48 protein-coding genes and 3 pseudogenes (1 of these 51 running past the window's edge) are annotated in these 57,671 nt (G+C 40.1%); 40 read left to right on the top strand and 11 right to left on the bottom strand.

The annotated features are described in order from the left end of the window. The 18 genes from cpsG to wecB (AACT23_RS15270) form a co-directional block, all read left to right on the top strand. On the top strand, nt 1–1,307 hold the 3' portion of the coding sequence (cpsG, locus tag AACT23_RS15355) for a phosphomannomutase CpsG (protein ID WP_094127809.1). The gene continues 79 nt to the left of window position 1, outside the view; the window shows 1,307 of its 1,386 coding nt (coding positions 80–1,386); its start codon lies beyond the left edge, outside the window; the stop codon is at nt 1,305–1,307. Further along, nucleotides 1,304–2,101 carry an ABC transporter permease gene (locus AACT23_RS15350; RefSeq protein ID WP_094127806.1) on the top strand — a complete coding sequence of 266 codons (798 nt, stop codon included), beginning with the start codon at nt 1,304–1,306 and terminating at the stop codon, nt 2,099–2,101. Before cpsG ends, AACT23_RS15350 begins: the two co-directional genes overlap by 4 nt. A gap of 2 nt (nt 2,102–2,103) precedes the next feature. Next, the gene (locus tag AACT23_RS15345; protein ID WP_094127803.1) at nt 2,104–2,820 is read left to right on the top strand and encodes an ABC transporter ATP-binding protein; all 717 of its coding nucleotides are present in this window, start codon (nt 2,104–2,106) and stop codon (nt 2,818–2,820) included. Beyond that, entirely contained in the window at nt 2,817–4,184 is a 1,368-nt protein-coding gene (locus AACT23_RS15340; protein WP_217899555.1) for a hypothetical protein, read from the top strand. Before AACT23_RS15345 ends, AACT23_RS15340 begins: the two co-directional genes overlap by 4 nt. 2 nt (nt 4,185–4,186) lie before the next feature. Further along, nucleotides 4,187–5,719, top strand: coding sequence for a polysaccharide deacetylase (locus AACT23_RS15335; RefSeq protein WP_141195545.1), 1,533 nt, complete (start codon nt 4,187–4,189; stop codon nt 5,717–5,719). After that, complete coding sequence (locus AACT23_RS15330) at nt 5,706–6,875, top strand: glycosyltransferase (RefSeq protein WP_094127797.1); 1,170 nt, start codon at nt 5,706–5,708, stop codon at nt 6,873–6,875. The genes AACT23_RS15335 and AACT23_RS15330 overlap by 14 nt, the downstream gene beginning before the upstream one ends. Before the next feature lie 20 nt (nt 6,876–6,895). Next, nucleotides 6,896–8,095 carry a glycosyltransferase gene (locus AACT23_RS15325; protein WP_094127794.1) on the top strand — a complete coding sequence of 400 codons (1,200 nt, stop codon included), beginning with the start codon at nt 6,896–6,898 and terminating at the stop codon, nt 8,093–8,095. Then, nucleotides 8,067–8,672 carry a histidine phosphatase family protein gene (locus tag AACT23_RS15320; protein WP_094127791.1) on the top strand — a complete coding sequence of 202 codons (606 nt, stop codon included), beginning with the start codon at nt 8,067–8,069 and terminating at the stop codon, nt 8,670–8,672. Before AACT23_RS15325 ends, AACT23_RS15320 begins: the two co-directional genes overlap by 29 nt. Before the next feature lie 12 nt (nt 8,673–8,684). Beyond that, nucleotides 8,685–9,650 carry a hypothetical protein gene (locus AACT23_RS15315; protein ID WP_094127788.1) on the top strand — a complete coding sequence of 322 codons (966 nt, stop codon included), beginning with the start codon at nt 8,685–8,687 and terminating at the stop codon, nt 9,648–9,650. Nucleotides 9,651–9,666: 16 nt separating this feature from the next. Continuing rightward, nucleotides 9,667–10,779 (top strand): glycosyltransferase family 4 protein, encoded by a 1,113-nt coding sequence (locus AACT23_RS15310; RefSeq protein WP_094127785.1) that lies wholly within the window; start codon nt 9,667–9,669, stop codon nt 10,777–10,779. Continuing rightward, the gene (locus AACT23_RS15305; RefSeq protein WP_094127782.1) at nt 10,776–11,762 is read left to right on the top strand and encodes a glycosyltransferase; all 987 of its coding nucleotides are present in this window, start codon (nt 10,776–10,778) and stop codon (nt 11,760–11,762) included. The genes AACT23_RS15310 and AACT23_RS15305 overlap by 4 nt, the downstream gene beginning before the upstream one ends. Before the next feature lie 3 nt (nt 11,763–11,765). Next, a complete protein-coding gene (locus AACT23_RS15300; protein WP_094127779.1) occupies nt 11,766–13,184 on the top strand; it encodes a glycosyltransferase in 1,419 nt (472 codons plus the stop codon). Next, a complete protein-coding gene (locus AACT23_RS15295; protein ID WP_094127776.1) occupies nt 13,181–14,377 on the top strand; it encodes a glycosyltransferase in 1,197 nt (398 codons plus the stop codon). The genes AACT23_RS15300 and AACT23_RS15295 overlap by 4 nt, the downstream gene beginning before the upstream one ends. Nucleotides 14,378–14,379: 2 nt before the next feature. Beyond that, nucleotides 14,380–15,495 (top strand): glycosyltransferase family 4 protein, encoded by a 1,116-nt coding sequence (locus AACT23_RS15290; RefSeq protein ID WP_094127773.1) that lies wholly within the window; start codon nt 14,380–14,382, stop codon nt 15,493–15,495. After that, the gene (locus AACT23_RS15285) at nt 15,495–16,580 is read left to right on the top strand and encodes a glycosyltransferase family 4 protein (protein ID WP_094127770.1); all 1,086 of its coding nucleotides are present in this window, start codon (nt 15,495–15,497) and stop codon (nt 16,578–16,580) included. The genes AACT23_RS15290 and AACT23_RS15285 overlap by 1 nt, the downstream gene beginning before the upstream one ends. Before the next feature lie 19 nt (nt 16,581–16,599). Further along, complete coding sequence (gmd, locus tag AACT23_RS15280; protein WP_094127767.1) at nt 16,600–17,637, top strand: GDP-mannose 4,6-dehydratase; 1,038 nt, start codon at nt 16,600–16,602, stop codon at nt 17,635–17,637. 73 nt (nt 17,638–17,710) lie between these two features. Continuing rightward, the gene (locus tag AACT23_RS15275) at nt 17,711–18,601 is read left to right on the top strand and encodes a GDP-mannose 4,6-dehydratase (RefSeq protein WP_094127764.1); all 891 of its coding nucleotides are present in this window, start codon (nt 17,711–17,713) and stop codon (nt 18,599–18,601) included. A 25-nt stretch (nt 18,602–18,626) separates the two neighbouring features. Then, a complete protein-coding gene (gene wecB, locus AACT23_RS15270) occupies nt 18,627–19,757 on the top strand; it encodes a non-hydrolyzing UDP-N-acetylglucosamine 2-epimerase (RefSeq protein ID WP_094127761.1) in 1,131 nt (376 codons plus the stop codon). A 75-nt stretch (nt 19,758–19,832) separates the two neighbouring features. Here the strand turns inward: wecB (AACT23_RS15270) and AACT23_RS15265 are convergent. Then, nucleotides 19,833–20,983, bottom strand: a protein-coding gene (locus AACT23_RS15265) for an IS3 family transposase (RefSeq protein ID WP_094127758.1) whose coding sequence is annotated in 2 segments (ribosomal slippage) — nt 19,833–20,725 and nt 20,725–20,983 — 1,152 coding nt in all. Because the reading frame shifts where the segments join, the coding sequence is not laid out codon by codon here. A 52-nt stretch (nt 20,984–21,035) separates the two neighbouring features. Here AACT23_RS15265 and AACT23_RS15260 point away from each other — a divergent pair. Beyond that, a pseudogene (locus AACT23_RS15260) lies at nt 21,036–21,584 on the top strand (IS66 family transposase); the annotation flags it as partial. Nucleotides 21,585–21,588: 4 nt separating this feature from the next. Here the strand turns inward: AACT23_RS15260 and AACT23_RS15255 are convergent. Then, nucleotides 21,589–22,716, bottom strand: coding sequence for a glycosyltransferase family 4 protein (locus tag AACT23_RS15255; protein ID WP_094127755.1), 1,128 nt, complete (start codon nt 22,714–22,716; stop codon nt 21,589–21,591). A 7-nt stretch (nt 22,717–22,723) separates the two neighbouring features. After that, the gene (locus AACT23_RS15250; protein ID WP_094127751.1) at nt 22,724–24,589 is read right to left on the bottom strand and encodes a polysaccharide biosynthesis protein; all 1,866 of its coding nucleotides are present in this window, start codon (nt 24,587–24,589) and stop codon (nt 22,724–22,726) included. Between the two features lie 218 nt (nt 24,590–24,807). On the opposite strand from AACT23_RS15250, the gene AACT23_RS15245 reads away from it, so the two are divergent. Beyond that, a complete protein-coding gene (locus tag AACT23_RS15245; protein WP_094127749.1) occupies nt 24,808–25,758 on the top strand; it encodes a UDP-glucose 4-epimerase family protein in 951 nt (316 codons plus the stop codon). A 10-nt stretch (nt 25,759–25,768) separates the two neighbouring features. Then, nucleotides 25,769–26,314 (top strand): sugar transferase, encoded by a 546-nt coding sequence (locus AACT23_RS15240; RefSeq protein WP_176428639.1) that lies wholly within the window; start codon nt 25,769–25,771, stop codon nt 26,312–26,314. Between the two features lie 76 nt (nt 26,315–26,390). Here the strand turns inward: AACT23_RS15240 and AACT23_RS15235 are convergent, their stop codons facing one another. From AACT23_RS15235 to AACT23_RS15215, 5 genes are all read right to left on the bottom strand, one after another. After that, the gene (locus AACT23_RS15235; protein ID WP_094127743.1) at nt 26,391–27,119 is read right to left on the bottom strand and encodes a S1 family peptidase; all 729 of its coding nucleotides are present in this window, start codon (nt 27,117–27,119) and stop codon (nt 26,391–26,393) included. A 248-nt stretch (nt 27,120–27,367) separates the two neighbouring features. Beyond that, on the bottom strand, nt 27,368–29,578 hold the full coding sequence (locus tag AACT23_RS15230; protein WP_013855776.1) for a YjbH domain-containing protein: 2,211 nt from the start codon (nt 29,576–29,578) through the stop codon (nt 27,368–27,370). Further along, on the bottom strand, nt 29,575–30,441 hold the full coding sequence (locus AACT23_RS15225; protein WP_094127740.1) for a capsule biosynthesis GfcC family protein: 867 nt from the start codon (nt 30,439–30,441) through the stop codon (nt 29,575–29,577). Before AACT23_RS15225 ends, AACT23_RS15230 begins: the two co-directional genes overlap by 4 nt. Beyond that, a complete protein-coding gene (locus tag AACT23_RS15220; RefSeq protein WP_094127737.1) occupies nt 30,438–31,136 on the bottom strand; it encodes a YjbF family lipoprotein in 699 nt (232 codons plus the stop codon). Before AACT23_RS15220 ends, AACT23_RS15225 begins: the two co-directional genes overlap by 4 nt. Nucleotides 31,137–31,217: 81 nt before the next feature. Then, nucleotides 31,218–31,466, bottom strand: coding sequence for a hypothetical protein (locus AACT23_RS15215; protein ID WP_064626008.1), 249 nt, complete (start codon nt 31,464–31,466; stop codon nt 31,218–31,220). A gap of 555 nt (nt 31,467–32,021) precedes the next feature. On the opposite strand from AACT23_RS15215, the gene AACT23_RS15210 reads away from it, so the two are divergent. The 15 genes and pseudogenes from AACT23_RS15210 (at nt 32,022) to AACT23_RS15140 (ending at nt 48,506) form a co-directional block, all read left to right on the top strand. Beyond that, a complete protein-coding gene (locus AACT23_RS15210; protein ID WP_017045429.1) occupies nt 32,022–33,182 on the top strand; it encodes a polysaccharide export protein in 1,161 nt (386 codons plus the stop codon). 25 nt (nt 33,183–33,207) lie between these two features. Continuing rightward, a complete protein-coding gene (locus AACT23_RS15205) occupies nt 33,208–33,648 on the top strand; it encodes an arsenate reductase/protein-tyrosine-phosphatase family protein (RefSeq protein ID WP_017045428.1) in 441 nt (146 codons plus the stop codon). 40 nt (nt 33,649–33,688) lie between these two features. Continuing rightward, entirely contained in the window at nt 33,689–35,860 is a 2,172-nt protein-coding gene (locus tag AACT23_RS15200; protein ID WP_094127734.1) for a polysaccharide biosynthesis tyrosine autokinase, read from the top strand. 543 nt (nt 35,861–36,403) lie between these two features. Beyond that, a pseudogene (locus AACT23_RS15195) lies at nt 36,404–36,657 on the top strand (transposase); the annotation flags it as partial. A 109-nt stretch (nt 36,658–36,766) separates the two neighbouring features. Then, on the top strand, nt 36,767–37,936 hold the full coding sequence (locus AACT23_RS15190) for an oligosaccharide repeat unit polymerase (RefSeq protein WP_176428638.1): 1,170 nt from the start codon (nt 36,767–36,769) through the stop codon (nt 37,934–37,936). Beyond that, entirely contained in the window at nt 37,933–39,177 is a 1,245-nt protein-coding gene (locus AACT23_RS15185; RefSeq protein WP_094127728.1) for a hypothetical protein, read from the top strand. Before AACT23_RS15190 ends, AACT23_RS15185 begins: the two co-directional genes overlap by 4 nt. Further along, nucleotides 39,174–40,094, top strand: a complete 921-nt coding sequence (locus tag AACT23_RS15180) for a hypothetical protein (RefSeq protein WP_094127725.1) — start codon at nt 39,174–39,176, stop codon at nt 40,092–40,094. The genes AACT23_RS15185 and AACT23_RS15180 overlap by 4 nt, the downstream gene beginning before the upstream one ends. Further along, nucleotides 40,091–41,158: a glycosyltransferase family 4 protein gene (locus AACT23_RS15175; RefSeq protein WP_094127722.1), complete on the top strand. Its 1,068-nt coding sequence runs from the start codon at nt 40,091–40,093 to the stop codon at nt 41,156–41,158. The genes AACT23_RS15180 and AACT23_RS15175 overlap by 4 nt, the downstream gene beginning before the upstream one ends. Further along, complete coding sequence (locus AACT23_RS15170; RefSeq protein WP_094127719.1) at nt 41,139–42,239, top strand: glycosyltransferase; 1,101 nt, start codon at nt 41,139–41,141, stop codon at nt 42,237–42,239. Before AACT23_RS15175 ends, AACT23_RS15170 begins: the two co-directional genes overlap by 20 nt. 9 nt (nt 42,240–42,248) lie before the next feature. Next, nucleotides 42,249–43,286: a polysaccharide biosynthesis protein gene (locus AACT23_RS15165; RefSeq protein ID WP_094127716.1), complete on the top strand. Its 1,038-nt coding sequence runs from the start codon at nt 42,249–42,251 to the stop codon at nt 43,284–43,286. Then, the gene (gene wbjC / locus AACT23_RS15160) at nt 43,287–44,393 is read left to right on the top strand and encodes a UDP-2-acetamido-2,6-beta-L-arabino-hexul-4-ose reductase (protein WP_094127713.1); all 1,107 of its coding nucleotides are present in this window, start codon (nt 43,287–43,289) and stop codon (nt 44,391–44,393) included. It begins immediately after the preceding gene. Between the two features lie 16 nt (nt 44,394–44,409). Next, nucleotides 44,410–45,540 carry a non-hydrolyzing UDP-N-acetylglucosamine 2-epimerase gene (wecB, locus tag AACT23_RS15155; protein ID WP_094127710.1) on the top strand — a complete coding sequence of 377 codons (1,131 nt, stop codon included), beginning with the start codon at nt 44,410–44,412 and terminating at the stop codon, nt 45,538–45,540. Continuing rightward, nucleotides 45,540–46,769, top strand: a complete 1,230-nt coding sequence (locus AACT23_RS15150; protein WP_094127707.1) for a glycosyltransferase family 4 protein — start codon at nt 45,540–45,542, stop codon at nt 46,767–46,769. Before wecB (AACT23_RS15155) ends, AACT23_RS15150 begins: the two co-directional genes overlap by 1 nt. A 177-nt stretch (nt 46,770–46,946) precedes the next feature. Continuing rightward, nucleotides 46,947–47,336 (top strand): annotated as a pseudogene (locus AACT23_RS15145) (ISAs1 family transposase); the annotation flags it as partial. Nucleotides 47,337–47,339: 3 nt separating this feature from the next. Next, nucleotides 47,340–48,506 carry a nucleotide sugar dehydrogenase gene (locus AACT23_RS15140; protein WP_094127704.1) on the top strand — a complete coding sequence of 389 codons (1,167 nt, stop codon included), beginning with the start codon at nt 47,340–47,342 and terminating at the stop codon, nt 48,504–48,506. Nucleotides 48,507–48,628: 122 nt separating this feature from the next. Here AACT23_RS15140 and wecA read toward each other — a convergent pair whose 3' ends face one another. Further along, nucleotides 48,629–49,714, bottom strand: coding sequence for a UDP-N-acetylglucosamine--undecaprenyl-phosphate N-acetylglucosaminephosphotransferase (wecA, locus tag AACT23_RS15135; protein ID WP_094127701.1), 1,086 nt, complete (start codon nt 49,712–49,714; stop codon nt 48,629–48,631). A gap of 670 nt (nt 49,715–50,384) precedes the next feature. On the opposite strand from wecA, the gene AACT23_RS15130 reads away from it, so the two are divergent. Beyond that, on the top strand, nt 50,385–51,701 hold the full coding sequence (locus tag AACT23_RS15130; RefSeq protein ID WP_094127698.1) for an MBL fold metallo-hydrolase RNA specificity domain-containing protein: 1,317 nt from the start codon (nt 50,385–50,387) through the stop codon (nt 51,699–51,701). 227 nt (nt 51,702–51,928) lie between these two features. Beyond that, nucleotides 51,929–53,818 carry a methyl-accepting chemotaxis protein gene (locus tag AACT23_RS15125; RefSeq protein ID WP_017048465.1) on the top strand — a complete coding sequence of 630 codons (1,890 nt, stop codon included), beginning with the start codon at nt 51,929–51,931 and terminating at the stop codon, nt 53,816–53,818. A 56-nt stretch (nt 53,819–53,874) separates the two neighbouring features. On the opposite strand, the gene AACT23_RS15120 is transcribed toward AACT23_RS15125, so the two are convergent. Both AACT23_RS15120 and AACT23_RS15115 read right to left on the bottom strand, forming a co-directional pair. After that, on the bottom strand, nt 53,875–55,110 hold the full coding sequence (locus AACT23_RS15120; RefSeq protein WP_013855795.1) for a mechanosensitive ion channel family protein: 1,236 nt from the start codon (nt 55,108–55,110) through the stop codon (nt 53,875–53,877). 168 nt (nt 55,111–55,278) lie between these two features. Then, nucleotides 55,279–56,205, bottom strand: coding sequence for a D-2-hydroxyacid dehydrogenase (locus AACT23_RS15115; RefSeq protein WP_094127695.1), 927 nt, complete (start codon nt 56,203–56,205; stop codon nt 55,279–55,281). A 71-nt stretch (nt 56,206–56,276) separates the two neighbouring features. Between AACT23_RS15115 and AACT23_RS15110 the strand changes: the two genes are divergently transcribed. Both AACT23_RS15110 and AACT23_RS15105 read left to right on the top strand, forming a co-directional pair. Next, nucleotides 56,277–56,864 carry a YjaG family protein gene (locus AACT23_RS15110; protein ID WP_026028258.1) on the top strand — a complete coding sequence of 196 codons (588 nt, stop codon included), beginning with the start codon at nt 56,277–56,279 and terminating at the stop codon, nt 56,862–56,864. A 399-nt stretch (nt 56,865–57,263) separates the two neighbouring features. Further along, on the top strand, nt 57,264–57,671 hold a 408-nt coding region (locus AACT23_RS15105), incomplete at its 3' end, for an IS4/Tn5 family transposase DNA-binding protein (protein ID WP_176428637.1).

The raw sequence follows: 57,671 nt of genomic DNA, 5'->3' as shown, positions 1-57,671 counted from the left end.
GAATTGGTCGCGCGTATGGACAGTTTTTAAAAAGCGAAAATGACGTAGATAAAACAGTTGTAGTCGGTGGTGATGTTCGTTTAACCAGTGAAGAGCTAAAACAAGCACTAGCTAATGGCTTAATGGATGCAGGTGTTAATGTAATTGATATTGGCGTTACTGGTACCGAAGAGATTTATTTTGCGACCTTCCATCTTGGTGTTGATGGTGGTATCGAAGTAACCGCAAGCCACAACCCAATGGATTACAATGGTATGAAGTTGGTTCGTGAAGGCGCAAAGCCAATTAGTGGTGATACTGGTTTACGTGAAATTCAAGCTTTGGCTGAAAAGAATGAGTTTGTGGACGTTGAAGTAAAAGGTAACTACAAAAAGATATCTTTACTTCAAGAGTATGTAGACCACTTAATGGGGTACATGACGCCAGTAAACATAAAGCCAATGAAGCTGGTTATCAATTCAGGTAACGGGGCTGCAGGTCACGTGGTTGATGAACTTGAAAAGCGCTTCATCGAATTAAGTATTCCGTTGGAATTAATCAAGGTCCACCATGAGGAAAACGGCAACTTTCCTAACGGAATCCCAAATCCACTATTGCCAGAATGTCGTGCAGATACTGCAAATGCGGTAAAAGAACACAAAGCCGATATGGGAATCGCATTTGATGGCGACTTTGATCGCTGCTTCTTATTCGATGAAAATGGTGACTTTATTGAAGGTTACTATATCGTAGGTTTATTGGCTGAGGCTTTCTTGCAAAAAGAAAAAGGCGCTAAAATAATTCATGACCCACGCTTAAGCTGGAACACGATTGATGTAGTGACTAAGGTGGGTGGTGTGCCTGTAATGTCTAAAACAGGGCATGCATTTATTAAAGAGCGTATGCGCAAGGAAGATGCTATTTACGGCGGAGAGATGAGTGCGCATCACTATTTCCGTGACTTCGCATATTGTGACTCAGGGATGATTCCTTGGTTGTTAGTAACTGAGCTATTGTCAGTTAAAAGCATGAAACTTTCAGAAACTGTTTCAGCTCGTATTAGTGCATACCCTTCATCTGGTGAAATTAACTCCAAACTTAAGAATCCAAAAGAAGCAATTGCACGAGTTTTAGATGCATATAAAGCTGAAGCTCTTGTTTTTGATGAAACCGATGGTATCAGTCTTGAATATGGAGATTGGCGTTTCAATTTGCGTTGTTCAAATACTGAACCTGTGGTTAGATTAAACGTCGAGTCCCAAAATAATGAAAGTTTGATGAAGAAAAAAACCAGTGAAATTTTGGAGGTCTTAAATAAATTATTATGAAACATATACCTCTAAAGCATAATGAAAACAACGACCTAAAGGTTGGTATTTCGGCATATTACGTGTGGGGAATCCTTGGTTGGCATGATATTAAGCAGCGTTATAGGCGCTCTGTAATCGGCCCATTTTGGTTTACTCTAAGCACACTGGTTATGGTTGGTGTTTTGGGTATCCTATACTCAGAATTGTTAGGTCAAGACATCACAGATTACTTACCATATTTAGGTGTAGGCTTGGTAGTCTGGCAGTATATTAGCACCAATATAAATGAAGCATGTTCCACATTTATTAATAGCTCATATGTTATTAAACAAGTTAGATTACCGATGACAGTACATATTGTTCGAGTATGCTGGCGTAATCTTGTAATACTTATGCATAGCTTGCCTGTTGTAATTTTGATTATGATAGCAATGGGAAATAAGCTTAGTCTAGAGATTTTTTTAGTTATCCCAGGGATTGTATTACTATTCTTGAACTTAATATGGATGAGTATAATTTCTGCGATACTATGTACTAGATATCGAGATGTTTTGCCTATTGTTGGTAATATTATTCAAGTGGCATTTTTCTTTACTCCAATAATGTGGAGTAAGGACCTACTTAAAGATAGAGCTTGGGCTGCGGATATTAATATATTTCACCATATGATTGAGATTATAAGAGCACCTATTTTAGGACAGCAAGTGGTATTAATTTCATGGGTTATAAATGTTGTAATGATAGTTGTTGGGTTTACTCTTGCTCAAGTGCTTTTGAAGAAATATCGCAATAGAATTGCTTACTGGTTATAAATATGATCGAAATATCTGTTGAAAATTTGGTGGTCGAGTTTCCTATTTTTGATAACTCGCATCGCTCGTTAAAAAATAAATTTATCAATATGACTACTGGTGGCAGGATTGGTAATGATGCTGGAAAGCATCCAACTGTTAGAGCTATTGATAGTATTAACTTAAATGTGAAAAGTGGTGAGAGAGTAGGCCTTCTTGGTCATAATGGTTGTGGTAAAACAACCCTACTTCGTGCTCTTACGGGAGTGTACTCACCAGTTTCTGGAAGCCTAACTTGCAATGGAAAAATTGCATCATTACTAGATGTGTCTATGGGGCTAGATCCTGATGCGACTGGCTATGAGAACATTTATCTGAAGGGAGTCATGGATGGCATGACTTTGCAGGATATAAAGAGCCGAGTTGATGAGATTGCTGAGTTTACTGAATTAGGTGAGTATTTATCACTGCCAGTCAGAACATACTCAAGTGGTATGATGTTGCGACTAGCGTTTGCGATAGCAACTAGCGTTGATGCTGATATTATTATCATGGATGAATGGTTAAGTGTTGGTGATGCTTCTTTCAGTCAGAAGGCTAAAAAAAGGCTTGATGAGCTAATCAATAAAGCATCTATATTGATTATTGCTTCACATGACCCAGCACTTATTGAGACTGTCTGCACGCGAAGAATATTCATGGAACATGGGGTAATCACTAAGGATGAGATTCTTCAATGATAAGTGAAAACAATCAGGCTCTACAGTTTTTAGCCGATCTCACTTACAAAAGAGGCCTAAGAAATGTCAAGGGCCTATTTAGTGCTTATTGTGCATATCCGTTATCAGAGTATACAGAGAAGCGTAATGTTAGTGCTAAAGTAAGAGAGCTTAGAAGCCATTATTGCCAGCCCTACTCGGTAAGAAAGGAGCAAAGTAGGCAATCTCTATTGAATATATTAGAGTCTGCTAGCGTAAGTGTTCCTTATTATAAAGAGCTTTTTAAAAAGAAAAATATTGATCTTAAAAAGATTCAGAGGGATATCAATTATGTAAAGGATATACCGTTCCTTACAAAGGATATTATCAGAGAACAGTCTGAGCGATTACTTTCTAAGCCTCTGTCAGAGATTAGGCATCACCATTGTAAAACGGGGGGCTCGACGGGAGCTTCATGTTCGTTGTTTTATGACCAAGCAGCAGCAGATTATGCTACAGCAGTGTCAATTTATACAAGAGAGCGAATTTCGAAAAGAAAATATCATAGTGAGTTGCACTTTGCATGTCGTTTTCCTGGGCAAGAACCTGCGAGTTGGCCTAATAGAGAAACATTAAAGTGCTTGGCGATGAATCGTAGTAATATTTTCTTCGATAGACTTGATGAAAAGGGGATTGAAGAAATTATTAATACCCTAAATATACGCTCTCCTTACCTAATTCATGCTCATCCTTCGACTGTCCACGCAATAGCAAATTATCTTACCGAAAAGAATATAGCTGCACCATCGATTAAAGTGTTTGAATCAAGCGGAGAATTGCTTGATAAAGGTGTCCGAGAAAACATAAAAGCATCATTAAACTGCCAAGTCATAAATAGATATGGTTCTGCAGAGTTTGGCATTAGTGCTTATGAGCTTGATAGTGATGAGAAAATGTATGTGCTTGACTCGGAAGTTTATGCTGAAAATGCCGTTGATGAGTCATCAAACTGTGAGCTTGTTATGACTGGCTTTAGAAATACACTAATGCCCCTTATACGTTATCGAACGGGAGATATAGCAGAAATATCAGATGAAAAGAATGGTATGATATTGAGTAATATGGTCGGTCGTATTCATGATTATATTTATATAGGTGGTATAAAGTATGCGACGCATTATATTCAGGATATCATTGACCATCGAATTGGCAGTGTTACACAGTTTCAGATAGATACGCGTGGCGAAAAACCAGTATTGAATATTGTTCCTGAAGCAAATGCCGATCATAAATTCATTGAAGATATGGCATATCACTTTTGGAAACATGACTTACTTGTACAGTTTATCGAGATGAAAGATCTAGTGACTGTAGGTAGAAGAGCGAAGTTTAGACATGTGGTATAGAAATGATTGCATTAATTAGAAGTGAGAGTAATTCGACGGCCTTCAATTTAGTGTTAGGAGCTCTTTGTCGTAGCTTTTCTTCGCCTATGATTGCTGTAAAAAATGCCAGTGATAACTTGGATGATTACCCTGTAATTGTATTTGTATGTATTGACGACAAAGTTAAAATTAATACAAGTAATAAGAAGGTGATTATTTTTGGTGCTTTGCCGAAGGTTTTTAAAGAAAAGCATAATATAGAAAACGTTAACGGGTTTAACTTCGTAGATATTGAGAGTCGAGAAGCTGACACTTATCGGTATAGTTCTAGTGCTGCTAAGATAGAGTTTCTTCCTAGACCTGAAAAAGAATTCAATTACGCTTTTTCAAAGCCGACCCAAAGATATGATTTTATGGGAGAGTGGAACAATTTGGATTATGGTTTTATTGATTCTAGACAATCTAATTGGAGCTTAGCGAGTAATTGCTTGTGTAGTATTGACTCCTCCATTGCTTGGGTTTCTGATAGTGTGGGGAATAAAATCTCCTATATCTCACTTTTGGAAAGTGAGTCTGACAGCATTTTTTGGGTAAATAGGAATGTAGGCCTTTGTGACGCACATGAGTGGATTTTATTAGAAAACTTTGTCAGTGATTATCGTACAAATAATTTGAGTTGCCTACCTGTTCTCAAAGACATCCCTTGGGGATATGATAGCGCTATTACAATGAGGCTAGATTGCGATGAAGATGTAACTTCTGCTGAGTATCTCTATGAAGCTTACAAGCTTGAGAATGTACCTCTTTCACTGGCATTGCATACGTCAATTTTAGAGAGTGGTGTTCATGATGAATTTGTGAGCCGTTTTATTATGGAAGGTGGAGCAATACTTTCTCACACCCATACCCATGCCCCTCAATGGGGGGGAAGTTATGATTCAGCTATGTTCGAGGCTCAGACGTCAAAATCGATCATTAAACAAAGATTTGGGGTTGATGTTGAGTTTGCGGTGACTCCATTCCATCATGCTCCTCGGTTTGCTTTGGAGGCTTTGAAAGACTCAGAGTATAAAGGCTGTGTGGGTGGAATTGTTATGAATGATCCCGAGTTTGTGTACGCGAGAGGTGGCGAAATAGAGGGTTTAGAAGCATTTATAGGCCATACCCAGCAAGTTATGCTCCATGGAGATTGTGTTCTTAATGCCGAAGATCCAATAATGGTATATAAGGAATCTTTTGACCGAACGTATTTAGCTCAATCATTCTTTGGCTATTTAGATCATCCTTTTTCTGAGCGATATACATATGGGTGGATAAATGAAGAACAACGTTTAAATATTCACCTTGAATTTATTCGTTATATGAAGACGAAAGCGAAAAACCCTTTGTTTACCGATCAAATAAACACTCTCAGATTCATGTTCGATAAATCGAAAGTTATTTTTGTTAAAACAGAGTCAGGATATAGAGGAATAGTAGATGGGTTAACTAGCCCACAGAGATTACTACCTTACTTTAGGTACAAAGGGCAGGATATTAAAGTTGAACTCCGATAAAAGAAATACCATAGTTGTACTTTCAACAGCCGACTGGAATACAAAATATTTAACGAACAAACAACATACAGCTAAAGAATTTGCGAGGGCTGGATTCAAAGTTGTTTATATTGAGAGTGTCGGATTAAGAAGTCCAAAGATTAGCAGTTCCTTGGATCTAAGTAGAATAATTTCTAGAGCATGGTCTGGTTTTAAAACTTTCATATTAGGTCCTAATGAAGTAGAAAAAAATATATTTGTAGTTTCTCCTCTAGTGTCACCATTCTTTAAGAAAGTGAAGATGGTGAAAGTCTTCAATAGCATTCTTTTAAACTATCTTATTAAACGAGTGATAGGGAATGAACAGCATATTATTTGGTCTTACCATCCATATATAATGGATGTTGTTCTGAAAAGAAAACATGAAAAGCTTGTCTATCATTGCGTTGATGATTTGTCTAGTGTGCCAGGTGTTGATAAGTTAAGCTTCAACAAAATGGAGAGGGATTTTTTAAGTCACTGTGACTATGTTTTCGTCACGGCACCAAAGCTTAAAGAGCGATGTGAGCGTTATAATCCTAAGGTGACCTATCTTTCTAATGTGGTAGACTATGAACACTTCTCTAAATCACAAGTTCTGCATGAATCGAACGATGTTAAGAGAATCGTATACCATGGAGTGTTATCTGATTTTAAATTAGATTTTCCATTACTAAACCTAATTGTTAAAGATAATCCACAATATGAGTTTATTCTAGTTGGTGAAGAAAGAGAAGGTCAAGCGTCATCTGTGCTAGAGGAAATATCACGGTCTACAAATGTTAGACGAATAGGTTATGTTCCGTATAGTGAATTACCAGATGTGCTATCTCAATGTGACCTGGGCATATTGCCATCTCAGATCAACGATTATACAAACTCGATGTTCCCAATGAAGTTTTATGAGTTTATAGCTGCTGGTTTACCGATAGTATCTACTAAACTTCATGCAATAAAAGATATTGAAAGTCCATATGTAGAACGGTTTAGCTCAACAATTGAGTTTTCTATTGTCGCAGAGAAGCTTATAGGTAGAGGAAAAATACCGATGGCTGATAGAGAATTATTGATCGGAAAAAACACATGGAAAGAAAGAACGTCGATTATGCTTAATATTATCGATGAATTAGATAAGTAAAGTTATGACGGTGAATTTAAGTGACTACTAAGTTAGGGGTAAACTTTTTTGGTTCTCATCAGACTAGTGATGGTATAGGTAGAGCTGCTGCGTTGAATCTAGAGTGCCTGAAACATGCAGGCATTGAAGTAGACGAATATGTACTATCTAGGCCAGTAGCTAGACAAAGCGGAAATGATACCTTAATCGATGACGAGTTGATTAAGAACCTAAGATATAAAATAAATATTTTCCAATTTAGTGCGCGCTGGGTACCACATTACTTTTCTCAGGTACCTCAAGGAGCGTTAGATGGGTTTTATAATATTGGCTATTGGTTTTGTGAGGTTCAAAAAATACCTTCACAGTGGGCTAGTCAATTACGTTACTTTAATGAGGTTTGGACAGCGTCAGCTTTTTGTCAAAATGCGATAATCAGAACTGCTCATATACCTGTAATGAATATTCCGCTGTTGATAGAAAACCAGAGTCTTACAAATAATATAAGCCAAAAGTTAGCAGGTAAGTGTGATGTTACTTGTGTGAGATATTTGTCAATATTTAATACGTACTCAGATGCAGAGCGGAAAAATATATTATTTAGTATACGCTCTTTTATATCAGCATTTAGTCTCAGCGATAATGTAGAGTATGTAATAAAGGTAAGTAACTTAGAATATGATACCAGACTAAAAAAGATACTTGAAAATATAGCAATGAATTACTCATTCATAACCATAATTGATGGGTACGTACCAGATGAAATAATTAATAAGTTGTACGAGTCGGCTGATGTTTACGTGTCATTACACCGCGCAGAGGGTTTTGGTTTGACAATATCTGATGCAATGGCAAAAGGTATTCCTGTCATAACGACAGATTACTCTGGAAACATGGAGTTTTGCAGACACAAAGATACTAATTTGGTGGAAAGTAGCTTGATCAAAATCGGACATGAGCGACTACGTTATAAATCAAGCGACGTTTGGGCTGAACCAAAGCTAGATTCTGCAATTAGTATTATGAGGTCGGTATATGAAAACTATAGTGAGCATATACACAAAGCTCAAAAAGCAAGAGCAAGATTAAAGGAAGAGTTCTCTATCGAGGTTATTTCATCTTTGATGCAAGAACGTATACAATTAATCGACAGTGATTTTTCACATAAAGATGATTTGAAAAATAGAGACTTAGACTGTCAAGTGGAGATTTATGATGATTACGGATTTAGCAGTAACTAATATTTTCGTTCTTAGGCATGGTCAAAGTGAAGCTAACTTGGAACGCTTGGTTTGTGGACAAAGAGACTTTCCTCTTACAGATTTAGGGCGACAACAAGCACAAAGAGTTTGTAAGAAGCTATCAAACATAACATTTGACAAAGTATATAGCTCCCCCCTCGTAAGGGCAACTCAAACTATTGCACCTCTCAACTTGTCAGACATAACTTTAGTTCCAGATATAATGGAAGTAAACACAGGTGCTTTTAGTAGTCTGACGATAGAAGAGCTTTATGAGAAACACCCTCAGTATAAATATCAAGGTTTGAATGCAGATTTATCATACCCAGAGGGGGAATCATTAAATTCAATGATTAGCAGAGCCTCCAATTGGTTTAACCTTGAAAAAACTACTTGGTGTTTAGGCGATAATATTTTAATTGTTGGTCACGAAGGTACGCTTTGTGCAATATTACATGATTATTTTAATATGGATATATCAAACTATCCAAGCTTCCGAATTCCTAATTGCGGACTTTTGAACATATCGATCAACTCTGATAATCAAGGTCGAGTCCAATTTCTGAATGTAGAATAATAAGGAAGGAACGTGAAAAGAATTTTGTTAGCGACAAGTATTGATGCTTACCTGCACCAAGGTGGAGGGGAGCAAGAATTAAAAAATCTGCATAAAGAGTTGAATAAGTTAGGTTTTTTATGTGATGTTTATGGAAGTGCATCCCTTGATATTGATAGCTATGATGTTGTTATTTATTTCTCACTTGGCAATGGGGTTAATATATTTCTTGATGGAATAGAGAATAATGATAAGTTATTGATTTTATGGCCAAACTTGTGGTTTATTGATAAGCCTAATAAAGATTACTTGGCATTTTTGCAGACGCAAGTAAATCGTTTTGATGCTGTAGTAATTAAAAGTCAAGCGGAGTTATCTCAACTTGGAATGTATTTTGATATTCCAGATAACAAACGAATTATAATATCTTCATTTGTGGATGATTCAATATTTAACTATAAGGGTAGTGAACTATTTAAAGAAGTCTATGATGTGGATGACTATATTCTTTGGAATGGAATAATCGAGCCTCAAAAAAACCAACTGTCCATCATTAAACTGCTAAAAGACTATGATGTAAACTTAGTCATATCAGGTGCTTCTCGCGATAAAAAATATCTTGATGAATGTAAATCTTTTGCTAATGGTAGTAATGATATACTATTCATACCACCAATGCATTACATGTCGGAGCTCCACTTATCTGCAATATATAATAGTAAGGTATATTTGGAGCTACCATTAGACTCGCCAGGAACTTCTAGCATTGAGGCTGCTATCCTAAATAATAACCTTTGTATTACTGATTGTGGATGGACTAGAGAGCACTTTAATGGGCACTGTACTTTTTTTGACCCAAGTGACGAAGGGTTAGTAAGCTGCTTAGACACTAGAGCACCAAATGGTGTTAGTGTATTGAAGCAAGAAGCCACAAATTATCTCGCCAGAAATGCACTAAAAAATTTAGTTAATTTTATAAATAGAGTCAACCGTAGTTAACTCTTATGGGTAATATATGAAGTTCTTTTACGATACTACAGAAATACTTGTTTGGGAAGGTGAGCACACTGGTATTCAAAGGGTTGTACATGGCTACGCTCAAGGGTTCAAAGAGCTACGAGCAGATACTACGTTTTTTTATATTCATGATGGTATTGGATATTTATGTGGATCGGATGAGGTTCTCGACCTAAAAGAAGGTGATATTGTTTTCACCGCAAGTGCTAATTGGGATCGAATGGAAAACTTGTGTTTTTTTGAAAACGCAAAGCAGTCTGGTGCATATTGTGTGAATCTCTATTATGACCTGACACCAATCGTTATACCTCATTCTTTCAAACCAGGTTTTTGTGATCGTTTCGTTAGTTGGTTCGGGCAAGCTACTAAGTCTTTCGATTATCATCTCACAATATCTGAGCATTCGAAGAAAGATTTAGTTTTGCATAGTGCTGAGTTGAATGAAAACAATGTACAAGTTGTTCGGTTGGCTGATCAAATTCACTCAGTCGACATACTAGATACTCCAGAAGAAGAATTGTTTTTATCTTCTTACGGATTAAGTGAGTATTTACTTTCCGTAGGTACTATTGAATTTCGAAAAAATCATATTACTTTAATTAATGCTTACCGACAACTAGTAAAACAAGGCCTAGAAAACCTTCCTAAGCTTGTAATAGCTGGTCGATTTGGGTGGATGGATCTCGATCTAAAGTATCAGGCAGACAATGACCCTGTTCTTAAAGGAAAAATAATATTCATAGACTCAGCTAAAGATTCTCAGCTGGATTGTCTCTATCGAAACTGTTTATTTACCTTATATGCATCCATCTATGAAGGGTGGGGGCTACCTATTGCAGAGAGTCTGAATTACGGAAAACCCTGCATTATATCTGACAATACAAGCTTACCTGAAATTGCCCCCGGCTTGACTCATATGGCTCGTACGCTTGATCCTTATGATTGGGCTGAGAAGATCAGTTCTCTTTATTATGATAAGGACTTTTACAACGCTAGTGTCGCAAACATAAACGAACAATTTGAATCTACTAGTTGGCTTAATGCCTCTCAGCAGATATTGAATTTTCTCGAAGGGCGGCACAGCAAGCTCATAGGGAAGAGATTATTATGAATAAACTTTCTGTACTTTTTGGCGTTTACCCTTGGGCTATGGTTTGTCCAGGAGGAGGGGAGCGACAGCTCTTGGCATACAAAAGCCACTTAGAAGCAAATTATGAACTCGATGTCCGTTTGTTTGATCAATGGAGCCCTAGTCTATCAGGAGCGAAGATTTTCCACTTTTTTTCAGTAATGCCTGGCTCTTATCAGTTGTGCGAGTATATGAAAAATATCGGCTTAAAGCTGGTTATTAGCCCTAACCTTTGGGTTACTAAAGAAACAATGTATGACTATCCCCACGATCAAATATGGCCTTTGATAAATTTGGCCGATCGAATAATCGTGAATTCTTGGCAAGAAGCTTATTCTTTAGCCGAAGTATATGGCATGCCTATTGAAAAATTTAGGGTTGTTTATAATGGTGTCGAGAATGAATACTTCGAGCCTGTCGGTGATTCGAGTTTTGTTGATGCTTTTGGACTTGAGAAAAATAGTTACTTACTGAATGTCGCTAATGTTGAACCTAGAAAGAATCAATTGAAGTTTGTCAAAGGGATGTTGGAGGTTGACAAAAGTCTAAAGCTCGTAATTGTAGGTAATGTTCGGGACGAGGATTATGCTCGTGAGGTTTTTGAAGTGGGGGGAAGTAATGTTATCCATATAGGCCCATTAGAGTATGGTTCCAATATGTTGAAAAGTGCTTTCACAAATAGCAGAGCTTTTGTAATGCCCAGTACCTTGGAAACCCCTAGTATAGCAGCTTTGGAAGCTTCTGCCTCAGGTATACCTATATTGATTACTAATGTGGGCTCAACCACTGAGTACTTTGAGAACAATGCTGTTTTTATTGATCCTGATGACATTGAGTCGATCGTTTCCGGAATTGCGACCTTAATATCGGAAGAACATAAATGTGAACCACTATCGCGTCAATTTTCATGGTCTAGCGTGGTAAATGATTTATACAAACACTATCTAGAATTATTGGAAGGGTAATCTATGCTGAAACATGGAAGACAGAAGCTGTTCATCGATTGTACTTCTACTATTCGTACTAATATTGTTTCAGGTGTTCAAAGAGTAGTAAGGCAATTTCTTGATGGGATCCCTAGCATAGCTCAAAAGTTAGAGCTTGAGGTTATTCCTATATGTGGGCAGTTTGGGAATTACTATACCCTAGATGATGCCACAACAATGTCTTTGGATACAGTAAAGGATTATGAGCCTGTTCAAATTTCTTATAATGATATTTATTTCTGTCCAGATGCATTTTGGTCATGTGAAATATACGAATGGTATGAATATTTCAAATCAAAAGGCGCCATAATTATTACAATGGTATACGACTTGATACCATTGGACGAGCGTGAGTTTACTTCAGAACAAGATAGAAAAGTTTTTAGAACGGCTTTTGAAAAAATAATTCAATATTCAGATTCACTTTTAACACCTACTCACGCCACAAAACAACAGGTGATTGAGTATCTTGATAGAAAGAAAATGGAAGGCAGCTCAGTGCCTAAGGTTCAAGTGTCAAAAATAGCACCGATTTTCTGGACTGACGCTATAGATGTTAACCTTCCTAGACATAATGCAAAGAGTGATATTCCAAATGACTTTTTATTAATGGTTGGTACCATTGAGAAACGTAGAGGTTATTTGGAGACGATTGAATCTCTCGCTAAATATTGGGAAAAAGGAGGGGGGTTAAAGCTAAAAATAGTTGGTAAGGTGGCTGATGATAATATTGTTAGGAAAATCAAAGAGTCTGGTTATCCAATCGAAATAATGTCTTCAATTAATGACGATGCGCTGTATGACTTATATAAATCAGCTCAAGCCGTCATATGTTCTTCACTGCATGAAGGTTATGGGCTACCAGTAGCAGAAGGCTTATTGTTCAACGGAAAGGTACTTGCCAATAAGTTACCAGTCTTCGGCGAGTTCGCCGGTTCGATGCCATACTACTTTGATATGGATAACCCTAACCAATTGGTGGATCTTGTTTGCAATATTGAGTTTTTGCAGCCTGTTGAAAGTCCTTACTTCATAGAGTGGGACGAATGCTACGATGACTTAGTTCGATGTATCATCTCTTTATCTCCTCTGCACGAACTATATATCAACGTAGCTTCAAGATATTTGAATAGAGCGATTGTATATCAAACTTATTTAGCTATAGGGCTTGGAGAACCAAATAGTGACGCAACAGATTTTTGGATAGAAAACTTTAAATATACCAGTGATTTTCTAGATGAAGTCAACTACGCTGCGTCCCAAAGGACTACTGATTTAGCAGTTTATTATGCGTATAGCCTTTTAAACTTGGGAAATCCTAGTAAAGATCAAAGAGAATTCTGGAAAGATCATTCATCTGATTTTGCAGACTTTGTAGAACAACTAAAGGAAAATAAATGAAGATTCTTCAGTTTACCACTTACAGCCTTACTGAATTAGATCATGGTGGAAAAATTAGGTCTCATTATATAAAGCAAGGGTTTTCGAATTTTTCAGAAATTGAAACAGTGTCCTTTTCTTGGGAAGACAGTGATAGTCTTTCTGGTTTTGAAGTAAGTTTATCATCGCATCGTTATGCTGAACAAGGTGGTCATTATTTATTGGGCGATATTGCGATTGATGAATATCTTCAGAGCTCAATGGCATTATATAATGAAGTTGGAAATAAAATTAAGTGCTACGCGCCAACTCACATTTTAATTGAGCAACCATTTTTATGGCCAGTTGTTGAGAGCCTTTTGAATGACGGTTATTTAGCTAAAAGTACAAAAATTATTTATAGTTCGCATAATATTGAACATGTACTGAAGAAAAAAATTTATAGCGACTTACTTCCTGAGGAAAAAGCTGAGTCTTTGACTCAAAGAGTAAGGGATATAGAACTTAGCCTAACAAAACGAGCTGATTTACTGCTTTCTGTCTCAAAGCAAGAAAAAGAATACTTGGTTGAATATAATCAATCTTCGCCTATAGTCGTTGTCGCAAATGGAAATAATAGGGCGACTGATGAGTCGTGTGTTAGTTCTTGGAAAGAAAAGTTTGCAGTAGAAGATGGTGCGAATTGGATATTTGTAGGTAGTTGGCATCCACCCAACATTAACGGTTTATTGGACTTGCAACAACACTTACGTACTGACTCCGTAACGCTCAATTCAAAAATTTGGGTTTTGGGTAGTGTTGCAAATGGCTTGAAAGCTGACCCTGTTTGGGACAAAGGGTGTAAAGAGTGTTTCAATCTGGTTGGTCCTGTGAGTATCGAAGACTTGGATGGCGCAATTCAAGCGTGTGATGGAATTATTCTACCAATATGGGAAGGTGCTGGAAGTAATCTTAAAACATCTCAGGCATTGATTTCTGGTAAGCAGGTTATAGCGACTTCATTCGCATTCAGAGGGTTTGAAGAATATGAAGATGAAGACGGTGTTCTTGTTGTCGATAGTGTTGAAGAGTTTGTTTCGGCAATGGATAAAATGCATGTAAGTGACCATCACTACCAGCGACAGAAATGTATTGCAGCACTAACATGGGATGGCATACTCTCCAAATTTTCAAGCGAAGAGCTGGTCATTGAATTTTTCAGAGGAAGTAATTAAGGATGCGTGTATTTTTTGATTGTACCATTCTGCAAAATTGGCAAGGTCACTTTACTGGTATACAGAGAGTCATCTATTCACTGGCTAAGGGTTTTAGCACATTAGAAGGCCAGCGTGTAATACCTATTGTTGTGAATGAAAATAGTTTAGCAAACTCATTTGAACTTGATAGCCTTTCTGTCGGCAATGAATTTGAGATTGTTGAAGGGGATGTCGTATTAACGGCTGCTCCTAATTGGGACTTTCCTGACAATCAAAGGAACTTAAATCAATATCGAAAAAGGAAAGCATCGGTCGTCTCAGTATTGTATGACGTTATACCTTGGAAGCTACCTCATTCATATGGCCCTGGTTTTCCAGATATATATAACGCTTGGTTGCGCAGTATGGTGGCATCTAGTGATGCGATTGTTGCAATTTCGGATAACTCGCTGAGAGATCTTAAGGCATTTTGTCATGTGGAGGGTATTGATGTTCCACCGACGGGGGTATTTAGGCTTGGAGATGATATCAATGAGTTTTCTACGATAGAAGTTTCAAAAGAGACAGTCGAACAGTTTCGACGGAAGTATACCAGTCAATATATTCTTTCAGTTGGTACTATCGAGTATCGAAAAAACCATATCTTGTTATTAAATGCTTTTCGTAATGCGCTCCTCGAAGACAAAGTGCTTCCATATAAGTTGTATATTGTCGGTAAGGAAGGGTGGTTAAACTCAGATATTCGTTATCAAATTGACAATGATCCGCTTTTAAAAGGCCGTATAGAAATCCTTGAAGGGGTGAGTGACCAAGAGTTGGATTATTTGTATTCAAATTGTGATTTTACAGTGTACCCATCGATATATGAGGGCTGGGGTTTACCTGTGGCAGAGAGCTTAAGATATGGTAAAGCATGTATTGCCTCGAACTCATCTAGTTTAGTCGAGATAGCACCCCAGTTAGTTACTCATATCAATCCATTTGATGTAAATGAATGGACTAATGCATTGATAATGTTATCAAATCCTGAAAGGCTTCATGAAATTACTCAAAAGGTAAGTTCTATCTATGTACCTTTCTCTTGGAAGAAGAGTGCTAGAGCTTTACAGCAGTTCCTTGTTTCGGAGTTCCATTAATGAAAGTTTGGTTAGACTATTCAACAATTAAAGATTGGGATGGTACTTTAACGGGCATCCCAAGGACTGTCTATTCTATTGAAAATGCACTATCTGAGATTGGTTGTAAATTTGAGCGGGTTTTTATTAATGATGAGTTAGCTAGCTTTTACCAGCTTCCAAATGATAATGTCCTACTTGGAAAGGAGTTGATTGCAGCCAATATGTCAGAGGGAGACATACTTTTATCTCTAGGAGCTACTTGGGCATATGCATCTTATAATACAGAGATTAAAAGACTTAAAAGCATTGGTGTAAAGTACTATCAATTATATTATGATTTGATCCCTACAAAGTTTCCTTATTTTTATGAGTATGGAAAGGGTTTTGGGGAGTACTACGGTAATATTATTTCTGAAACATTAGATCTTTGTGACGTCGCTTATTTTATTTCTGAGTGCTCAAAAAGGGATATATGTGCACATTATAGTGGTGAAAATCAGTTTAGAAAGATCGTCATTCGACTTGGTGAGGACTTCGAAGAAGTAAATACGACATCGATTGAGAATGATGAAGACTACATCCTATGCGTAGGTACATTAGAAAAGCGGAAAAATCAAAATATGCTTCTGGATGCATATAGGCTTATGTTGGCGTCACGCAAACGAGATGAAGTTCCAACTTTGTACCTGATAGGGCGTGAGGGGTGGATGAATGGAGATTTGGTTTTCCAAATAGATAATGATCCTCTATTGTCTGGCAAAGTTCAGATTCTCAAAGATGTCTCAGATGGAGAGCTTGAGACTCTATACAAAGCTGCTCTGTTTACAGTTTTCCCTTCTTTATATGAAGGGTGGGGGCTTCCAATATCAGAAAGTTTCAAGCGAGGAAAGGCCTGTATAGCATCTAACTCATCCAGTATGATCGAAATCGCACCAGAGCTTACAATTCTTTTGGACCCGTATTCTCCTAATGTATGGGCTGAAAAAATACTTGAGCTCGTGTCAGATAAAAGTAAACTGCTTGCTTTAAATGAGCGTATCAAGGCGGAATATCGACCCCATTCTTGGAAAGATACTGCCCAGTCAATTGTTAACGAATTTTAAATTTAGGTTAGGAAAAGATATGACCACCACAGCGATTATTACCGGAATTACGGGTCAAGATGCTGCTTACTTAGCAGAGTTGCTTTTGGATAAAGGCTATAAAGTATATGGTACTTATAGAAGAACTAGCTCAGTCAACTTTTGGAGAATCGCAGAGCTAGGTATTGATAAGCATCCTAATTTAGAGTTAGTTGAATATGATTTGACGGACCTATCGGCAAGTATCCGTTTGTTACAAGAATCTGGTGCGACAGAAGTTTATAACCTTGCTGCGCAAAGTTTCGTTGGTGTTTCATTCGACCAACCGCTTACCACAGCTGAAATTACAGGTATTGGCCCTGTTAATCTATTAGAAGCGATTCGTATTGTGAACCTTAATATCCGCTTCTACCAGGCCTCTACTTCTGAAATGTTTGGTAAGGTACAAGAAATTCCACAGCGCGAATCTACTCCATTTTATCCACGTAGTCCGTACGGTGTGGCAAAGCTATATGCTCACTGGATGGTAATCAATTACCGTGAATCTTATGACATATTTGCGACAAGTGGAATTCTGTTTAATCATGAATCACCACTGCGTGGTCAAGAGTTTGTTACTCGCAAAATTACCGATTCTGTAGCTAAAATTAAGCTTGGTAAGTTGGGTGTACTTGAACTAGGTAATATGGATGCCAAGCGCGACTGGGGTTTTGCGAAAGATTACGTTGAAGGCATGTGGCGTATGCTTCAAGCTGATAAGCCTGATACATATGTACTTGCAACTAACCGCACTGAGACAGTTCGTGATTTCGTTACTATGGCATTCAAAGCTGCTGATATTGAATTGGAATGGAATGGTTCAGAAGAGAATGAAACGGCAACAGATAAAGCAACAGGTAAAGTAGTTGTTAAGGTAAACCCTAAATTCCATCGACCAGCGGAAGTGGACTTACTGATAGGTAACCCAGAGAAGGCGAAGAAAGAGTTAGGTTGGGAGCCTAAAACAACACTTGAAGAGTTATGTGCCATGATGGTTCAGGCGGATCTTCGTCGTAATGAACAAGGCTTCTCATTCTAAGTCTTAGTTATTGGTTTATAAATAGATAGATGGCAGCAGTTTTTCTGTTGCCATTTTTTTTAGGGTGATAAATATGAAGAAAGTTTTATTAACTGGTGTAGATGGTTTCACTGGTAAGTATGTAGAGCGAGAACTCGTCTCTAGAGGCTACTCTGTTGTTGGCCTAGTTTATCGAGATGCTAAGAAAGGCCAAGTCGCTTGTGATCTTACGGATCGTCAGGCAGTGACAACTTGTTTGGAACAAGTTCAACCCAACTATATAATCCACCTAGCTGCGCTATCCTTTGTTGGTCACGCTGATCAAAAAGCGTTTTATGATGTCAATGTGTTTGGTGCCTTGAACCTTCTAGAGGCAGCAAAAGAGCTTGGACTTCAATTGGAGAAAGTCATTTTTGCGAGCAGCGCGAATATTTATGGAAATCCTGCAGATGTAGAGTGTATTTCTGAAGCAGTCTCGCCTTCACCTGTTAATCATTATGCCATGAGCAAGTTGGCCATGGAGCATATGGCGAAATTGTGGTTTAGTGAATATCCGATGCTCATCACTCGACCATTCAACTATACTGGCCTTGGGCAAGCAGAGCACTTTTTAATCCCTAAAATTGTTTCTCATTTCAAGAGAAATGCTTCTGAGATTGAGTTGGGTAACACTGATGTTTCTCGGGACTTTAGTGATGTTCGTGATATTGCTGAGTCATATGTAAATCTCCTAGAATCTGAAGCACACTCTGAAATTGTAAATTTGTGCTCGGGACAAGTAACGTCATTACAGGCGATCATTTCCATGATGGAGGAGGTTGCAGGCTATAAAATACAAGTTCAAGTTAACCCTGACTTTGTCCGAACTAATGAAATTAAAGTGTTAGGTGGTGATAATAGTAAGCTAACGATGTTAACTGGTAGTGCTCCAAGTATACCATTAATGCAAACTCTTACAGACATGTATCAGTGTACCGATAGTTAACTCAGCCATTGTTTCGGAGAAAATTATGAAACGAGTATTAGTGGTTTTTGGAACTCGGCCTGAAGCTATAAAGATGGCCCCCTTAGTCCACTGCCTAAAGCAGAGTGGAAGTCTAGAAGTTCAAGTTTGTACAACGGGGCAGCATCGTGAAATGCTTGATCAAGTGCTAAAGCTGTTTAAGATTAAGCCCGACTTTGACCTAGATCTTATGCAAAGTAAGCAAACACTTGTTGATGTGACTGCAAGAATATTAACAAGTGTTTCTGATGTGTTGAGCCAAATAAAACCAGATATTGTTCTAGTTCATGGAGACACCGCTACAACATTTTCTGTAACACTAGCGAGTTATTATCAAAAAATACCTGTAGGTCATATTGAAGCTGGATTGAGAACTGGAGACATATATTCTCCTTGGCCTGAGGAGGCGAATAGGAAGCTAACTTCGGTTCTTAGTACGTTAAACTTTGCACCGACTTATTCTGCTCAGCAAAACTTGCTCTTAGAAGGAGTGCCATGTGAAAAGGTGTTTGTAACAGGTAATACAGTTATTGATGCCTTATTACATACGAAAGATTTGATTGGAAATAGTGATTCAGCATTGTCTAAAAGTCTGACGCGCGAATTTTCATTTCTTAGTCCGAATAAAAAAACTATATTGTTGACGACTCATCGAAGAGAAAATTTTGGTTCAGGCATTGTTAATATTTGTAGAGCTGTAAATCAATTAACAAACCAACGAAGTGATATTCAGTTCATAATGCCTGTTCATCCTAACCCTCAAGTATCACAGCCAATTTATGAACTCTTATCAAATAATGACTCTGTTCACTTGATTGAACCATTAGAATATACATCTTTTGTTTATGCGATGGATTTATCATATTTAATATTAACAGACTCAGGAGGAATTCAAGAGGAGGCGCCTTCTTTAGGGAAACCTGTATTAGTTTTAAGGGATACAACTGAAAGGCCTGAAGCGGTATCTGCTGGCACCGTTAAGTTGGTTGGTACGAATGTGTTTAATATAGTCTCTCAGGTTAATAATCTTCTTGATGATGAGTCTTTATATTCAACATTTAGTAATAAGGTTAATCCTTTTGGAGTAGGGGAGTCGGCCAAAAAAATTGTAAGTATATTAGAAGGTTATTTTAAATAGGAATAGCCCCCTTTCACAGAGGGGGTATTTTGAAGTGTAGATCATACATACGACTAATCTAACGTAAGCGTCGATTTAACCCCAATATAATCGTTCTGATTCACTGGGAGTTAAACCACCGTTATACTGATGTGGTCTGAGTTGGCAGTAATATCCGATAATGTAACGGGTAACCTCTTGTTGAGCCTCAGCGAAGCTACGATAACCCACAGTTGGCACCCATTCCGTTTTCAGACTTCTAAAGAAGCGCTCCATCGGCGCATTATCCCAACAATTTCCTCGGCGAGATAAACTCTGTTTTATTTGAAAACGCCACAGCAATTGACGGTATTTACGGCTAGTATAATGACTGCCTTGATCGCTATGGAACATAACACCTTTAGGCTTACCACGAGACTCATAAGCCATCGAAAGAGCTTTGCCTGTTAGCTTAGAATCAGGTAATAGAGACATCGACCAACCAATCACTTTTCGGGCAAAAAGATCGATAACAACTGCTAAATACATCCACCGATTACCTGTCCAAATATACGTAACATCACCAGCCCAGACCTCATTTGGGGCGGTAACCGCAAACTGACGACCTAAGTGATTTGGAACTTCAATATGTTCTTGTGAAGCCTTTCTGTAGCGATGCTTTGGCTCTTGGCAACTCACTAAACCAAGCGTTCTCATAAGCTTTGTTGCTCGGTATCGGCTCAGCTTTACCCCCTGATTTGTGACTATATCTGCAATGGTGTTCGCGCCCGCAGAGCCATTGCTTACGGCATGAGCCTCACTGATCAAGCTGCGCAATTTTACTGTTTCAACATTAATTACCGTTGGGCGTTTAAGCCAATAGTGATAACTACTTCGATGAACATTGAAGACTTCACATAATGTTTTTACGCTGTAGCTCTGCTTGAGTTTCTTGATTATCAAGAATTGTTCAGCGAGTCCGACATCAACAGAGCCGTGGCTTTTTTTAATATTTCATTATGCTCTTCAAGGCGAGCCAGCTTCTTTTTTAATTCCCGAATTTCTATTTGTTCAGGGGTCATAGGTGAAGCTTTCGGTGTTTTCCCTTGGCGTTCTTCTCTAAGCTGGCGAACCCATTTATGCATCGTGGATTTCCCCACATTCATGGCTTGGGCCGCTTCAGTTACTGAGTAGTTTTGGTCTAGGACTAACTGCGCTGCTTCTAACTTAAATTCTGCGCTAAATAGTCGTCTTGTACGTTTTGTCATAGTGTCACCTGTTAACTTATGAGGTGATGATATCACCTCTAACTAAGTGACCAAATTCACTATGCCACTACAAAAAGCCCAACCAACAAAGAAAGTGGGCCGTGTAGAGAAAGCGTTGAACTATATTGGAAAACTCTACGGCATTGAACGGGAAGTCAGAGAGCTAAGTCCAGAAATACGACAGCAGATTAGGCAACAAAAATCCAGCCCCGTTCTTGATGAGTTCCACAAATGGCTGGTCGGAATCAAAGAAACACAATTACCGAAGGGAAAGCTCGGGGTTGCTATCAACTATACGATAAACCAGTGGCCAAAACTCCTTACCTATCTGGCAGACGGAAATATCAGCATCGATAATAACGTGACTGAAAGAGATGTGCGTCCGTTTACGACTGGGCGCAAAAATTGGATGTTCTCAACTTCAGTTGGCGGAGCAAAGGCCAGTGCAAACCTCTATAGCCTAATCATGACTTGTCGCGCTAACGATATCAATCCGTACTTCTACTTCGTGCACCTGTTCAGGGAATTACAGAAGTGCTCTTCAAGTGATGATCTGACCGATCTTATGCCATGGAATGTAGAAACCCATGAGGCTGAATAAGGCCTCACTGGTTAATTAAGCGTTTACAATCTAACAATGACTTATATATTTCAATATAACTTTCAGTGTGTCGTTTTGTTGTGAAATTGTTTTTAAATCTTATTTTAGAGTTTTTAGAAAATTTCGAAAACAGGTCATTATTCTCTTGGATTTTAACCATAGCTTCGGATAATGCTATGTGATCGCATGGAGGTACAGTTATCCCAGTTTCTCCGTTGATGTTTACATAGGAAGAGCCAGTTCCAATATCTGCACTTACGATGGGTTTACCAAACATTTGCGCTTCTACTAATGAGATGCCGAATGCTTCAGAGCGTAAATGTGACGGGAATACAAATGCTTTTGAAAGTAAATGTAGCGCCACTTTATCTTCTTCGGAAATAAAACCCACCAGTTTAACGTTATCCAGATTGTGCTTCGAAATATAATCTTCTAGTTTCGCTCTTTCTGGACCATCTCCAGCGATCACAACTGGTAGGTCGTTTATTCTTGCTGCTTCTAGTAAGTAATCTAACCCTTTGTAATACCTTAGTACTCCAACGAAAAGGAAAAAGCCTTCCCCTACTTTATCTCGCCACTGGTCAATAGTGCTGCTCAGTGGTGTTGGATAAGTTGTTTCATCAACGGCAAGTGGAATTACCCGTACCTTATTTTTATATTTCTGTAAGTTTGTGCTGGTTTGAGCATATTGCGGTGATGTAGCAACAATTATATTTACATGATTTAGAAAATGAATTTCGAGTGGTTTATACAAAATCTTTAAGAGCTTTTGTTTAACAATATCAGAATGATAAGTCATTAAACTGGGCTTTTTAGCTGTATTGAATAATGATATTAAATCACCTGATGGCCAAGGGTAGTGATAGTGGATTATATCAGCCCACTCAGATAATTTTTTAAACTCGGATATAAGCTTTAAAGAAAACCCATTTGAAGAAACCTCAAATGTTTTCTTTACTGGGATTATTTCAGTGCCTTCACAACTGTAGGGAGGCGTATCATTATCAGACAACGTCAGTATCTTTGTCTCAACACCTAATGCTTTCGTTCCGGAAGCGATAAATCGGATGACTTGCTCCACACCACCGTTAGTTTCTGGGTAGCAAGTTCGGTATACTTGTAATACTTTCATTAATATCTCATTGCTGTGGTGAGTAACCAGTTGGCGCTTCCAAAAGAAGGCGCTTAATGCACTCTACATCGAAGTTATGGCAGCATATATCCAATTCTTGGAGTAGGGGATGCATCTCTTTCCAAGTGAGCTTATCTTCACAAGCCGTCATTATCTTTTGGTGGCTTGTTCCCTCGACATTATCACCAATCAACAATTCCTCGTAGAGCTTTTCACCGGGTCTCAAACCAGTGAATTTAATTTCAATATCTCCTTCATTGCTATTGCCATCAAAGTACTCTTTCATACCCATCAGGTGGATCATCCGTTTTGCTAGGTCGACAATTTTAACTGGCTCGCCCATATCTAACACAAAGACTTGTCCATTATGCCCTATTGCTCCAGCCTGAATAACCAACTGGGCTGCTTCTGGTATTAGCATAAAGTAGCGGATAATGTCAGGGTGAGTAACGGTAACAGGGCCGCCCGCTTTTATCTGTTTTTTAAAGAGGGGTACAACAGAACCTGAAGAACCAAGCACATTACCAAAACGCACCATAGTAAAAGTAGTTTTGGTTCCTTTATCAGCCAGTGCCTGTAGAACTAATTCTGCCATCCGTTTACTGGTGCCCATAATATTCGTAGGACGTACCGCTTTATCGGTTGAGATAAGTGTGAAACTTTCGACACCAGCCTCGATAGCCGCCGTAGCACATGCTAGGGTACCGAATACATTGTTGCGAATACCTTCGATGACGTTATCTTCTACAAGCGGTACATGCTTATAAGCCGCAGCATGGTAAATAGTGTTAACTTTATGAGCGACCATTAGTTTATGTAAACGGTTTTCCTTTTGCACCGAACCAAGAGCCGCGATAATTTTGGTCTCTAATTTTAGATTTTGTTTTATGGCTTGCAGTTCTTGATCGATGGAATATAGATTGTATTCATTGAGTTCAAATAAAACGAGCGTTGTGGGATTTTGGGCAATAATTTGACGGCACAGTTCAGAACCAATAGAGCCACCAGCCCCTGTCACCATCACGCTTTTCCCAGTAATATTTCTGCCCAATAGCGCCTTATCCGGCGCTATTGGTGCTCTACCCAGTAAATCTGAAATATCTAAGTCCTGAACATCTGTGGCTTGTGCTCTACCAGAGGCAATATCCTCCACTGAAGGGACAGATTGAACTTCAATTGGCCAATGAGAGAGTCTTTCAAGCAGTCTTAATCGCTCACCTTTATTCATATTGTTAATTGCGAGCAGCAATTTGACTGGCTGATAAAGTGACTGTAGTCGTTCAAATTGGTCGCTGTGATGTACACGAATACCAAACATGATTTGGCCAGCTTTAATCGGATCATCATCAAGCAGTATAACAGGGTGGTATTCATCACCTTGGATAAGGGCGTAGGCTAGATCTCTCCCTGTGGCTCCTGCACCGTAGATAAAGACGTTTGGTTTTTGTCTTTTGTAATAGTGATAATAAATGGTTCTGATAAGGATTCTTGGGCCACCTAAGCTAAGAATAGCAAGTCCAGCGTAGATAAAGGGTACACTTCTAGGAATAAAGGCCTGAAAGAAGAAACCACTTAAGGCAAGCGTAAGCGCTGATAAGAAAACGGAAAGGAAGATATAGCCGATTGCAGGCATCATCATATAGCGCAGAACCGCTCGGTACATCCCAAGTCTAATAAAGCAAAAAATAGTTATACCTAGTGTGGTTGCTAAGCAGGCGAGCTCTTTCGCTCCCATATAAAAACTAAAGGTATCTAGTCGCAGCGCAATCGCGAGGTAAAGAGAACAAATAATCGCTAGAATGTCATAGCAAATCGTAATTAGGCGCTTGTTTTGTCTTTGTGCATTGAGAAGAAATTCAATAGGTGTGAACATTACTTGCTACTAAGCCTTTATGAGTCACATCGGCGGTGTACGTACGATGTTGATATGGATATTATTGTTATCGCTCGAATTGTAGTTTGCTTGAGGAAAATTGGCTACCCTTTACCCTAACTTGGAATATCGATTATTGTTCAAATATTTCTTTCAGTGGTGGAGTTTAACCCTGAGCACAGTTTGCATGCACTTAGCTTTAAATTAAAGGTCATATTTTGAAAATATTGGTTACAGGCAGTTCTGGGTTTGTTGGTTCTAAAGTGATGGAACAGGCATCACGTATCGGTTGGGAGTGTATTGGCCAGCGTCGTACGTTGAATCGCACTAACCACTCTCAACATGATTTTGTTACCTCTTTGGAGGCGAATACGGATTGGCGTTTAGCGCTCAATGGCGTGGACTGTGTCGTCCATTGCGCCGCTAGAGTGCATCAAATGCAAGATTCAGCTCAGGATGCACTGACGCTTTATCGTGATGTTAATACTGCGGGTACCTTGAATTTAGCTCGTCAGGCGGTGGAAGCGGGCGTGAAACGATTTATTTTCATCAGTTCAATCAAAGTGAATGGTGAGTATTCAAAGCCTGATCAGCCTTTTCTGCCTGAAACTTCGTTCATTCCTGACGATCCTTATGGCCTAAGTAAATATGAAGCCGAGCAAGGGTTAAAGAAATTAGCCGATGAAACGGGCTTAGAAGTGGTCATTATTCGGCCACCCTTAGTGTATGGTGAAGGTGTAAAAGCGAATTTCCTCAGCATGATCCAGTGGGTTGAAAAAGGTATACCTCTACCCTTAGGACTCATACATAACAAACGCAGCTTAGTGTATCTTGGGAACTTAGTGGATTTAATCATGAATTGCTGTACTCACACTAACGCGCCAGGTAACACTTTTCTTGTCTCAGATGATCTTGATGTATCAACAACTGAGATACTAAAAACCATCGCAAATTCGCTTGCTGTACCTAGTCGTTTATTGCCTATTCCTGAGCGTGTGCTTAAGACGTTATTCATCATTACTGGCAAAAAATCGATGGCTCAACGTTTATGTTGTGACCTGCACGTCGATATCAGTGAGACTAAGCGTACTCTGAACTGGTCACCGCCATACACCTTTCAACAAGGTATCCAAAAAACCGTAAGTGCTTACTTACACAATAAAAAGTAGAGAACCATTAATGTTGCGTATTTTAGATTTTGTCTTTGCCTTGCTAGGGCTATGTATTCTTTGGCCGATTTTATTGATCGTTTACGTATTAGGGTATTTTGATACTGGCTCACCGGTGTTTATGCAAACTCGAGTTGGGCGTTACAAGAAGCCATTTACATTAATCAAGTTTCGAACCATGCCAGTCGATACTCAATCGGTTGCAACTCACTTGGTGGGTGCGAGTTCAGTAACTAAGCTGGGTAGTATCTTGCGTAAAACGAAGTTAGATGAGCTTCCTCAACTGATTAACGTCGTTAAAGGTGAGATGAGTTTAGTTGGACCTCGGCCATGCTTATTTAACCAACAAGAATTAATTCAGATCCGAGATGAGAAAGGAGTGTTTGATGTTCGCCCTGGGATCACAGGTCTGGCACAGGTAAATGAGATCGATATGTCAACTCCTGAACTGTTGGCAGATTGGGATCTGAAGATGATTCAAAACATGTCACTCACGCTATATTTTACCTGTATTATTCAAACCGTCTTAGGCAAAGGCGCAGGTGATAGGGTTTAATCCGTCTGCGTCACAAAAGATCTTTTGACCTTACTGTGACGCAATGAAATTCTTGGCAATTATCTTTTTATCAATGTTACTGCTGCCGCGCTAACCTTGTTTCGTTCGTTTCTACATTTGGCCATTGATATTCTCCGTGGTGGTAAGTGTTCACTTGTGCTTTCAACCACGGTTGGATGAAATTGATCGAAACAAAAATGCTTAAGCGTTCGATATCTAATTCTTCTCCGTTCACAAGCCTCGTATCTGTTTTATTGGCGATAGCCGCTAATATACCGACCAATTCGCCTTGTGCATTGAATGCACCACCGCCACTCATGCCAGAACGTATTGGGGCGTCGGTAATGCTGGCTGGGCATTTGCTGAAGTAACGGCTATTGACGAAGTTTAAGTCCAAATGATACGTCCCTTTTCCCATCACCACATCACCACTGCCACTCACACCAAACGCCTCTATTTTTTCTCCTTGATAAACTAGCCCTAATTCTGGAAGTACAGCATGTTGGTTGTCTGACTCGATCAAAGCCACATCACAAGTGGGATGGTAAGCTACCACTTTGGCATAATTCATTTTTGCCACATGAGCTGCAGTTAAGCTTAAATTTGGAGTTAAGGGCACACTCGATCCGTAACCAAAATACAGCAATGGAATACCGGTGAATTCATAATTAATCGCTGGGGGATTTTGCGCTTTCATGGTTCGCCCGTTAGAGCCTGCGCAACCCACTAAAATGAAAGTAAGCACTAACATTGAGTAACGAAATAACCGACAGAAATGAGATCCGATAACAGGCTGAAGGAACATAAGAACCTCCTATTCAAAGCCAACAATACCGAGATCTTGATGCGCATCTAGATCAAATGTGTTTACCTAATAAAGTATAGATGTAATGGATTACATTGCCATGCGTCACATAAAAAATAGTTATAGTGGATGTTTTAATCAATAGTGGGTTGGCTGTTTCTTGTTGAAAAGTAGAGATATTCTTTAGGCAGGCATTGAAAAGAGAGCCCATAAATGAGCTCTCTTTTTATTAGTAACAATAGTCTAAGCTAGTTGCTTGAGATAGGGCGACCATACCAAGGGGAGCGTGCATCCGTCATATCGTACAAGCGATATTGTCGGTTCAGCATTTGCCCACCATCACGTTGAATCGGTAACCAAGATACGGTCACGCGCTGTGTACTCGGCCGAATGGTCATCAAGTCCATAGGAATTGAAACATAAAATCCCTTGGTAAAACTGCCTTCACCAAACTCTTCTGCAGAAAGGTTCGTTTTAGAAATAAACGCCCCGGCAATCACACCACTATCAAACTGCTTAGAAAAATCGACCGACATACCGATATCGTCGGTTAAGTAACGCCCCGCACTGACCTTGAGTAACGTATTGTCGATCAATGACCAAAACTTAGGCTGCCAATAGAGCGTTGCATGGCCTGTTACTGTGCCCGTCTGTACTCGATAGTTTCGACCCGTTTGTGGATCAGAATGCACTTCTTCTTTATACAGACCGAAAGCGGTGTCAGGGTCGCGCTGTTTTACATAGTTTCCATCAATCCCAACCGCCCAATTTTTGCCTAATGGACGATAGAGTATTTCGCCGCCGACACCAGCAAACATGGTTTCGAGATACCCTGCGTAGCTTTGACCAAACCAACTTTGGCCGAAAGTATCAAAGTAGGTTAGTTGCAGGCTATCAAGGCGAACGGCATCTTCATAATATTGTCGAGACAAGGTACGAACCCGTTTCAAATCAGTACCATCTGGCGGTACGGTGTACTTGTATTTGTCGTAGTTATCGGCAAGGTTGCCATAAAGGCTGCCAGAGAGTAGCCAATGATCTCGTGTTTGTACGCTGGCATTGGCACTGACACCAAGCGCGTACAAATAAAAGTCTTCAGAGCCACCAAAAGACTGCTGCAACACAGGCGCTAAACCAAATTGCCACGCATCATACTGCTGCGCTTTTACTTCGCCATTGATCGCGACGGGGTTACCGCGCGCACTGGCATCGGTGATGTGAGCGTTAGGGTAATCACGGTCAGCAACACGGGCAAACGCATTCGCTTTTATTCTGGTTTCAGTGAGAGGCTGATTATTGGCCGTCTCGATGATGCGATATGTCTGTGCATCAATGCCTTGATTCGCCAGCAGCAATGCGGCGCGTTCATGCGCTTCTTTGCGATCGCGATACTTATATTGTTCAGCTTCAATCGTGAGGGTGGCATCATCTTGGTACAAAGTCGCTTGTTTATAACCGGCGATTACATCAAGGTCATGAAGTAGCGTTTGCCATTCAGCATCGTCTAACTCATGTGATTTCGCTTTCGGAGCATAACTGGGTTTGGGTTCATCAACCCACACCGGTTGCATGGTCGCCAAGTTCGTACCCAAGGTAATGCCTGCGGTAAAGGTATTACCGCGTTCATAGCTAAGGCGTAAATCGGCCCAATCAGCAAGAGCGTATACCACACCAAAGTTCCACGGTGTTGAAACGGGCATTACTGCATCACCACGGGTGACGGGAAAATCACTGCGGTAATCATTGCCATCGTATTCCACTTTTAGACGCAGTGGTTGCCAAGGTGTTTGGTATTCAACCCCACCAAACAGCGACGTACAACCCGTGAACATCCGTCCAATATCAAATTGGCCGCCTTTACCACTGTAACTACCATCGCGACCGCAATCTGGTGTTGAGGATTTATCACCCGTTAAGTTCGCGTTGTTACCCAAATAACCCCAGCCAACGCCGAGTGTGACATCCAATGGGCCAAAACGTTTACTGGCTGCAATAAATTCGCCATCAAACAAACCTGTACCGCCAACATCACGTAACCCTACCGACACTTCTGGCAGCCAATATCCCTCTTCTAGCAAACGCAGTTTGGCATCAATCGATTTATCCGTGTATTTCGTATCACCGCTAAAGCTGGTATCGCCGCTGTAAAGTAGCTCATGCACTTGCGTGTAACGAATTGTCGCTTCTAGCCATGGGAAGAGTTGGAGTGAACTGACGTAATGAATGTAATCATCGTTGTTTGTGACGCTTAAACTGAATTGGCCTTCTGGCATCATGCGGGCACTGGGCATCTGTATTAAGCCTGTACCACCAAAATCAGTTTGAGAATGCACCAGCGTCGGGTAGCTGAATTCGTCAGCTTGGCTCGGTAACGCCAAACTAAACGCAATGCAGCACGCCATACAAGTGACGCGAGGTGGTTGAATCGTCGAAGACGAAAGATAACTCAGTTTCATCATGGCAATTGATTTCGCAGCAGTTCAACGACAATGTCGTTCACATTGTGTAGTGAATATTGAGGATAAAGTGACGTCGTTTCGATAGGGAAAGGCACGTAAAGTGTCGCTCCGGGCGCGATATCTTGAAAGTCGTGATTCCAATAGGCGATATCATGCAGTGAGGCGTGACCATCGGGTTGAATCACCCATACTTGCGAGATATCCGTCTCAGCAAGGCCTGCCGAGCGAACATAATGACCCGCATCGGTGCGTGGTTTCCAAGCCATGTCACCAGCTTGTTTAACATTCCCAAAAACTGATACTGTGGTGGGTAACGTATTGAGTGACAGCAGCCATTGACCTTGTAATTTCGGGTTCTGACTGGCCGTGATACGCGTGATGTCGGGATCAAGCGGAGTAAAAATACGCTGTGCAAAAGTATTCGCGCGTAGCTGCTCTTTCAGCTGACGCCAGCGCTTTTTGTGAGCCGATGCGGCCAAACTTTCTTGATGGGTGATCGCAAGCAGAACCTGCTGCTTTTTTTGATACGGGCTGGTCACATCAAATAAGGCGCTGCTTAGCCAATCGATATCGGCAGGTAACTGCGCACGGGCATTTAGCGCATTGATGACTAATTCATCCACTTTTGGCACAGATGCAAAAGAGAGGGAGAGGGCAGGTTTCTCTGCGCTTCTCACTTCAACCACACTAGCCGGTGCACTATAGGCAGCCGGTGATAGTGCGCATAATACGCCCAGCAGAAAATGCTTCATTAATGTGGGTTTTATTAATGTAGCTTTTGGCACTGATGCACTCAGTAACGTGCGTTTTTCTAGCCAAACGTAGCGTATAACGTAGCGTATTAAGTTAGGCCATAGAATCATGACTTATTCGCTCCTGAGAAAGGTTTAGCAACAATCAGTTCAAAGCGCGCCATGCCGGGAGCTGGCGTTTGTTCGCTGGCAACGACTTCGCCACTGCTTGGCTCAAGCCAATAGTGATTCGTGTAATGTTGGTCAATCGCTAAAATCGTCACATTTTCCACCACATGTAATAAATTTCTAGCGCCCTGTGGCAATAGCTTTTGCTCCTCACCTTGTACAACAAAGCGAGATTGAGCGTGATATTGGGCGTGATAGCCCGGCTGCCAGCTGATCTCATATTCCCAGTAGCGCGGGGTGCTGGAGTCATGCAAACCAATCGCTAGAGGATCAGGCTGCTGCGATCGAATATTGGATAAATTCGCATCCAGCAAATTCACGGTTTTAGTGATTCGCCCTGCAGAGGTAACGATCATCTCATGATTTGCGGATAAATATTTTAAAGCCAGCGGGTTGGATTGAAATTGGCTAGACTCTTTTTCGGCCCAAGCCAATATCATTAATGCTTGAGGGTTATCACCTTGCTTTACATAAATACTAGCGTAGGGCAACTCATTAATTTTATTTTGCGAGATACTTAATGATTCAGGGCCAAATAGAGCAAGATTTAAAGAATCAGTAAAATATTGAGTGTTTTGTGTACAGCCTGTAATTAAAAAACCGCAACAAATAAATAACGAGCGAATAGCAAACTTCATAATAGGGGCTTAATAATAAAAATTCGTCATTTGAATATTTAAAAAACAACCGCCAATGGCGGTTGTGAATTAAGCAGGCGCTTATTGCGCTGCGGTTACTGTAGTGGTAGTAGAAGTACCTGAATTGCTTGCTGCAACTACTACACCCGCTACAAGTGCACCACCGATAGCTACAGACGTTGCCGTTACTGTACCTACTGCTGCCGTTGTCGCTGCTGTACCGCCAGCGGCTCCGCCAGTGGTTGACGCTGCTGTTGTCTCTTCAACAGCAGCCATCGCTACGCCACCAAAAGCAAAAGATGCTAATAGTGCGATTGCTGTTTTTTTCATAGTATTCCCCATGAAGTTTAATTACATCGATGTATGCCCAATATAGATTGGGCGTCGCAACAATAAACATTATTGATGTCAATGTAAACAAGTTGCACTCTAGGCGAATCGACTATTTCAATTAAGATTAAAAAATAATCAGCTATTAACTAACTTAATAGTAAATAAAGCGAAATCAATAAGGAAAATACTTACAGGGTAGGAAAATACTTACTTCACATTCAATAGTAACCTATGTATCATTCCGCAGCCTTTGATAGTACAAAAAATTGATAAATCAAATTTTATTTTCATCACCCCTTTATTGATTATATTGTAATTTGAAAGTCTAATTAGTGGGTGCTGTGCTGCATTTTAATGAATAACCTATTTTCAATTATCATCGGCTTAAACGTATTTAACACCGTCATAGGGAGCGCCCTAGGGCGGTAGCGTGCCAGCAAGTTTTTTATGTATGACTTCTAGCACATTGATATATAAACACATTACTCATGTGCCTTGGCTTCATATAAGCACCTTGGTCATGGCTGTGATTGAAATAGCAGGAACGTTCGCGTGTCAAAAAAGTATTTGCCTTTGATTATCGCCTCAGTAGTTTTAACGGGGTGCACCATTCCGGGTTCACACCTACCTACGGGTGAAAAAAATGCCGCATGGGAAGCAGAAAGCAACGAATCCTTATCTTCTCAAGTGAATGTCTACCCCCTTACTCCTGCTTTTATTAAAGAGCTGAAAAAATATAAAAATCAGCCTATTACCCAACCCAATGCTCCATTAGAACAAGAAATTGCTCGCTACGAATATTACATCGGTCCTGGTGATGTGCTTAATATCACCATTTGGGATCACCCGGAGTTAACCATTCCTGCCGGTTCATACCGTAGTTCGGCAGAAGCGGGTAACTGGGTCCATGCGGATGGCACCATCTTTTACCCTTACATTGGTGAAGTGAGTGTGGCGGACAAAACCGTAACGGAAATCCGCCAAGTGATTTCAGAAAAGTTAGCTAAGTACATTGAATCGCCTCAGGTAGATGTCAACGTCGCTTCTTTTCGCTCGCAAAAATCCTACATTACTGGTGAAGTTAAAACGCCGGGTCAGCAAGCCATCTCAAATATTCCCTTAACATTATTAGATGCCATTAACCGTGCTGGTGGTATTACCACGGATGCAGATTGGCGCAATGTGACGCTTACTCGTAATGGTAAAGAGGAACTTCTTTCTCTTTATGCTTTGATCCAGAAAGGCGATTTAACGCAAAACCGCTTACTGCGCGATAGCGATATCGTCCATGTGCCACGTAATGACGGGCAAAAAGTGTTTGTGATGGGCGAAGTCAAACAGCCACAAATGCTGAAAATTGACCGTACAGGTATGAGCCTGACCGAAGCCTTGAGCACAGTCGGCGGCATTAATGAATACGAAGCCGATGCCACGGGTATTTTTGTGATTCGCGGCGCGCAACAACAGCAAGCCGTGTTAAGCCACGCGGCGCCCAACCAAGATGACCCTATCGCCAATATTTACCAGCTCAATATGCAAGATGCCACGGCGTTAGTCATGGGCACAGAGTTTGAACTGCAACCTTATGATGTGGTGTATGTTACCACCACGCCTGTTGGGCGCTGGAACCGTTTGATCAGGCAATTGTTGCCAACCATCAGCGGCTTTAATGAGCTGTCTGAAGGTGCGTTACGGGTGAAAAATTGGCCATAACTGAACAGTAAATAAGAGAAAAAACGTGTTTTCTAAAATATTAGTGGTGTGTGTCGGTAACATCTGCCGTTCACCAACAGGCGAGCGAGTATTACAAAAGCTATTGCCGAATAAAGAAGTGGCTTCGGCTGGCATTGCTAGCGCCAAAAGCCATCTTGAGGGCAAACCCGCCGATACCATGGCCAGCCAAGTTGCTGCCGAACATGGCATTGATTTAGCTGGCCATGCATCACAGCAGCTCACGTCAGCGCTTTGCAGCCAGTATGATTTAATTCTCGTGATGGAAAAGGGGCACATTAGTGCATTAAGTGAGATAGCCCCTGAAGCACGCGGCAAAGCCATGCTATTTGGGCAATGGATAGGCCAGCAAGACATCCCAGACCCATATCGCCAAAGCAAAGAAGCATTTGACCATGCCTACCAGTTAATTGACCAAGCCGCGCAAGCTTGGGCCAAAAAGCTGTAATCACCATAAGCCAAAACAGGCCGTTAGGACTTTAAACACAATGACAGCACAACAGATTAAACAACGCGTCGACACCACTTCTGACGAAATCGAGCTCGGTAAATTGTTTGGCCTTCTGCTGGATGGCAAATGGATCATTCTCGCGACGACCACTTTATTTGCTATCTTTGGCATTGCCTTTGCCTTGCTCTCAACACCGATATACAAAGCCGATGCTTTGATTCAAATCGAACAAAAAGGCTCTGGCGGTATTTCATCATTAGTCGGCGGGGAAATGAGCGATCTCTTCTCTTCTGAATCATCCGCCACCACTGAAATTGAAATCATCAAATCACGGATGATTTTAGGCGATACCGTTCATAAATTTAACCTAACAACCTTAGTTGAGCCGGATTACTTTCCCGTTATTGGCAAAGGCATTGCGCGCCTTCGCGGGCAAATAAACCGCATTCAAGTCAGCCGCTTTGAACTGCCAAGTTATGCATGGCAAACGGGCCACCAAATAGTGGTGCAGGATGCAGAACAAAAAACCTACCAGTTAGTGCGTGAAGATGGCCGTGTAATACTCAGCGGTAAAGTAGGTGAACTGGCAAAAAGTGATGATTACCAACTGTTTGTCACCGATTTAGATGCCAATAGCGGTTTTGCATTTAACATCAGTAAACAAAGTGAGTTAGATGCGATTAAATGGCTGAAAGATAACTTATCAGTGACTGAACGCGGCAAACAAACCGGCATTGTTGAGCTCTCTTTCACCGGCGAAAACCCTAGCCAAATTCAAGCCATTTTGGATGATATAAGCCAAAACTACTTTTTGCAGAACGTGCAGCGCAACTCGGCAGAAGCTGAAAAAAGTTTAGCTTTCTTAAAAGGCCACCTGCCAACCATTAAAACCGAATTAGACAGCGCGGAAGATGTATTAAACCGCTACCGCCAAGCCAATGATTCGATTGATTTAAGCTTAGAAGCGAAATCCACCTTAGAAGTGATGGTGAAGCTAGAAGCGCAGCTTAACGAACTTACGTTTAAAGAGAGTGAAGTGAGCCAGCGTTTCACTACTGACCACCCAGCGTACAAATCACTATTGGATAAACGCCAAGTCTTGCTTGGTGAAAAAGAGCGCTTAAATCAGCAAGTACAAAAGCTGCCTAAAACTCAGCGTGAAATTTTACGCATGACGCGTGACGTGCAAGTAAACCAGCAAATTTACATTCAATTGCTGAACAAAGTGCAAGAGCTGAACATCATTAAAGCCGGAACGGTCGGCAATGTGCGCATTTTAGATAGCGCAGCTACCTATGCAAAAGCCGTGAAACCGAAAAAACCACTGATTGTTGTACTCGCGACCTTGCTTGGCGGCATGTTAAGCGTTGGCGTGGTATTGGTGAAAGCAGCGCTGCACCGCGGCGTAGAAAACCCAGACGATATTGAACAGCTTGGCCTTTCGGTTTACGCCAGTGTACCTAAGTCGATTCTGCAGTTGGAATTTGCAGAAAAAATCAATAAAAAGCGTAAATCCCTGCAAGAGATGATGCTGCTGGCGGAAAGTAACCCGGCGGACCTTTCTATTGAAGCGCTACGCGGCCTGCGGACCAGTTTGCACTTCGCAATGTTAGAAGCCAAAAACAACGTGGTGATGATTTCTGGCCCTGCGCCGGGCATTGGTAAATCGTTTGTTTCCACCAACTTTGCTGCGGTTGTAGCCAAAACTGGGCAAAAAGTGCTGCTGATTGATGCCGACATGCGCAAAGGCTACTTACAGCAACCCTTCGGCGTAACTTGGGAAAATGGCCTTTCAGACCTTCTCAGTGGCAAAATTGATTACGCGCAAGCGATTAAAACCACCCAAGTAGATAACTTAGACATTATGACGCGCGGCCAAGTGCCACCCAACCCTTCAGAACTGCTTATGCACCAACGTTTTAAAGCTTTGGTTGAATGGGCTTCACAAAATTATGACCTAGTGATTATTGATACCCCGCCGGTACTTGCGGTGACAGACCCAAGCATTGTGGGTGCCCATGCTGGTACAACGTTAATGGTGGCACGCTTTGGTCTAAATACCGCCAAAGAGATTGATGTCGCCAGAAACCGTTTTGAACAAGCCGGTATTGAAGTGAAAGGTGTGATCTTTAATGCGGTAGAGAAGAAAGCATCTAGTTCTTACGGGTATGGGTATTATAACTATGCTTATTCAAGCGATAAGAAGTAGAGGCTAATAGAGCAGTATCGAGATGCTAGTAATCGAGCAACGAAGAGCTGAAAAGTAGATATGGGATGTGACAACCATATCCTGTCACTCCATAACAGAGGAACGAAGTCTCTGGAATCTAAAGCGCCAAACTATTCTCCTCTGCTTAGCGTAGCTATTGGTATCATCTTGCTTGCACATCACTTGAGCGAATAGAATAATTTCTCGAAATCTTAGCTTTTGCTTCTCCCCCTCCCCTTGAACGCCGCAGTATTGTGAGTGATGGTGCCAATAAAAGGGGGAGTTAGAGGGGGTGGTTAGCTATGAACAACCAAACCCACCCAAGCTAGGGAAAAATCATGAACATGCCCATGTTTAAAGGGGTCGTAGCCTTCTGATAAAGAATTCGAAAGCGAGAAATCCGGATAGCTTGAATCGAGTTGATTTTCATTGTTTATTAAAATCAATGATTTACAGTTTTTGACTATTTATTTAATAGGCTAGAGGCGAAGTTTTTACCAACCTTGAGCCCTTGTGTAGCAAGAATGTCCATGATTTTTTCGTGTTGAGTCGATGCATTGGACACTCGATACTGAATTTGGCGAAGATGCTTGCCGAAAATGAGCGGAAGAAAGTGCTGAGAACTTCGCAAGGAGCAGACCAATGTGCTTAAACATGCTGAAGAGTGAAACGACTTTAAAGCAAGTATTAAAGATAAAAGAGCAATATGTGCGATGGATCCTGAGTATCTTTTAAAGGTTCAGGTGAGTCTTTATTTATGGGAATATTCATTCGGTTTCCGTGATGAAAAAAACTAGATTTAAAGATAGTTTAGTTATTTCGATAATAATTTGGGCTCATTGTGAATGGTGTTTGTTGTAATAAATCTATTCTTATTGGATTTTAGTTGAGTATGAGGGTTGCTTTTTGAAACAAAGAGGTGAAATATATTTCCATCCAATTTTTATTTTTATCATTGGTGTGAATTTTTTCTATGTATTACCAATGTTTTATTATAACGAAGACTACCTTTTTCCATTATCTATATTACTTTTAGGTTGTTTTTCATATGTATTCGGTTGGTATGTGAATTTTAATAAAAAAATCCCTACTTTTTTAAAAAAAGACATATCCCACTATATTGCAGTTGATTTGATTTTTTACTTTTTCCTTATTAGCACATTATTAAAACTTACAGAAGTTTCCACCTATTCGAACTATTCTGAGATCTACGCTGGAAGGAGTGAAAGCGATATATACTATTTGTTAGTTTCTAAATTTATAGATGTGGTGAGCTTATTATCAGCATCTTTATATGCATCAAGGTCAAAACGAAAATATATATTAGTTTTTATTGTCTATTCTTTTTCTGAGCTTATGTCTCCTACTAGATTACACTTTATTTTGATAATTATTTATTGGTTATGTTTTGGTGTTTCTTTTAGATTTATAAAAATTAAAATTTGGCACTCAGTTTTGGGATTAGCAAGTTTACCAATATTATTTTCATTCTTATTAATTAAGAGATTATCTAGTTATTCTTCTGAGAGCTTTTTGTCTTCATTTTCAAACCTAGTAAAGAATCTTGATATTTTATATCTAATGAAAATATCTATAGACTCAATGGAAACATTTCAGACATATTTGACTTCAAAGATGATAATTGAAAGTTCTTTTATTCATCCGGAGTCTGGTATTGTAAGATTTATATTTATGGGTATTCCAAGAAGTGTGTGGTCAGATAAACCTGAACCAATGGCTAGATTGATAGCTAAACAATTTTATCCTGAGGCATACGCAAACGGTGGAGGGATGGTTGGAGGGATATTCGGTGATCCTTACGCGAATGCTGGGATTTTAGGAATAATTATGATCTGGATGGGTATAGGGTATCTTTCTAGATTGACCTATAACAGTACAATTAATTCCATTTATACAGGTGATAATACAGGTAATGTACTTAAATTATTAACTTACTTTATATTTGTTTCTTATTTTATACAATGTTTGAGAGGTTTTTTTTCAGATTTATTTTGGGTGTATTTATATCAAACCATAATTGTCATTATATTATCAAAGATGATTAAATTTAAATGAAAGATAGATTAATTAAAGGTATTTTATCATCCTATTATGGGCAGGTGATTACAATTTTATTTCAATTGATATCAATACCATTTTTCCTAAATTATTGGGGGGAAGGAAAATACTCAGATTGGCTTGTTATATTCACTATTCCATCAATAATCGGGATGATGGAGCTCGGAATATTTAATGTAATAGTTAATGAAGTTGTCACATTAAATAATAACAGGTTAAATCAGAAAAATAGAGAGTCATATAATTTAGCCTCTTCAGTTAATACAACATTATTCATCGTTCTTTTTATACTATTCTTCATTACATTTATAGCATATGTGACTGAATTCGGTTATCTATACTCTATAGTCGTTTTATATTCGGTAGCTTTGATCTTAACCAATTATTACAGTGCGTTATTTAAGGTTACTATTGAGTTTCACGTTGCTAGTTTTATTGCAAATACGACAAGGTTGATTGAATATTTAACTATCTTTTCATGCGTATATATTGATTTGCCTTTTGAAGATATTTTTGTTTCATTGTGTATGGTGAGAGCTTTTTCGATTATATTTATGCTTAATTTTCCTATGAGGAAAAGAGACTTGTGTGGAATTATTAGCTTTAAAAAGTTTAATTTTTCATCATATGTATCGATAAGGGATGTGTTTAAGAACTCTTTACTACCGATATCATTGATATTTAACAATCAAGTTTTGATTGTATTGGTAAAGTTTTATTTTGGTGATATTTACGTTGTTGTTTTCTCTACTATGAGGACATTTTTCAGATTATCCAATCAAGTTACTTCTGCCATTAATAATTCAATTTGGCAAGAATTTATTCGTGTTATTCATGAGAAAAAAAGTGCCAAACCAATGCTTGTCAAGTTACTCAAGGTAAATGTTGCAATATTGTCTATAATGCTCTTGTTTTATACCATTTGTGGTGAGTATTTCTACGGCTATTGGACCAAAAACAAAATTAGCTATGATTATTATGAGTACCTTATAATATTGATATCTGTTTTGTTTTATGCACTATGGCAGCCGATGTATATTTATTTGAACTCATTGAAAAAATATTTTTCATATTCATGTTTCTATTTTTTATCACAAGTTATTATTATGTTCTCACTTTTGAGTGAATTATTCAACTTTGGTGAGTTTGTTTCAATATTAATGATTTCTGAAATTTTAATGTTTTTGTATTTATTTAGATTAACATTATTTAATCGAAAACTAAGTGAATGTATATGAAAAAGGTTATTGCAACACCATTTTACTATTCGAGTAATACAAAATTTGTTAACTCTAAACATAAATCTTACGAAATTTATCATAACTGTATCATACAACTTTTTAGCCAAATAAAGTCATTGAGCACAGAGGAATTGGATTTAATCCTTTTTGTTAATAAAGAGATTAATAACGAGTTTCGCGATAAATTAGGTATGATTGGAGTTAAGGTTATAATAGTAGAAGATTGTAAATACAGCGATAAAAATAATATAAAAAATAAATTTCCTGGCTGCCTGTTTTTGTTGGACTCGATAAGATATGTTAAACAATTGAGTTTTGGGGATATTCTATTTTTAGACTCTGATGTTTTTGTAAATAAGCCTATAGATTTAAAGTTAATGTTTAATGATAAGGTTTCATTTTATACAATTCCTTATGAAAAATATCTTAAAGTAAATGGTCGTTCTATCCAAGAACTTAACTGCGATTCTGTTATAAATATGAAGCATAACGAATCAAACGTAGAGTATTGTGGTGGAGAATACGTGTATGTGCCAAAAAACAAGTTAGATGACGTTTGTGAAAGAATTGAGTTTTGGTTTGATTATTACAATAGTCTCAAAGCAAGTATTACTGAAGAGCATATTCTATCTCAGATTAAGCATGATTTAACTGATGATAGTTGTTCCATCTCTGAGCATATGATTTTAAAAAGGGTATGGAATACAGGTAGATTTAATAATATAGAAGGAAACGAGAAGAATTATATTTTATTACATATGCCTGCTGAAAAAGATAAAGGTTTTCAGTTGATAGCCAATAAGATAAAAAATAATAAGTTAATTGGTTTAAATGATTTTAACCTTTACAGGAACAGAGTAATGTATTTGTTAAAAAGGATAAAGCAAGAATTATCATTAAGGAATATTTTATGAAAAATAGATTGGTTTTTTTACAGCCAGCATTACCAACCTATAGAGTTTCCTTTTTTGAATCTTTAATTTTTAAATCGAATTATAATGTAGAGATATATGCTTCCCCAAGGGATTTTTTAAATGTAAAAACTGTCCAATGCAAAGGGCTACATTTGGTCGGGAATTTTATAAAAATAGGCCCATTTTACTGGCAAGCTGGGCTTAAGGTTGGTGATATTTCTGAGGATGATATTATTGTGGTATCGGGTAATCCAAGGATAATTAACTACATGCTCCTTTATTTTAAATGTAAACTAAAAAAGAGGAAAGTCATTTGGTGGGGGCAAGGTTGGACTGCTGGAAGTAAAGGTATCAGTTCGAGAATTCGCAGAAAACTAATGATATTTTCTGATGGAATAGCTGTTTATACCGAGAAAGAATCAAAAGAAATTAGTCATAGGAATATAATAGGATTGAATAATGGTCTAGATGTAAATTCTGTCCCTATTTTTGACAAGAAGTTAGTAAAAAAAGACGAAGTTATTCGATTGGTTTTCATTGGCAGATTAACCAAAAAAGCAAATGTCAATATTCTATTTAAAGCGCTATCAAAAGTCAGAGTTAGTTACCACTTAAGTATTATAGGTGACGGTGATGTGAAAAATGATTTGGAATTGTTGGCTGAAGAGCTTGATATATCATCAAACATTACTTGGCATGGACAATTGTTTAATAATGATAATATCTCAAAAATAACTAATCTATGCGATGTTTTTGTTTATCCCGGTGCTGTTGGGTTGAGTCTTATTCATGCATTTTCTTTATCTTTACCTGCCTTAGTTCATAATGAAGAAAATCACCATATGCCAGAATTTGCTGCGTTCAAGGAGAGTTATAACGGAATATCTTTCTCTCGTAATAATATAGAATCTTTATCAAGTGTGATTGACTCTTTGGATAAAAATAAGTTGCTTGAGATGTCTAAAAATGCTCGTGATACAGTAAGTGAATCCTTTAATACTGAAGATATGGCTGACAGGTTTTGTTCTCTAATAAGGAAGGTAAATGGAAAAAATATTAGTTAACGCTTCCAACCTCCATGTTGGTGGCGGAGTTCAGGTAGCGGTTTCGTTCATTACAGAATTGTCTCATATACTGAAAGAGAACCCAATTAATGCTGATTTTTCTGTAATTGTATCTTCTTCAGTTAAAAAGAGCCTAAGTAGTGAAGTGATTTATAGTTCCTTTTCTTCTTTTAAAGAAATAAATGTAAGAGGCTTTTTTCTTAGCGAAAGCGTAAAGAAAGAGTTTTCAAAATACGACGTTGTTTTTACTGTGTTTGGCCCTCTTTACTCCAGCATAAAGTCAACAAAACTTATCACTGGTTTCGCTCAGCCATGGATTGCATATCCTAATAACCTAGCCTTTAAACGTTTATCTCGACTTCAAAAAATTAAAAGTAGGTTATATTTTTTTATAAAAGAATTGTACTTTAAAAAAAGTGATGTCCTCATAGTTGAAGCGGAGCATGTAAGAAAGGCTCTTCAAGGAAAAGGTTACAGAAATATTTTTGTTGTTAGCAATACTGTTTCTTCCGTGTTCTTTAACAAGAATCTTTGGGAACGTATTGCGTATGCTAGATCTGAACGTTTCACTTTAGGTTTTATAGGTAGAAATTACGAACATAAAAACTTGAGGATTTTAAAGTCTGTCAATGAGATGTTATTGGACAATGGTATATTATGTGATTTCTTATTTACTCTAACTCCTAACGAAATGAAGGATGCTGGGTTCGATACTGTTAAAAACTTCCACACAGTAGGAGAAATTTCAGTTAATCAGTGCCCTAGCTTTTATGAGAGTATAGATGCAGTCATATTTCCTAGTTTGCTAGAGTGCTTTTCTGTAACTCCTATTGAGGCAATGGTTATGAACAAATTACTAATTGCCTCAAATCTACCGTTTGTTAAAGATGTTTGTAAAGATTCAGCTAATTATTTTGATCCTGATGATATTGTTAGTATTTTCAATGCAATAAAAGGTGTCATAGATAATACAGAGAATAACGAATCTCGTATAAATTCTGCAAGGGAAATAGTTGGATATATACCAAGTGCTAAAGCACGTGCACAAAGTTATCTTGACATTTTGATTGACTATAAGTAAGTGAAAATTATGTTTTACAATAAAATACTATTAATTACCGGCGGCACAGGATCTTTTGGTAACGCCATTTTAGATCGTTTCTTAGACACAGAAATTAAAGAAATCCGTATTTTTTCTCGTGATGAAAAAAAACAGGATGACATGAGAAAGAAATATAATAGCTCTAAATTAAAGTTTTATATTGGTGATGTCCGTGATTATCAAAGTATTCTAAATGCAACCCGTGGTGTGGATTATATTTATCATGCTGCGGCTCTGAAACAGGTTCCTTCTTGTGAGTTCCATCCCATGGAAGCGGTGAAAACCAATGTGTTGGGTACCGAAAATGTTCTTGAAGCGGCGATTCAAAACGAAGTAAAGAGAGTTGTTTGTTTAAGTACAGATAAAGCAGTTTATCCAATCAATGCAATGGGTATTTCTAAGGCGATGATGGAAAAGGTAATCGTAGCGAAATCTCGTAATGTCGATCCTGACAAAACGGTGATTTGTGCGACTCGTTACGGAAACGTGATGGCTTCTCGCGGTTCAGTAATTCCACTTTTCTTACGCCAGATTATCAGTGAACAGCCAATCACTATTACCGATCCAAACATGACACGCTTTATGATGACGCTAAACGATGCTGTAGATTTGGTATTACATGCGTTTGAAAATGGTTCTAATGGTGATATTTTTGTTCAAAAAGCACCTGCCGCAACTATTGAAGTTCTAGTCAAAGCACTACTGAAAATTACGGACAAACCAAACCATCCAGTAAATATTATTGGTACGCGCCACGGTGAAAAACTTTATGAAGCGCTATGTAGCCGTGAAGAGATGTTTGTTGCTGAAGATCAAGGTGGTTATTATCGTATTCCTTCGGATAATCGTGATTTGAACTACTCAAAGTACAACGAAGAAGGAGAGAAAGACCTTTCGGTGATTGAAGATTATAACTCTCACAATACGTATCGTTTGGATATTGACGGTATGGTGGCCTTACTACGTAAGCTAAGCTTTATTGCTGATATCGAAGCAGGCAGTCTTGTTGTTCCAGAAGGTGTTTAAATGAAGATTGTTGTTACTGGTGCCAAAGGCTTTATTGGTAAAAACCTTTGTATTATGCTTCGTGAGTATGGCTATCAAGATGTCGTCGAAGTGGACCGCGAGACATCGCGGGAACAATTATCTCAAGTTCTAGCCAGTGCTGAATTTGTATATCACTTGGCTGGAATCAACCGTCCAAGAGATGAAGTAGAGTTTCAGCAAGGCAATGCAGATTTAACGTCTTATATTGTTGCTCAGCTTACGCTTAACGGAAAAGAAGTACCTCTAGTCGTGAGCTCTTCTACACAGGTAGAACGAGACAATGCCTACGGGCAAAGTAAGCGTTTGGCCGAACAGGCGGTTGAGAAGTATGGCCAGCAAACACAAGCACCGTACTTCATTTACCGCTTTCCTAATATTTTTGGTAAGTGGTGTCGCCCGAATTACAATTCCTTTGTTGCCACCTTTTGTTACAACACCCTAAACGATCTTGAAATCACGATAAACGATCCGAGTGCGCCAGTAACATTGGTTTATATAGATGATGTTTGTGCTCATTTAATTTCATTGCTAGAAGGTAATTCAGATAGTGGATACAAGAGTATAACACCAGAATATCCGACCACAGTAGGCCAGGTTGCTGATCTATTGCGTGCTTTTAAAGCAAGCAGAGATAATCTTGCCACTGAAAATGTTGGTACTGGTTTAACTCGCGCCCTTTACTCTACTTACCTTAGCTACATGACACCAGAGCAGTTTAGCTATTCCATTCCCAGTTATGGTGATGAGCGCGGTGTCTTTAGCGAAATGTTGAAAACCAAGCAAGCGGGTCAATTTTCCTTCTTTACTGCTCACCCTGGTATCACTCGTGGTGGCCATTATCACCATAGTAAAAATGAAAAATTTTTAGTGCTTAAAGGCAAGGCGTTATTTAAATTTGAGCATATCGCTACTGGTGAGCGTTATGAACTTTATACTGATGGCAGTTCACCGAAAATTGTTGAAACGGTTCCTGGCTGGTCTCATGACATCACCAATGTCGGCGATGAAGAAATGATCGTAATGCTATGGGCGAATGAGATTTTTGACCGTGAGGCACCAGATACCTTTTCCCGTCCGTTGTCTTGATTCAAGAGAAATCACAGTGAAAAAACTTAAAGTAATGTCAGTTGTGGGCACTCGCCCAGAAATTATCCGCCTATCTCGCGTACTCGCAAAACTCGATGAGCATTGTGAGCATATTTTAGTTCACACGGGGCAAAATTATGACTTTGAGCTCAATGAAGTCTTCTTCAATGATTTAGGGGTTCGTAAACCGGATTACTTCCTCAATGCGGCTGGTAAGAATGCAGCGCAGACCATTGGCCAAGTCATTATGAAAGTAGATGAAGTGTTAGAAGAAGTCCAACCAAGTGCAATGCTTATACTGGGTGATACGAACTCTTGCATTTCTGCGATACCGGCCAAGCGCCGTAAAGTGCCTATTTTCCATATGGAAGCGGGTAATCGTTGTTTCGACCAACGTGTTCCTGAAGAAACTAACCGCAAGATTGTTGATCACACAGCAGACGTCAATCTAACATACAGTACTATAGCGCGTGATTACCTCATTGCTGAAGGCTTGCCTGCCGACCGAATAGTTAAAACGGGTAGCCCAATGTTTGAAGTCTTGAACCACTATATGCCTCAAATCGATGGTTCAAATGTACTTAAGCGTTTAGGTTTAGAAAAAGGTCAATTCTTTGTGGTCAGTGCGCATCGTGAAGAGAATGTGGACTCACCTGTACAGTTATTGAAATTGGCTGAGACGTTAAATACAGTTGCAGAATATTATAGCCTTCCTGTTATTGTCTCGACACACCCACGTACTCGTAACCGTATCGAAGCGCTAGGACTTGAGTTCCATCCGAATATTCAACTTCTTAAGCCTTTAGGTTTTCATGACTATAATCACTTACAGAAAAACGCGAAAGCTGTGCTGTCTGACAGTGGTACCATTAATGAAGAATCGTCGATTATGAACTTCCCAGCCCTAAATCTTCGCGAGGCCCACGAACGTCCAGAGGGGATGGAAGAAGCGTTTGTGATGATGGTGGGTCTTGAGGTTGAACGAGTGTTTCAAGGCTTGGCGATATTAGAGTCTCAGCCGACGGGTGATGAACGTCTATTGCGACAGGTATACGATTACTCGATGCCGAATGTATCAGATAAGGTAGTGCGTATTGTTCATTCTTATACAGATTATGTTAAGCGTGTAGTTTGGAAAGAATATTAATGAAACTTGCTTTAATCATTGATGATTATTTGCCCCACAGTACACGCGTTGGGGCAAAGATGATGCATGAACTTGCTCTAGAGTTAATGAAGCAAGGCCATGAAGTTACGGTGATTACACCTCACTTTGATAAAGATAAGCCAATACTTATTGAAGACAGGTTTGATGGTGTTGCAGTTTGGCGCTTTCTTTCTGGTCAAATTAAGGATGTGCACAAGGTTAAACGAGCAATCAATGAAACGTTGCTTTCATATAGGGCATGGCACGCCATTCAACGGAAAGTGGACAGGAGCACATTTGATGGTGTTGTTTACTATTCCCCATCAATCTTCTTCGGATCATTGGTTTCAAACATAAAGAAACGCTGCCAGTGCAATAGCTATCTCGTATTGCGTGATTTTTTTCCTCAATGGGCGATTGACTCGGGGTTGATGAAAGAAGGCTCAGTAATTGAACGCTACTTTAGATTTTTTGAATCAGCTTCATATCGCCAAGCAGATTCTATTGGTGTGATGTCGGAAAAAAATCTAGAAATATTTAATTCTAATACCGAACAGCAATATCCAACTACAATACTCCGAAACTGGGCGAATCTGTCACCTCACGACCTCTCTGATAAAGCAAGTAACTTGAGAGAACGATTAGAGATAAACGACGAAGTTATCTACTTTTACGGTGGTAATATTGGTCATGCTCAGGATATGGCGAATTTGATGCGTTTGGCTCGATCCATGCAATGCTTTGATAAAGCCCACTTCCTTTTTGTAGGGCAGGGTGACGAAGTCAAGTTAGTGAATGACTTAATGAAAGAGTGGGATTTAACCAATTGTACTTACCTACCTTCTGTTTCTCAAGATGAATTCAAAGATATTCTGGCTCAAGTCGATGTCGGACTGTTTTCTTTATCTTCCCAGCACAGTGCTCATAATTTTCCCGGCAAATTATTAGGATATATGGTTCAGTCATTGCCCATCTTAGGTAGTGTTAATCAAGGAAACGACCTAATGGACTTGGTGAATGCAAGCCATGCTGGGTTGATTAGTGTTAATGGCGACGATGATGTTTTTTTTGAAAATGCAAGCAAACTGCAAAATGACGCAGAGTTGCGTAGAACCATTGGAGTCTCAGGGTATAAGTTGCTAGAAAAAGAATTTGAGGTTGGAAATATTGCGGATTCGGTCGTTGAGTCGTTGAATCGTAAAAATACAGGGCACCCATGTATTTGGTAGGTCTCAAATCCTGACTAGTCTTGCTTTATCTGTTTAGATTTGTTCACTGGTGCTCAGGATTACTCAAGCACGTTCAACTCAAGTTTCTCTGCAGGATACAGCGTATCATCATTGTATTTCATGGTGTGTGCAGGGAAAATCATGAACATGCCCATATTTAAAGGATTTGTAGCATATATCGTCGTTTCTGTGAGACAAGAAGAAGCCGTAGTGAAAGAGTCAGAAGTTAAGGTGAGATAGTATATTAGCTCGAAGGATTTAAATGCTAAGGAAGTGTTAAATGCAACGTGTTCGCACTGGTTAGTTGAGTCGATACATTGGACGCTCGATACTGAGTTTGGCGAAGATGCTTGCCGAAAAAGGGCTGAAGAAAGTGCAGAGAACTTCGTAAGGATCAGACAAATGTGCTTAAACATGCTGAAGAGTGAAACGACTTTAAAAGCAAGTATTAAACACAAAAGAGCAATGTGTGCGATGGATTTTGAGTACCTTTTGAAGGTGCTTGCGAGCCATTTATTAATGGGGATGTTCATGAATTTTCCTTGTTTTTACGATATAGAAGCTTAAAAAATGAAAATAACAATAGCAGGGACAGGCTATGTCGGCTTGTCTAACGCAATGCTGCTTGCGCAGCATCACGATGTCATGGCTCTTGATATCATTCAACAAAAAATTGATTTGTTGAATGATAAAATCTCTCCGATTGTGGATAACGAAATTGAACATTTTCTAAAAGAAAAACCGCTTAATTTCTATGCCACTACTGATAAGCAACAAGCTTACCAAGAAGCGGATTTTGTGATCATCGCTACCCCAACAGACTATGATCCAAAAACTAATTACTTTAATACCAGTTCTGTAGAATCCGTCATTCAAGATGTATTGGCGATCAACCCGTCTGCAGTTATGGTGATTAAATCAACTGTTCCGGTCGGTTTTACCCAAAGTGTGAAAGAGAAGTATGGTTGCGATAATATCCTCTTCTCTCCTGAATTTTTACGTGAAGGTAAAGCCTTGTATGACAACCTTCACCCTTCACGCATTATTGTCGGTGAGCGTAGCGAAAGGGCAAAAGTGTTCGCAAGCCTGTTGGTTGAAGGGGCCGTGAAAGAAGATATACCCGTTCTGTTTACTGATTCAACCGAAGCAGAAGCGGTAAAACTTTTCTCCAACACCTATTTAGCCATGCGAGTGGCCTACTTCAATGAGCTAGATACTTACGCCGAAACTCATGGGTTAGATTCACGGCAAATTATTGAAGGTGTCGGGTTAGATCCACGCATTGGGCAGCATTACAATAACCCTTCTTTTGGTTACGGTGGTTACTGTTTACCGAAAGACACCAAGCAATTACGCGCCAACTACCAAAATGTACCGAACAGTATCATCAGCGCGATTGTTGATGCGAACACCACGCGTAAAGATTTTATTGCCGAGTCGATCCTTAAGCAAAACCCTAAAACTGTCGGAATTTATCGCTTAATCATGAAATCAGGTTCGGATAATTTTCGCGCTTCAAGCATTCAAGGCATTATGAAGCGGATTAAAGCAAAAGGCGTGGAGGTGGTTATTTACGAACCCGTACTGAAGGAAGCTGAATTTTTCCGTTCAAAAGTGATTACTGATTTAGAGCAGTTCAAGGCGATGAGTGATGTGATTGTGTCAAACCGTATGGCGCAAGAGCTATTCGATGTAGAAGAGAAAGTCTACACCCGAGATTTATTTGGTTCGGATTGATTTTTAACTAAGTTTGATTCTTGCAATAAAAAAGGCCTATTTGATATAGGCCTTTTTTATTATCTTTTTTTCAACGAGAATGAGCTAAGAGCTACCTCTTTCTTAATTTGCTCAGTATTTCATCACTTAATGCTACTTTGAGTTTCAAAGATTTTTTCTGGCATGCCACGTAATTTTCTGAAATAAGTCGTAATGCGCCAAACGTAGTTCAGTAGTGTGCTGTAAATGCAAAAACAAACAATAAACGAGAAGAACATAATGCTTTCAGGCCACTGATTTGCTTCACCATAAATACCAAATGCAGCAAATAGAGAGGCAAATGAACAAATAACACACAAGGTTTGGCGAGAAGTTAAGCCTAAACGCTGGAAAATATGGTGTAAATGTTCTCTATCAGGTTTGAACGGAGAAGAGCCACGGCGAATTCTTCTGATCATAATTGCGGCCATATCCATTAATGGAATGGCAATTAACCATAAACCTGTAACGGGGCGCATTAAGGGTTTGGTGGTTGTTTGGCTTACACCTAATAATAACCAGATAACCGTGAAACCAATTAGCATGCTTCCCGCATCACCCATAAAAACTTTGCGCTTTCTGCCTAATATTCCTAAGTTCATAAAAATATAAGGAACCATCGCTACTGTGATCACTAAGCATAAATACGCAAGGCCATGCTGGCTATCGACATGCAGCAAAATGGCTAAGCCACCGAATGTGACCACGGATAACCCGCCTAATAAACCATCAATTCCATCCACCATATTAAATGCATTAATAGCCCCAATTACGGCAACTACAGTCAAAGCTATGCCAAAATAACCAAGGTTAATGGTGCCAGTGCCCAATATATTCCCTAGATTATCGAGAGAAATACCCGTCTGGTGTATCATGAGTAGCGACAATAATGCTTGAATAATCATGCGAGTTTTAACGCTTAAATCGAATCGATCATCCAATGCGCCGACTATGGTGAGCACTAATATCGAAAGAAGGTAAAGGTTACTGTGGGGCATGATGTCTTGCCTAAACAGAAAATACTGTAGCAAAACAATACAGATCGAGAGCCCACCAACCAGTGGCACTAGCCCTTCATGCTGCTTGCGAGCATTAGGTTTATCAACCAGTCCTACTTTTTTCGCCACTTTTCTCATGACAAAAAGCGTAGTGAAGGACGAGAAGAAAATAAATGATAGTTCTATCGCCATTATTTAGCCAACTTATAAATTATGAATAACTAATGTAGAGAGAGAACGACATCAGTATTCTATTTTTTAATGTAATGGTGCTATTTATACTTATTTTTTGTGTGAGAAATCGATAAGCGAAATTAACGTTCGCTTATTAATGCCTTATTGTTTCTATTGTCATTTTTTACAGCTTTTTATGTCGATTACATCTGATTCGTTGTTTTTTAGACCACAAATAGACATCATTATTTATCGATAAGGGTAATCCCAAATAGCGCTATAGTTACTGATAATAAAAACACTAAAGTGGCATCCTGTTAAATATTTCTCATGATTTAAAAGTCAACCGTTTTGTGTATTTTATCACTTTCTCTCTTAATTTCTTGGAAGAAGATTCCTACTATGTAGGAAATTTCTTATTTGGTCGGCATTATAGACGATGTTTTTAGTTGATGTCATGCACATTAATATTTTTGGTTATTTTTTTTCAGAATATTTCATTAGGCGTTTTTATTTTTCTGGTCAAAAAGTAATCTATAATAATAGTATTGTTATTTATGTCATTTTTTTCTGGCGATTGTGTCGCAATTTAAATTGTATTTAAAAATTCCCTGTCGAAATGTTAACCATATTATGTTGTTTATTTAACCGCTAAATATGCGAGCAAACATAAATTCAGGAGAAGAATATGGATATTATTCACCATGGTGGAAAAGAGACCGTCACGGGCTCTTGTCATGAGCTGAGGCTTGGGAAGAAAGGGATTTTGGTTGATTGCGGCTTATTTCAAGGGCGTGATAGCCGACCAATGGCGATTGATTTTCCATTAACTCATCTGCAGGCGTTGTTGTTAACTCACTCGCATATTGATCACATCGGCCGTATACCTTGGTTATTAGCGGCTGGTTTTCATCAGCCTATTTATTGCACACCTGCTACCGCAGAATTACTCCCATTAATGTTAGAAGATGGGTTAAAGCTTCAACTTGGTTTAGGGCAAGCACAGCGTACAAGAATATTAGAAAGGCTGAATAAACAAATAAAGCCGGTGAATTATGGCGTATGGCAGCGTATTTCTCGTGATTTAGACAATACTTATTTTCGCTTTACGCCTGCGGGCCATATTTTAGGCTCAGCGTTTATTGAAGTGAAACTGCCAAATAATGAAATTGTCTTGTTTTCAGGGGATTTAGGTCCCAGCAACACACCGTTATTGCCAGACCCAGTCTCTCCGCCTCGCGCCGATTATCTGCTGATTGAATCAACCTACGCGAACAAAACCCACGACAATGTGCAGCTACGGGCGCAGCGCTTAAAGGACATCATCAACCGTTCTTTACAAGACGGTGGCACCATTTTAATTCCAGCATTCAGTGTGGGCCGAACACAAGAGCTGCTGTTTGATATTGAACAATTGATCTTCAGCGGTGAAATCGATGGCAATATTCCGATTATTTTAGATTCACCCATGGCGCAACAGGTGACGAAATCTTACCGAAAGTTTAAAAAATTGTGGGGAAAAGAGGCGAAAAAGCGTTTGGATGCACAAAGGCATCCGCTTGCGTTTGAACAGTGTATTACCGTTCAAGATTATCGAAGCCATCAAGCATTGGTCAACCGTTTAGCCTCAACAGGGGAAGCGGCGATTGTGGTGGCCGCGTCTGGCATGTGTGAAGGTGGGCGAGTGATGGCCTATTTAAAAGCGCTGTTGCCTGATAAAAGAACCGATGTGATCTTTGCGGGCTTCCAAGCTCAAGGCTCTCTGGGCCGAGCAATAGCGCAAGGCGATCACTCGGTGATGATAGATGGCGATGAAGTGCTTGTAAATGCACAGGTTCACAGTATGTCGGGTTATTCTGCCCATGCCGACCAAGCCGATTTGTTGCGCTTTATTGAGGGCATTGCGACTAAGCCTAAGCAAATTCATTTAATTCATGGAGAGCCCGCAACAAAGCAAGCTTTTGCGGTTACGTTGCGCAGTTTAGGTTATGAGGTGATAGATTGAGCGCAATGTTTTGCCGTGTTAATTGCATTGTTAATAGCAGTAACTTACTTTTAATAGGTGTAAAAGATTTGTATCCATTAGCAACTAAACGATAACGCTTTGTGGCTTAGACTGTGGCTTGGACTTTTTGTCGGTTAATTACGACGCGGTGTGAGTGCAAAGTGTACATGTGTAGTGGACGATTCTTACAAACAAAACCTAATCTATTTCACCAATGGGGGTGAGTTGTGAATCTATCGTTAAAAGGTAAGTTGATAATGACAAGTTTGCTTGTTGTTATTGTGATGGCGGTGGTGTTGACATTACTGTCGGCAAATTTATTGAAAGATGAAACGGAGAGTGGCATCAAGGAAAGGGTGTATGGTATCTCGAAATCGGCAACGAGTTCGATTACCCAATGGTTGGATGTTCGTAGCAAAGTTATTAGCGCGGTGATCCCTCACACGATGAAGGAAGATTCACTGCCTTTTTTACAGCAAGCTCAGCAAGGCGCGCAGTTTGATTTACTCTATTTCGGCACTGAGCAAGGCACCATGCACCGTTCTATTCCGTCTCGAGGCGCAGACAATGCAAGCTATGATCCTCGGACAAGAGGATGGTATCAAGAAGCGAAAAATAGCTCCGGCACGATACTGACGGCCGCTTATGCTGATGCGATAACGGGCGCTTTGATGGTAACGCTCGCTGAACCGATTAAGAAAGACGGACAGTTTTGGGGCGTTATTGGTGCTGATGTGTTAATTGATCAGTTAGTGAAGGATGTCATTGCGATTGATGCAGGGGCAAAATCAAACGCTATGTTGGTCAACCGTGATACGGGGTTAATTGTTGCACACCGTAATAAAGATTTGATTCTCAAACCGCTGGCTTCTTATAGCCCTAACCTAACGCAGCAAGTCATCGACCGCTCAATGGCAGAGAACAAAATACAAACCGTGATGGTTGGTGATGTCGAAAAATTATTATTCTTTACCGCCGTTCCTGAGACTGACTGGGTGCTCGGCATTGAGCTCGATAAAGAGGTGGAGTACACCAATATTGGCGCTCTCTTTATGCAATTAACCTCGATATCAGTCGCCATTACAATTTTGGTCGTGATCGTGTTTTCGGCATTGGTTGGCTTCTTACTGCGTGACTTGGGCCGAGTTTCCCAAGCATTGGCGGAAATTGCAGATGGTGATGCTGACCTTACGCAGCGCATTGAACCACGTTATCAAGATGAAGTAGGCGCACTGGCGAATAACTTTAATCAGTTCGTCGGTAATATGCACGGCATGATCAAGCGCTTCCATGAAGTGTCGCAAGGGTTAACACTGCAAGCAGAAAACACCGCAGCGCAAGCCCATGAGCGTACCCGACGCATTATGGTGCAACAAGATGAAATCAACATGGTGGCCACTGCGATTAACGAAATGGCAGCCGCAACGCAAGAGATTGCAGGCAATGCAGATAATACAGCGGCCACGTCTTTGGATACGGTGAAAATTTCTAACCACGGCGTTGAGCAGGTGAAAAATACTCAACAGTCGATCAGTGAGTTGTCGAAAGAGATGACGGTAGCCAAAGAAGTCATTGAGAACTTGAACCAGCACGCACAAAACATTAATACGATCTTGTCAGCGATTCAGGGCATTGCTGAGCAAACCAACTTACTGGCACTGAATGCGGCGATTGAAGCGGCAAGGGCGGGTGAGCAAGGGCGTGGATTCGCGGTGGTAGCGGATGAAGTTCGGGTACTCAGCCAACGGACGCACAGTTCGACACAAGAAATTCAACAGACGATTGAAACGTTGCAGAAAACCACGACTCAGGCCGTGAACATCATGACTGAGAGTAGCAAGCTTTCCGAAAGTAGCGTGGAAGATGCCAACGTGGCCGCGCAAAGCTTAGTGAAAATTGGTGAAGCGGTCGGTACGATCAGCGATATGGCAACCCAAATTGCAACCGCCGCAGAAGAACAGGCGTCAGTCACAGAGGAAATTACGCGTAATACCCAAGGTATACGCGACGTGTCTGATGAACTGGCAAAAGAAGCACAAGAAGCTTCCCAACAAGCTGAATTGCTTTCTAGCTTATCTAAAGAGCTTCAACAAGAAATTAACCGCTTTAAACTGTAACCCTTCTCGATCGCTTTATGCTCAAACCTCCCCCATTAGGGGGAGGAAACTCAGGTTTACCTTGCGAGTGCTTGAAAGTCACTCCCAGTTGGCGCTTGCGAAACGCGTAGGCCGAAGTCAGGAAGCACGGCGTAAATGTGGTCAAAAATATCCGATTGAATACCTTCATACTCGACCCACACGACCGTATTGGTGAAACAATAGATCTCCAGCGCGACGCCATCGTGCGTGGGGGCCAGTTGGCGCACCATTAATGTCATGCCTTGGTGAATTTGGGGATGGTTACGCAAGTAACGTTCTAGATAGGCACGAAAACTGCCAATGTTGGTTAAGCGGCGGCCATTGATGCGGCAGGCTAAATCGAGTTGGCTCATCTGATTATAGGCGTTGAGTTCTTGTTCTTTTTCGGCCAAGTAGGGCTCTAAAAGTTGTGCTTTGCGTAGGTAGCTTTGCTCTTCTGGCGTCAGAAAGTGAATGCTATTGGCATCAATTAATACACTGCGTTTAATGCGTCGGCCGCCTGATTCTTGCATCCCTTTCCAGTTTTTAAACGAATCAGAGATCAAGGCATAAGTCGGAATAGTGGTGATGGTTTTATCCCAGTTTTGCACTTTGACTGTGGTCAGGCTAATGTCGATGACGTTACCGTCTGCGCCATATTTGGGCATTTCTAGCCAGTCACCGACGCTTAGCATTTGGTTCGCTGAAAGCTGAATCCCCGCCACTAATCCTAAAATCGGGTCTTTAAATACCAGCATGATGACCGCCGTCATCGCACCTAAACCGCTCAGCAGTAGCACTGGTGATTTGCCAATTAAAATCGACGTCGCAAACAGTGCGGCGATAACAAATGCGATGATTTTGATGCTTTGAATAATGCCTTTGAGCGGAATGTTACGGCTGGTTGCGCTGCGATAAAGTAGCGTTTCCACCACATTGAGCAGGGCGTAACTGCTTAACAGGCCAAAGAGAATAATCCACAGTAAGGTTAATGTATGCAGCAGTTCGTAAGTCGCACTGGCGTGGCTAAGCCATAACTGAGTTTGAATTGAAATGACAATCCCTTGAATTAACAAGGCAAAGCGGCTGAAAAGCTTTTTGCTAAACAGAATGTTTTGTAAAACTTGTGCGTTCGTTGTGCGCCGCTGTAACCATAGGCTCACCCCTCGGTGCAACACTAAATGGATAACGATAGAAATAAGCGCGATAAGCCCAAGTGCTTCAGCAATCGGCAGCAGTTGTTCTAAATTAATGTTCAGTGATTGTAGCCACGAAGTGATGGCTGAAGGCATGATTTGCTCCTTGTGTCATTAGGCGATACCGTTCCTGTTTTACCGCATTAACTCGTGTTCGATGCAGCAGTGTATTCTCGACAGCAATGGCAAGTGGTTTGCGTGTCTATAGTAACATTGAGTTAAGGTTTCCCTAGGCTTAGTGCCGATTATTAACCGCTATTTGACCTAATAGCCTTTTTCAAAATCAATTCTGTTTTCAAGTTGGAACCCGTCTCGCCACAAGCCGTAATTACGGGTGAAAATCTCAACCACTTGCTCAGGAAAACTCACTGCTGCGATGTGCGGGGTAAGGCTAATGGCAGGGTGCGTCCAGAACGGGTGATCTTCGCTTAATGGCTCTTTTTCAAACACATCGAGGTAGGCGTGTTGAATGTGCCCTTCTTCAATCAGTGCAATCAAATCACTCTCAACAAGGTTTTTACCGCGCCCGACATTAAACAGCAATGCATTGTGGCAATAGCTCAACGTACTTTGATTGAGCAAGCCTTTGGTGTGCGGCGTGTTGGGTAACGTACTGACCACAACCTCCGCGTGAGCGAGGGCAGTAGCAAGTTCGTTAATGTGATAGGTTTTATCAAAACCCCCGTTTTTAGCTGGGATGCCAGTGCGGTTGACGCCAATCACGTGCAAACCAAAGGCTTTGGCTACTTTTGCTAAATGGCTGCCAATCGAGCCTGTGCCGAGGATCACCATGGTTTTATCATTGATCGATTGATAAGGGTGGGTCTGCCACTGTTTAGCCGCTTGTTGCTGCGCGTAGCAAGCAAAGTGGCGAAAGTGTGCAATCAGGTTGCACAGAACGTATTCAGCAATTTGCTGGCCGAAGATGCCTTTAACGTTGGTGAGCTCATAATCTTGACGAAGTTGTGGCGACATTAAGGTGTCGACGCCTGCATATTCCGAGTGCAACCATTCCAGTTGCGGAAAATCGCCCAAATACTTTGCCGCCAATGGTGGCGCGGCCAGCAAAATGGTTGCTTCGCTGCGATCGTCAGTGATGGTTAAGCCGCTCAACTGCGCCTGTTCAATCGCTTGTCGATAAATATCGTTGTGTTCGGTCAGAATATAGAGTTTATGAGTGAAATTGTTCATCGGCTTTGCTTTTTTCCCTGTTGGTTATCAAGTACACTTCCGCTGTCTTTTTCTGCTGCGATTGAGTGATTATGCTACAAAACCCTCTGCAGGTTCGTCTTGAGAAATTTGAACCTTGGCAACAAATTACTTTTATGGCGTGTTTGTGTGAACGTATGTACCCGAACTATGCCATGTTTTGCGACAATACTGAATTTGCTCACACGCGAGTATATCGAGATATTCTCGACAGTGTTTGGGAATTGCTCACGGTAAAAAGTGCCAAAATCAATTTCGAGAACCAATTGGAGAAGTTGGAAGAGATCATTCCAAGCTCAGAAGATTTTGATGTTTACGCTGTGTACCCAGCAATTGATGCGTGTGTGGCTTTGTCTCACCTACTTCACGGCCTGCTTGATCGCGATTATCTGTATGAAAACATGCAAAAAATCAGTCAGGTGTCGGTGCTCACGGTGGCGCAGTTAGAAGAAGCGCAAACGGGCGAAGAGATCACCAACGACAATCAAAAACAAAATGAAGCGGTCTGCGCCGAATGGGATGTGCAGTGGGCTATTTTCCGCCCTCTGCGTGAAGCCGTAGAGCGAGATATTGATTTGATTAAAGACCTACGCCAAGAGCTACGCGACGAAGGCGTGAGCAATATTGGTGTGAGTTTGTAGTACACCCCCTCCTAACCTCCCCCTAGAAGGGGGAGGGACTAAAAGCGCTCTCGTCTCCCTTGAAGGGGTGAGACTAAAAGCATGTTCGTTTTTGGTGCTGAAATGTGCTGATTTCAGTGATCGCTTTTAAATTCCGTACATCTACCTAACTTCCCTCCAGAAGGAGAGGGGCTAAAAGCGGCCTCGTCTCCCTTGAAGGGGGGAGACTAAAAGCATGTTCGTTGTGGGTGCTGAAATGTGCTGAAATGTGCTGATTTCAGTGATCGTTTTTAAATTCTGTACACCCCCTCCTAACCCTGTCTCTTATACACAAATCCCCAAGCCTCTGCTTGGGGATTTTTTTGAACTAATTTTATGTTTCATGATCTGATCATCTAAGCAATAACAAGGATGATTAGAATGACTTATATAGAACCAACCCTCTGGGCACAAAAGCAATTTGGTCAAGCTCACCTCAATGACCCAAGACGTACTCAAAGACTCGTTGCCCTAGCTGCCTCTCTGGCCGAGCAACCTGGCGTACCGGTCTCGAAACTCATCATCTCCCCTGCAGATATGGAAGGGGCTTATCGCTTTATCCGTAATGAGCAAATCAAAGCAGAAGATATCGCTGAAGCGGGCTTTCATGTCACAGCGCAAGAGGCTTTAGAACAACAAACACTTCTTGCATTAGAAGATACGACTTCTCTAAGTTACTCCCATCGCAGCATACAAGATGAACTTGGGCACTCCAATCAAGGCAATCGAAATCGGGCTATGTTCATACACTCGACCTTACTTTTTGCTCCCGAAACTCAAGTGGTTGTT

Source organism: Vibrio sp. V09_P4A23P171 (assembly GCF_963875615.1).
GTDB classification, from domain to species: domain Bacteria; phylum Pseudomonadota; class Gammaproteobacteria; order Enterobacterales; family Vibrionaceae; genus Vibrio; species Vibrio anguillarum.
The sequence above is the reverse complement of the archived record's forward strand: the minus strand, read 5'-3'. Positions and strand labels throughout refer to the sequence as shown.

What these genes read in the sequence shown, in the direction of transcription:
- AACT23_RS15350 (WP_094127806.1), top strand. Translation starts at nt 1,304, where the DNA reads ATGAAACATATACCTCTAAAGCATAATGAAAACAACGACCTAAAGGTT.
- AACT23_RS15345 (WP_094127803.1), top strand. Translation starts at nt 2,104, where the DNA reads ATGATCGAAATATCTGTTGAAAATTTGGTGGTCGAGTTTCCTATTTTT.
- AACT23_RS15340 (WP_217899555.1), top strand. Translation starts at nt 2,817, where the DNA reads ATGATAAGTGAAAACAATCAGGCTCTACAGTTTTTAGCCGATCTCACT.
- AACT23_RS15335 (WP_141195545.1), top strand. Translation starts at nt 4,187, where the DNA reads ATGATTGCATTAATTAGAAGTGAGAGTAATTCGACGGCCTTCAATTTA.
- AACT23_RS15320 (WP_094127791.1), top strand. Translation starts at nt 8,067, where the DNA reads ATGATGATTACGGATTTAGCAGTAACTAATATTTTCGTTCTTAGGCAT.
- AACT23_RS15310 (WP_094127785.1), top strand. Translation starts at nt 9,667, where the DNA reads ATGAAGTTCTTTTACGATACTACAGAAATACTTGTTTGGGAAGGTGAG.
- AACT23_RS15305 (WP_094127782.1), top strand. Translation starts at nt 10,776, where the DNA reads ATGAATAAACTTTCTGTACTTTTTGGCGTTTACCCTTGGGCTATGGTT.
- AACT23_RS15300 (WP_094127779.1), top strand. Translation starts at nt 11,766, where the DNA reads ATGCTGAAACATGGAAGACAGAAGCTGTTCATCGATTGTACTTCTACT.
- AACT23_RS15295 (WP_094127776.1), top strand. Translation starts at nt 13,181, where the DNA reads ATGAAGATTCTTCAGTTTACCACTTACAGCCTTACTGAATTAGATCAT.
- AACT23_RS15290 (WP_094127773.1), top strand. Translation starts at nt 14,380, where the DNA reads ATGCGTGTATTTTTTGATTGTACCATTCTGCAAAATTGGCAAGGTCAC.
- AACT23_RS15285 (WP_094127770.1), top strand. Translation starts at nt 15,495, where the DNA reads ATGAAAGTTTGGTTAGACTATTCAACAATTAAAGATTGGGATGGTACT.
- gmd (WP_094127767.1), top strand. Translation starts at nt 16,600, where the DNA reads ATGACCACCACAGCGATTATTACCGGAATTACGGGTCAAGATGCTGCT.
- AACT23_RS15275 (WP_094127764.1), top strand. Translation starts at nt 17,711, where the DNA reads ATGAAGAAAGTTTTATTAACTGGTGTAGATGGTTTCACTGGTAAGTAT.
- wecB (WP_094127761.1), top strand. Translation starts at nt 18,627, where the DNA reads ATGAAACGAGTATTAGTGGTTTTTGGAACTCGGCCTGAAGCTATAAAG.
- AACT23_RS15255 (WP_094127755.1), bottom strand. Translation starts at nt 22,716, where the DNA reads ATGAAAGTATTACAAGTATACCGAACTTGCTACCCAGAAACTAACGGT.
- AACT23_RS15250 (WP_094127751.1), bottom strand. Translation starts at nt 24,589, where the DNA reads ATGTTCACACCTATTGAATTTCTTCTCAATGCACAAAGACAAAACAAG.
- AACT23_RS15240 (WP_176428639.1), top strand. Translation starts at nt 25,769, where the DNA reads ATGTTGCGTATTTTAGATTTTGTCTTTGCCTTGCTAGGGCTATGTATT.
- AACT23_RS15235 (WP_094127743.1), bottom strand. Translation starts at nt 27,119, where the DNA reads ATGTTCCTTCAGCCTGTTATCGGATCTCATTTCTGTCGGTTATTTCGT.
- AACT23_RS15230 (WP_013855776.1), bottom strand. Translation starts at nt 29,578, where the DNA reads ATGATGAAACTGAGTTATCTTTCGTCTTCGACGATTCAACCACCTCGC.
- AACT23_RS15225 (WP_094127740.1), bottom strand. Translation starts at nt 30,441, where the DNA reads ATGATTCTATGGCCTAACTTAATACGCTACGTTATACGCTACGTTTGG.
- AACT23_RS15220 (WP_094127737.1), bottom strand. Translation starts at nt 31,136, where the DNA reads ATGAAGTTTGCTATTCGCTCGTTATTTATTTGTTGCGGTTTTTTAATT.
- AACT23_RS15215 (WP_064626008.1), bottom strand. Translation starts at nt 31,466, where the DNA reads ATGAAAAAAACAGCAATCGCACTATTAGCATCTTTTGCTTTTGGTGGC.
- AACT23_RS15200 (WP_094127734.1), top strand. Translation starts at nt 33,689, where the DNA reads ATGACAGCACAACAGATTAAACAACGCGTCGACACCACTTCTGACGAA.
- AACT23_RS15185 (WP_094127728.1), top strand. Translation starts at nt 37,933, where the DNA reads ATGAAAGATAGATTAATTAAAGGTATTTTATCATCCTATTATGGGCAG.
- AACT23_RS15180 (WP_094127725.1), top strand. Translation starts at nt 39,174, where the DNA reads ATGAAAAAGGTTATTGCAACACCATTTTACTATTCGAGTAATACAAAA.
- AACT23_RS15175 (WP_094127722.1), top strand. Translation starts at nt 40,091, where the DNA reads ATGAAAAATAGATTGGTTTTTTTACAGCCAGCATTACCAACCTATAGA.
- AACT23_RS15170 (WP_094127719.1), top strand. Translation starts at nt 41,139, where the DNA reads ATGGAAAAAATATTAGTTAACGCTTCCAACCTCCATGTTGGTGGCGGA.
- AACT23_RS15165 (WP_094127716.1), top strand. Translation starts at nt 42,249, where the DNA reads ATGTTTTACAATAAAATACTATTAATTACCGGCGGCACAGGATCTTTT.
- wbjC (WP_094127713.1), top strand. Translation starts at nt 43,287, where the DNA reads ATGAAGATTGTTGTTACTGGTGCCAAAGGCTTTATTGGTAAAAACCTT.
- AACT23_RS15150 (WP_094127707.1), top strand. Translation starts at nt 45,540, where the DNA reads ATGAAACTTGCTTTAATCATTGATGATTATTTGCCCCACAGTACACGC.
- AACT23_RS15140 (WP_094127704.1), top strand. Translation starts at nt 47,340, where the DNA reads ATGAAAATAACAATAGCAGGGACAGGCTATGTCGGCTTGTCTAACGCA.
- wecA (WP_094127701.1), bottom strand. Translation starts at nt 49,714, where the DNA reads ATGGCGATAGAACTATCATTTATTTTCTTCTCGTCCTTCACTACGCTT.
- AACT23_RS15130 (WP_094127698.1), top strand. Translation starts at nt 50,385, where the DNA reads ATGGATATTATTCACCATGGTGGAAAAGAGACCGTCACGGGCTCTTGT.
- AACT23_RS15120 (WP_013855795.1), bottom strand. Translation starts at nt 55,110, where the DNA reads ATGCCTTCAGCCATCACTTCGTGGCTACAATCACTGAACATTAATTTA.
- AACT23_RS15115 (WP_094127695.1), bottom strand. Translation starts at nt 56,205, where the DNA reads ATGAACAATTTCACTCATAAACTCTATATTCTGACCGAACACAACGAT.
- AACT23_RS15110 (WP_026028258.1), top strand. Translation starts at nt 56,277, where the DNA reads ATGCTACAAAACCCTCTGCAGGTTCGTCTTGAGAAATTTGAACCTTGG.